Annotated in this window: 51 protein-coding genes, 1 tRNA gene and 3 pseudogenes; 18 read left to right on the forward strand and 37 right to left on the reverse strand. The window is 64.4% G+C overall.

Features of this window, described 5'->3' with window-relative positions; translation table 11 throughout:
- Positions 1 to 26: 26 nt before the first annotated feature.
- Positions 27 to 656, forward strand: a pseudogene (locus tag FXV83_RS32875) (NAD(P)H-dependent flavin oxidoreductase); the annotation flags it as partial.
- 896 nt (positions 657 to 1,552) lie between these two features.
- Here the strand turns inward: FXV83_RS32875 and FXV83_RS32885 are convergent.
- Positions 1,553 to 1,852 (reverse strand): hypothetical protein, encoded by a 300-nt coding sequence (locus tag FXV83_RS32885; RefSeq protein ID WP_148743720.1) that lies wholly within the window; start codon positions 1,850 to 1,852, stop codon positions 1,553 to 1,555.
- Between the two features lie 381 nt (positions 1,853 to 2,233).
- On the opposite strand from FXV83_RS32885, the gene FXV83_RS32890 reads away from it, so the two are divergent.
- Both FXV83_RS32890 and FXV83_RS32895 read left to right on the forward strand, forming a co-directional pair.
- On the forward strand, positions 2,234 to 3,373 hold the full coding sequence (locus FXV83_RS32890) for an FIST signal transduction protein (RefSeq protein WP_148743721.1): 1,140 nt from the start codon (positions 2,234 to 2,236) through the stop codon (positions 3,371 to 3,373).
- A gap of 373 nt (positions 3,374 to 3,746) precedes the next feature.
- Positions 3,747 to 4,619, forward strand: a pseudogene (locus FXV83_RS32895) (adenylate/guanylate cyclase domain-containing protein); the annotation flags it as partial.
- 299 nt (positions 4,620 to 4,918) lie between these two features.
- On the opposite strand, the gene FXV83_RS32900 reads toward FXV83_RS32895, so the two are convergent.
- The gene (locus FXV83_RS32900; protein ID WP_148743723.1) at positions 4,919 to 6,463 is read right to left on the reverse strand and encodes a GMC family oxidoreductase; all 1,545 of its coding nucleotides are present in this window, start codon (positions 6,461 to 6,463) and stop codon (positions 4,919 to 4,921) included.
- A 251-nt stretch (positions 6,464 to 6,714) separates the two neighbouring features.
- On the opposite strand from FXV83_RS32900, the gene FXV83_RS32905 reads away from it, so the two are divergent.
- Positions 6,715 to 7,521 carry a hypothetical protein gene (locus tag FXV83_RS32905; RefSeq protein ID WP_148743724.1) on the forward strand — a complete coding sequence of 269 codons (807 nt, stop codon included), beginning with the start codon at positions 6,715 to 6,717 and terminating at the stop codon, positions 7,519 to 7,521.
- Between the two features lie 31 nt (positions 7,522 to 7,552).
- Here the strand turns inward: FXV83_RS32905 and parC are convergent, their stop codons facing one another.
- From parC to rpoZ, 11 genes are all read right to left on the reverse strand, one after another.
- Positions 7,553 to 9,811, reverse strand: coding sequence for a DNA topoisomerase IV subunit A (gene parC / locus FXV83_RS32910; protein ID WP_148743725.1), 2,259 nt, complete (start codon positions 9,809 to 9,811; stop codon positions 7,553 to 7,555).
- A gap of 59 nt (positions 9,812 to 9,870) precedes the next feature.
- Positions 9,871 to 10,152 (reverse strand): hypothetical protein, encoded by a 282-nt coding sequence (locus tag FXV83_RS32915; protein WP_148743726.1) that lies wholly within the window; start codon positions 10,150 to 10,152, stop codon positions 9,871 to 9,873.
- A gap of 97 nt (positions 10,153 to 10,249) precedes the next feature.
- On the reverse strand, positions 10,250 to 11,002 hold the full coding sequence (gene recO, locus FXV83_RS32920; protein WP_148743766.1) for a DNA repair protein RecO: 753 nt from the start codon (positions 11,000 to 11,002) through the stop codon (positions 10,250 to 10,252).
- A gap of 145 nt (positions 11,003 to 11,147) precedes the next feature.
- Positions 11,148 to 11,528, reverse strand: coding sequence for a hypothetical protein (locus FXV83_RS32925; RefSeq protein WP_148743727.1), 381 nt, complete (start codon positions 11,526 to 11,528; stop codon positions 11,148 to 11,150).
- A 21-nt stretch (positions 11,529 to 11,549) separates the two neighbouring features.
- Positions 11,550 to 12,476 carry a GTPase Era gene (era, locus tag FXV83_RS32930; protein ID WP_148743728.1) on the reverse strand — a complete coding sequence of 309 codons (927 nt, stop codon included), beginning with the start codon at positions 12,474 to 12,476 and terminating at the stop codon, positions 11,550 to 11,552.
- Positions 12,466 to 13,302 carry a ribonuclease III gene (rnc, locus tag FXV83_RS32935; protein WP_148743729.1) on the reverse strand — a complete coding sequence of 279 codons (837 nt, stop codon included), beginning with the start codon at positions 13,300 to 13,302 and terminating at the stop codon, positions 12,466 to 12,468. The genes era and rnc overlap by 11 nt, the downstream gene beginning before the upstream one ends.
- Entirely contained in the window at positions 13,299 to 14,063 is a 765-nt protein-coding gene (gene lepB / locus FXV83_RS32940; protein WP_148743730.1) for a signal peptidase I, read from the reverse strand. Before lepB ends, rnc begins: the two co-directional genes overlap by 4 nt.
- A gap of 250 nt (positions 14,064 to 14,313) precedes the next feature.
- Positions 14,314 to 14,733, reverse strand: coding sequence for a holo-ACP synthase (gene acpS / locus FXV83_RS32945; protein ID WP_148743731.1), 420 nt, complete (start codon positions 14,731 to 14,733; stop codon positions 14,314 to 14,316).
- Positions 14,730 to 15,482: a pyridoxine 5'-phosphate synthase gene (locus tag FXV83_RS32950; protein ID WP_148743732.1), complete on the reverse strand. Its 753-nt coding sequence runs from the start codon at positions 15,480 to 15,482 to the stop codon at positions 14,730 to 14,732. The genes acpS and FXV83_RS32950 overlap by 4 nt, the downstream gene beginning before the upstream one ends.
- 45 nt (positions 15,483 to 15,527) lie before the next feature.
- A complete protein-coding gene (locus FXV83_RS32955) occupies positions 15,528 to 17,813 on the reverse strand; it encodes a RelA/SpoT family protein (RefSeq protein ID WP_148743733.1) in 2,286 nt (761 codons plus the stop codon).
- Between the two features lie 208 nt (positions 17,814 to 18,021).
- On the reverse strand, positions 18,022 to 18,414 hold the full coding sequence (gene rpoZ, locus FXV83_RS32960) for a DNA-directed RNA polymerase subunit omega (protein WP_007603391.1): 393 nt from the start codon (positions 18,412 to 18,414) through the stop codon (positions 18,022 to 18,024).
- Between the two features lie 327 nt (positions 18,415 to 18,741).
- Between rpoZ and FXV83_RS32965 the strand changes: the two genes are divergently transcribed.
- Positions 18,742 to 19,386: a LabA-like NYN domain-containing protein gene (locus tag FXV83_RS32965; RefSeq protein WP_045008001.1), complete on the forward strand. Its 645-nt coding sequence runs from the start codon at positions 18,742 to 18,744 to the stop codon at positions 19,384 to 19,386.
- Complete coding sequence (locus FXV83_RS32970; protein WP_148743734.1) at positions 19,367 to 20,041, forward strand: uracil-DNA glycosylase; 675 nt, start codon at positions 19,367 to 19,369, stop codon at positions 20,039 to 20,041. Before FXV83_RS32965 ends, FXV83_RS32970 begins: the two co-directional genes overlap by 20 nt.
- Here FXV83_RS32970 and FXV83_RS32975 read toward each other — a convergent pair.
- From FXV83_RS32975 to dapA, 4 genes are read right to left on the reverse strand one after another with little or no spacing between them, the layout of a single operon-like run.
- Entirely contained in the window at positions 20,038 to 20,619 is a 582-nt protein-coding gene (locus FXV83_RS32975) for a peroxiredoxin (RefSeq protein WP_148743735.1), read from the reverse strand. The two genes, FXV83_RS32970 and FXV83_RS32975, sit on opposite strands and share 4 nt — an antisense overlap.
- A gap of 4 nt (positions 20,620 to 20,623) precedes the next feature.
- Entirely contained in the window at positions 20,624 to 21,097 is a 474-nt protein-coding gene (gene smpB, locus FXV83_RS32980) for an SsrA-binding protein SmpB (RefSeq protein WP_148743736.1), read from the reverse strand.
- A gap of 59 nt (positions 21,098 to 21,156) precedes the next feature.
- Complete coding sequence (mscL, locus tag FXV83_RS32985) at positions 21,157 to 21,573, reverse strand: large conductance mechanosensitive channel protein MscL (RefSeq protein WP_187436327.1); 417 nt, start codon at positions 21,571 to 21,573, stop codon at positions 21,157 to 21,159.
- A 56-nt stretch (positions 21,574 to 21,629) separates the two neighbouring features.
- Positions 21,630 to 22,520, reverse strand: a complete 891-nt coding sequence (gene dapA, locus FXV83_RS32990; RefSeq protein WP_148743738.1) for a 4-hydroxy-tetrahydrodipicolinate synthase — start codon at positions 22,518 to 22,520, stop codon at positions 21,630 to 21,632.
- Positions 22,521 to 22,815: 295 nt separating this feature from the next.
- Here dapA and FXV83_RS32995 point away from each other — a divergent pair, with 295 nt between their 5' ends.
- A complete protein-coding gene (locus FXV83_RS32995; protein ID WP_187436328.1) occupies positions 22,816 to 25,161 on the forward strand; it encodes a lytic transglycosylase domain-containing protein in 2,346 nt (781 codons plus the stop codon).
- A gap of 139 nt (positions 25,162 to 25,300) precedes the next feature.
- Here FXV83_RS32995 and FXV83_RS33000 read toward each other — a convergent pair.
- From FXV83_RS33000 to FXV83_RS33060, 10 genes and pseudogenes are all read right to left on the reverse strand, one after another.
- Positions 25,301 to 25,394 (reverse strand) — tRNA-Ser (locus tag FXV83_RS33000).
- Between the two features lie 83 nt (positions 25,395 to 25,477).
- Positions 25,478 to 25,687, reverse strand: a complete 210-nt coding sequence (locus tag FXV83_RS33005; RefSeq protein WP_148743740.1) for a hypothetical protein — start codon at positions 25,685 to 25,687, stop codon at positions 25,478 to 25,480.
- 118 nt (positions 25,688 to 25,805) lie between these two features.
- A complete protein-coding gene (locus FXV83_RS33010; RefSeq protein ID WP_148743741.1) occupies positions 25,806 to 26,072 on the reverse strand; it encodes a hypothetical protein in 267 nt (88 codons plus the stop codon).
- Between the two features lie 1,729 nt (positions 26,073 to 27,801).
- Positions 27,802 to 29,280, reverse strand: a complete 1,479-nt coding sequence (gene gatB / locus FXV83_RS33030) for an Asp-tRNA(Asn)/Glu-tRNA(Gln) amidotransferase subunit GatB (protein ID WP_148743743.1) — start codon at positions 29,278 to 29,280, stop codon at positions 27,802 to 27,804.
- Complete coding sequence (locus FXV83_RS33035) at positions 29,277 to 29,579, reverse strand: hypothetical protein (protein WP_148743744.1); 303 nt, start codon at positions 29,577 to 29,579, stop codon at positions 29,277 to 29,279. The genes gatB and FXV83_RS33035 overlap by 4 nt, the downstream gene beginning before the upstream one ends.
- Positions 29,570 to 31,045, reverse strand: coding sequence for an Asp-tRNA(Asn)/Glu-tRNA(Gln) amidotransferase subunit GatA (gene gatA, locus FXV83_RS33040; protein WP_148743745.1), 1,476 nt, complete (start codon positions 31,043 to 31,045; stop codon positions 29,570 to 29,572). Before gatA ends, FXV83_RS33035 begins: the two co-directional genes overlap by 10 nt.
- Entirely contained in the window at positions 31,042 to 31,254 is a 213-nt protein-coding gene (locus FXV83_RS33045) for a hypothetical protein (protein WP_148743746.1), read from the reverse strand. Before FXV83_RS33045 ends, gatA begins: the two co-directional genes overlap by 4 nt.
- A gap of 24 nt (positions 31,255 to 31,278) precedes the next feature.
- A complete protein-coding gene (gene gatC, locus FXV83_RS33050; protein ID WP_148743747.1) occupies positions 31,279 to 31,566 on the reverse strand; it encodes an Asp-tRNA(Asn)/Glu-tRNA(Gln) amidotransferase subunit GatC in 288 nt (95 codons plus the stop codon).
- A gap of 172 nt (positions 31,567 to 31,738) precedes the next feature.
- Complete coding sequence (locus FXV83_RS33055; RefSeq protein ID WP_148743748.1) at positions 31,739 to 32,815, reverse strand: NAD(P)H-dependent flavin oxidoreductase; 1,077 nt, start codon at positions 32,813 to 32,815, stop codon at positions 31,739 to 31,741.
- Positions 32,816 to 32,991: 176 nt separating this feature from the next.
- A pseudogene (locus tag FXV83_RS33060) lies at positions 32,992 to 34,002 on the reverse strand (NAD(P)H-dependent flavin oxidoreductase); the annotation flags it as partial.
- Between the two features lie 53 nt (positions 34,003 to 34,055).
- On the opposite strand from FXV83_RS33060, the gene FXV83_RS33065 reads away from it, so the two are divergent.
- Both FXV83_RS33065 and FXV83_RS33070 read left to right on the forward strand, forming a co-directional pair.
- On the forward strand, positions 34,056 to 34,946 hold the full coding sequence (locus FXV83_RS33065) for a LysR family transcriptional regulator (protein ID WP_148743749.1): 891 nt from the start codon (positions 34,056 to 34,058) through the stop codon (positions 34,944 to 34,946).
- A gap of 188 nt (positions 34,947 to 35,134) precedes the next feature.
- Positions 35,135 to 36,070, forward strand: coding sequence for a cyclase family protein (locus tag FXV83_RS33070; RefSeq protein WP_148743750.1), 936 nt, complete (start codon positions 35,135 to 35,137; stop codon positions 36,068 to 36,070).
- A 70-nt stretch (positions 36,071 to 36,140) separates the two neighbouring features.
- On the opposite strand, the gene FXV83_RS33075 is transcribed toward FXV83_RS33070, so the two are convergent.
- Positions 36,141 to 36,356: a hypothetical protein gene (locus FXV83_RS33075; protein WP_148743751.1), complete on the reverse strand. Its 216-nt coding sequence runs from the start codon at positions 36,354 to 36,356 to the stop codon at positions 36,141 to 36,143.
- A gap of 46 nt (positions 36,357 to 36,402) precedes the next feature.
- On the opposite strand from FXV83_RS33075, the gene ruvX reads away from it, so the two are divergent.
- Entirely contained in the window at positions 36,403 to 36,894 is a 492-nt protein-coding gene (gene ruvX / locus FXV83_RS33080) for a Holliday junction resolvase RuvX (RefSeq protein ID WP_187436323.1), read from the forward strand.
- A 3-nt stretch (positions 36,895 to 36,897) separates the two neighbouring features.
- A complete protein-coding gene (locus FXV83_RS33085; protein WP_148743753.1) occupies positions 36,898 to 37,821 on the forward strand; it encodes an AEC family transporter in 924 nt (307 codons plus the stop codon).
- Between the two features lie 139 nt (positions 37,822 to 37,960).
- Here FXV83_RS33085 and FXV83_RS33090 read toward each other — a convergent pair whose 3' ends face one another.
- From FXV83_RS33090 to FXV83_RS33100, 3 genes are all read right to left on the reverse strand, one after another.
- Positions 37,961 to 38,731, reverse strand: a complete 771-nt coding sequence (locus FXV83_RS33090; RefSeq protein WP_148743754.1) for a CPBP family intramembrane glutamic endopeptidase — start codon at positions 38,729 to 38,731, stop codon at positions 37,961 to 37,963.
- A 184-nt stretch (positions 38,732 to 38,915) separates the two neighbouring features.
- On the reverse strand, positions 38,916 to 40,559 hold the full coding sequence (locus FXV83_RS33095; RefSeq protein WP_148743767.1) for an acyl-CoA dehydrogenase family protein: 1,644 nt from the start codon (positions 40,557 to 40,559) through the stop codon (positions 38,916 to 38,918).
- A gap of 38 nt (positions 40,560 to 40,597) precedes the next feature.
- A complete protein-coding gene (locus FXV83_RS33100) occupies positions 40,598 to 41,356 on the reverse strand; it encodes a M15 family metallopeptidase (protein WP_148743768.1) in 759 nt (252 codons plus the stop codon).
- A gap of 124 nt (positions 41,357 to 41,480) precedes the next feature.
- Between FXV83_RS33100 and FXV83_RS33105 the strand changes: the two genes are divergently transcribed.
- The 4 genes from FXV83_RS33105 (at position 41,481) to FXV83_RS33120 (ending at position 45,924) form a co-directional block, all read left to right on the forward strand.
- Positions 41,481 to 42,428, forward strand: a complete 948-nt coding sequence (locus FXV83_RS33105) for an aspartate carbamoyltransferase catalytic subunit (RefSeq protein WP_148743755.1) — start codon at positions 41,481 to 41,483, stop codon at positions 42,426 to 42,428.
- A complete protein-coding gene (locus FXV83_RS33110) occupies positions 42,428 to 43,735 on the forward strand; it encodes a dihydroorotase (protein ID WP_187436324.1) in 1,308 nt (435 codons plus the stop codon). Before FXV83_RS33105 ends, FXV83_RS33110 begins: the two co-directional genes overlap by 1 nt.
- Before the next feature lie 242 nt (positions 43,736 to 43,977).
- The gene (gene plsY, locus FXV83_RS33115; RefSeq protein ID WP_148743770.1) at positions 43,978 to 44,574 is read left to right on the forward strand and encodes a glycerol-3-phosphate 1-O-acyltransferase PlsY; all 597 of its coding nucleotides are present in this window, start codon (positions 43,978 to 43,980) and stop codon (positions 44,572 to 44,574) included.
- Positions 44,575 to 44,721: 147 nt separating this feature from the next.
- A complete protein-coding gene (locus FXV83_RS33120) occupies positions 44,722 to 45,924 on the forward strand; it encodes a patatin-like phospholipase family protein (protein ID WP_148743756.1) in 1,203 nt (400 codons plus the stop codon).
- Positions 45,925 to 45,933: 9 nt separating this feature from the next.
- Here the strand turns inward: FXV83_RS33120 and FXV83_RS33125 are convergent, their stop codons facing one another.
- The 3 genes from FXV83_RS33125 to FXV83_RS33135 form a co-directional block, all read right to left on the reverse strand.
- Complete coding sequence (locus FXV83_RS33125) at positions 45,934 to 46,536, reverse strand: cupin domain-containing protein (RefSeq protein ID WP_187436325.1); 603 nt, start codon at positions 46,534 to 46,536, stop codon at positions 45,934 to 45,936.
- A gap of 44 nt (positions 46,537 to 46,580) precedes the next feature.
- A complete protein-coding gene (locus FXV83_RS33130; RefSeq protein WP_148743758.1) occupies positions 46,581 to 47,438 on the reverse strand; it encodes an AraC family transcriptional regulator in 858 nt (285 codons plus the stop codon).
- An 87-nt stretch (positions 47,439 to 47,525) separates the two neighbouring features.
- A complete protein-coding gene (locus tag FXV83_RS33135; RefSeq protein WP_148743759.1) occupies positions 47,526 to 48,767 on the reverse strand; it encodes an amidase in 1,242 nt (413 codons plus the stop codon).
- Between the two features lie 117 nt (positions 48,768 to 48,884).
- On the opposite strand from FXV83_RS33135, the gene dprA reads away from it, so the two are divergent.
- Positions 48,885 to 50,003, forward strand: a complete 1,119-nt coding sequence (gene dprA / locus FXV83_RS33140; RefSeq protein WP_148743760.1) for a DNA-processing protein DprA — start codon at positions 48,885 to 48,887, stop codon at positions 50,001 to 50,003.
- Here dprA and FXV83_RS33145 read toward each other — a convergent pair.
- The gene (locus FXV83_RS33145) at positions 50,000 to 50,410 is read right to left on the reverse strand and encodes a winged helix-turn-helix transcriptional regulator (protein ID WP_148743761.1); all 411 of its coding nucleotides are present in this window, start codon (positions 50,408 to 50,410) and stop codon (positions 50,000 to 50,002) included. The genes dprA and FXV83_RS33145 overlap by 4 nt on opposite strands.
- An 83-nt stretch (positions 50,411 to 50,493) precedes the next feature.
- Here FXV83_RS33145 and FXV83_RS33150 point away from each other — a divergent pair, with 83 nt between their 5' ends.
- On the forward strand, positions 50,494 to 51,102 hold the full coding sequence (locus FXV83_RS33150) for an FMN-dependent NADH-azoreductase (protein WP_148743762.1): 609 nt from the start codon (positions 50,494 to 50,496) through the stop codon (positions 51,100 to 51,102).
- Between the two features lie 72 nt (positions 51,103 to 51,174).
- Here FXV83_RS33150 and FXV83_RS33155 read toward each other — a convergent pair whose 3' ends face one another.
- Both FXV83_RS33155 and FXV83_RS33160 read right to left on the reverse strand, forming a co-directional pair.
- A complete protein-coding gene (locus FXV83_RS33155; protein WP_148743763.1) occupies positions 51,175 to 51,357 on the reverse strand; it encodes a hypothetical protein in 183 nt (60 codons plus the stop codon).
- A gap of 166 nt (positions 51,358 to 51,523) precedes the next feature.
- Positions 51,524 to 52,297, reverse strand: coding sequence for an SDR family oxidoreductase (locus FXV83_RS33160; RefSeq protein WP_187436326.1), 774 nt, complete (start codon positions 52,295 to 52,297; stop codon positions 51,524 to 51,526).
- A 122-nt stretch (positions 52,298 to 52,419) separates the two neighbouring features.
- On the opposite strand from FXV83_RS33160, the gene FXV83_RS33165 reads away from it, so the two are divergent.
- Positions 52,420 to 52,887, forward strand: a complete 468-nt coding sequence (locus FXV83_RS33165; RefSeq protein ID WP_148743765.1) for a winged helix-turn-helix transcriptional regulator — start codon at positions 52,420 to 52,422, stop codon at positions 52,885 to 52,887.
- The last annotated feature ends 95 nt before the right edge of the window (positions 52,888 to 52,982 follow it).

A 52,982-nucleotide genomic window follows, 5' to 3' on the forward strand; every position in this document is an offset into this window, starting at 1 on the left:
TATTTTAGCGCCAATGGGCTCGTGCCGGGGTCGATGCCATCGTTGCTCAAGGTGTGGAAGCCGGCGGCCACCTCGCTGGCGAAATTACAACAATGGCGCTGGTACCGCGGGTCGTGGACGCGGTAGCTCCAGTTCCCGTGATTGCAGCCGGAGGTATCGCCGATGCGCGCGGCTTCGCCGCCGCTCTCGCCCTCGGAGCGCAGGGGGTGATGATCGGAACGAGGCTGATTGCCACGACAGAAGCCTACGCACATCCGGTCTATAAGCAGAAGGTTATCGACGCGGCTGAAGATCACACGGTGCGGACGACACTTTTCGGTCATGGCTGGCCCAATGCGCCACATCGCACCCTGCGCACGTCCTTTGTCGAGCGCTGGTTACCAGATGAGGCGCGTGGCAGTGAACAGCGCGCCGATGAGCCGCAGATTGGCGAAACCAAGATCGGCGGCCGGGCAACGCCACTCCTGCGCTTCATGGGCTTTCCACCGACGCCAGATGCCTCGGGCGATCTTGACTCGATGGATTTTCTTGCGGGACAGGGCGTCGGTTTAGTCAATGCGATTAAGCCCGCAGCGGATATCGTCCACGAATTGGTGGATGGTGCTCGGCAGCTGATTTCGCAGCTCGCTCTGTCAGCTCAAGCACCACACGGATGACGGCTAAGGGTCATTGGACTAAGCCGCTCGCGCGGTAGGGCACGACGGCCGGTGGCACGGCAAAGAGGATAGCGCAGCGAGGCGTCCTGCCTTATTCCACTTTACCGAAATTCGGATTTGTCGTACAAGCGAAACACCATGGCCCGAGACAAGGGGCGGATCGCGATCGTCACGAACCGCGGGCTGGGGTGCGATGGACGCGACGGCGGCGGGCGCGGATGGCATTGCACGGCGGCTTTGGCCGTGAGCAATTGCCTTCGCGCGAACGACACGACGCCGACAGCGTCTTCGCACGGCCGCGAGGGTGAGCACACGCCAACCTTCGAGGATGCACGCGAAGACGTGCGCGGACGGAGAAGTCGTGTGGTCCTGACGTCCGGGGTCTGTGCGTCAAGTCTTGCGGTGATGTGTGTTGCCCAACCGGGCGCGCGCGTCAGCCATCCGAAAGGCGACGGGGGCAATAGTGCATCGCTCCCCGAGGAGAGCACGAAGGACACCGTTAAAACCATTCGCGCAGGGAAGGCCGGGCGATCCGGCGAAACCTGTGGTCCACCCCGTGTGCATTTCTGTCGCGCACGGACCTGCGGGTGCCAGCCGGCGCCCGGCCTTCCCTGCGCCCTTGTCTTCATACGGGCTCTTCATACGGGCGGCGCGACGGAGCAAAACTCGGGCGAAACGCACCGCGAGAATGTGGACTCTCGCCCGCTGTTTGAAACGTGTATCGGCGCGACGCTAAGTCTAGCCCCACTCTCACTGTCATCGCCCGCCTTGTGCGCACTTGCGCACTGGGGCGGGCGATCCAGTACTCCGAGACGGTTGTGAGAGAGCACCCCGCGGCCGATGCGGCTCACAGGACCTCAATACTCGAAAGCGACACCGCAACTTGCAGCGGATCCTCAGAGATCGATGCCGACCGCGATGTTACGGCCCATCAATTCGGCGAAGGTAGTCGTGTGCGCGTACAGCTTTGCGAATGCCTCGTCCTTTGCCAATGCTTCCTGTACCTTTCCGTACACTTCCCAACTGGAATAGCGCGTAGCGACAAGAAACTCCCCGGCCCACGTACCAGTGTGAAACCGAGAAAGCCGAAGAAATTCTGCGCCATGTTTTTCGAAGATCGCCTTCGCCTGTTTGGCAGTCTTGATCATTTCCTCAGGCTTGTCGCTCTTGAAGCGTGTAAATTGTACAATGGCCATGACCTAATCCCTCCGTTGAGCCCCCACTGATTAGGTCTGGGAGTGGCCGCAGAGGTTCACAGGAATTCCCTAGGATGCAGGGTCCGAGTTGGGTTGAAAGCTCGATCTGCAGCTTCAGATGAGCGATCCACGTATGCTGCGGGTTGCGCCAGTCGATCGCCTGATAAGCCCCCAGCCGTCCTATTCGTGGTCGAGTAAACAGGAAAAACGAGTAGTCCTTTTAAATCAAACCACTTCAGTGTAGGCTAAATGACTTCCATGTGGCGAAGTCGTATTTCAGATGCGCTGCAAATGGTCATTGGTGAAGGTGGTCGTGCAGAGACCCTGACGCGTTAGACATTTTACCCGGCGTGATCACCTTTTTTGCAGGAGGAAAAGGTCATGCAACATGCGCAATACCAATGGATTCAAAGCCGCGGCTGGACTCCGGAATTGCCGGCTGCCGAGGCCGGCTCGCAGAGGCTCATATTTACATTCGGTGCAAAGCAGTTGCTGAAGGACAGAGCGCTGACGGGCGAGCTTCAGGATCATTTTCCCGGGGCGATGCTGATCGGGGGCTCGACCTCAGGCGAGATTGCCGGGGATGAAGTGACGGACGACTCGTTGGTGGCGACCGTTATAGGTTTCGATCAGACGAACTTCCGGGCAGCCCACGCGACGATTGGCGAGGGACAGACCAGTTTCGAGGTTGGAAAGGAGCTTGCCCGACAGCTGAACGACAACACGCTGCGCCACGTGTTCGTCATGTCGGACGGCTTGAAGGTCAACGGATCCGAACTGGCGAAGGGTATCGCCAGCGGCGTCGCCTCTACCGTGTCGGTGACCGGCGGGCTGTCCGGAGACGGCGCCAACTTCGCCGAAACCCTGGTTGTCGACGAAACCGGCGCCGGTCCGCAACGCGCGGCCGCCATCGGCTTCTACGGTGACCATCTCAAGATTGGGTATGGTTCGATGGGAGGCTGGGAGTCGTTCGGGCCGATCCGCGAGATCACGCGGGCCGAAGGAAACGTGCTCTACGAGCTCGACGGGCGGAGCGCGCTCGATCTCTACAAGACGTATCTCGGGGCGCATGCCGAGAAGCTGCCGGCATCCGCCCTTCTGTTTCCCATCGCAGTCACCGAGGCCAACTCCAAGGTGAGCGTGGTGCGCACCATCCTGTCGATCGACGAGCAAAACAAGTCCATGACCTTCGCCGGCGACATCCCCCAGGGCGGAACTGCTCAGCTTATGAAGACCAATGTTGACGATCTCGTTGAGGGCGCCAGGGCCGCGGCCGAGACGAGCATGAAGGGACTCGGAGGGCAGAAGCCGGATCTGGCGCTGCTGGTCAGCTGCGTCGGGCGAAAGCTCGTGATGGATCAGCGCACCGAGGAGGAGACCGAGGCCGTACGGGAGGTGCTCGGCGACGATGCCACCATCGCGGGGTTCTACTCCTACGGTGAACTCGCGCCGTTCAGCCAGGGCGAAGCCTGCCGGCTGCATAATCAGACGATGACGATAACCGTGTTTTCGGAGCACTAGAGCGCGTTTTCGAGCGAAAATGGGACGCCGGTTCGCGTGAAGAAAGCCCGTCAAAGCATAGAGCAGGGTTCAAGAAAGCGTAGCAAATTCGAGGAACGATCCTACTCAGGCACGAACTGTACAGCGGGATGACAGCTCCGCGGAGCCGGCGTCCCGCTTCTACGGGGAGTTTGGAATGCATAGCCTCCTCAGTCGCCAGCTTCGGAAGCATCTCAGCATCAAGGACCAAGTTCCGGAGGAGCTGAAGGCGTTCATCGCAGCCGTCGATGCCGGCTATACCAGTGCGGACAATCAACGCGCACTGCTCGAGCGCTCGCTCGAACTCAGCTCGCAGGAACTGTCGGAGGCCAACGAGCGGGTGCGGCTGGCATCCGAGGAGATCGCGCTCAAGAACAAGAGGCTGGAGGCGCTATCGAGCAAGCTCGCCAAATACTTATCGCCGCAGGTCTATGATTCGATCTTCTCCGGCAAGCAGGAAGTTAGAATTACGAGCGATCGCAAGCGGCTAACAGTCTTCTTCTCGGACATCGCCGGCTTCACCGAGACGTCGGAGAGGCTCGAATCCGAGGATCTGACGCAGCTTCTCAACCACTATCTGACAGAGATGTCCCGGATCGCGCTGTCCTTCGGTGCGACCGTCGACAAGTACGTTGGAGACGCCATTGTCGCATTCTTCGGTGACCCGGAGACGCAGGGCGTCAAGGAGGATGCCCTCGCCTGCGTCAAGATGGCTATCGCCATGCGTGAAAGGCTGCATGACCTAAAGCACGTCTGGCGGGATGCGGGCGTCGAAAAGCCGCTGGAGTGCCGGATCGGTATCAACACGGGCTACTGCACCGTCGGGAACTTCGGCAGCGAGGATCGCATGGAGTACACCATCATCGGCAGCGGCGTAAATCTCGCGGCGCGGTTGGAGACTGCTGCTGCGCCGGGCGAGATCCTCGTTGCCTACGAGACCTTCGCGCACGTCAAGGATCAGGTCTACTGCGAGGAGTGCGAGCCGATCAAGGTGAAGGGCTTCAGCCATCCCATCCATACCTACCGGGTGATCGACCTCCACGAGAATTTGAAAGAAAAGCACGAGGTTCGCGCGGAGATGGCCCACTTCAAGCTCGATGCCAATTTCAAGTTGATGTCCGACGACGAGCGACAGGAGGCTACCCTGCTGCTGCGCGAGATGCTGGCGCGACTCTCCATTGACAGTGTCGCCGTTCTATCGCCGGTCCGCCTCCAAGCGGAAGCCTGAGCCTTACGCCGTCGGCCTCGGCACGGCCAACCCTTGTTTCAGCGAGGGCGACACGAGCAAAACTCGGGCGCAATGCGCCGCGAGAAGGCGATGGTGTGCCTGCTGTTTGAAATGTGAACTGGAAAGCGATGACCTCGCCACTTGCGCCGTCATTGCGAGCGCAGCGAAGCAATCCAGGCTGTCTCCGCGGAAAGATTCTGGATTGCTTCGCTGCGCTCGCAATGACGAGGAGTAGCCACGCGCACAATACAATCACCCTCACTCGGGATGAAGAGATGAGCGAGTTTGCCGCAGTTGGACTATCGCATCATCATCCGCGCAATCGCCTCGCCGATCACCACCGTCGTGAAGTGGGTGTTGGCGCGGCAATCGGACGGCATGATCGAAGCGTCGGCGACGCGCAGCCCAGCGATGCCCTTCACCGTGCCGTCGGGATTGACCACGCCATCAGTGTCATTGACGCCGGCCATGCGGCAGCTGCCGGCGGCATGCTGGATGTCGCCGGTCTCACGGCGCAGCAGCGCATCGAGCTCGTGATCAGGGAGCGCCGCAGCCTGCGGCAGCGTCAGATCGGTGTCAGCCAGCCTTATCCAGTCGGCGATGCCGGCCAGCGCAGGTTGGACCGTGAGCGCGGCCAGTCGCTTCACCGCATCCATCATCCGCAGCATGTCGCGGGGATCGGCCAGCATGTTCTCCTCGACGACCGGATCGACCTCGGGGTCGATCGAGGCCAATCTAAGCACTCCACGAGAAAACGCGTTGAACAGCCCGGCGCCGATAGCGCCGGGCACGCCGATGCCGCGGTGGTTGAAGGCGATCAGGATCATGTCGCGCTTGCCGCCGCCGGCCAGGCCGGAGGAATAGGTCACGCAGCAATTGGTGTGGCGGGTATCTGGGTCGGTGGGCCGGAGATCCTCGCGGAGCTGGATCGTTGCGCGAAACAGCGGGTGGTCGAAGAAGTGCCGGCCGACGGGCAGGTCCTGCTCGACCGCGATTCCCATCGCCTTCAGCTCGTCGGCCGGTCCGATGCCCGAGCGCAGCAAGATCGCCGGACTGTGGATGGCGCCGGCACAGAGCACGATCTGGCGTGCGCTCAACTCGCTCGTGCCCTGACCATCGACATGGATCCGGACTCCGGTCGCCCGGCCGTCCTTGATGATCACGCGGTCGACCAGCGCCTTGCCGCGGATCTCCAGATTGGCACGGCCGCGCGCGGGCTCCAGATAGCCCTCGTTGGTGGTGATGCGCCGGCTGTCGCGGCTGTTGATCGGATAACAAGCCACGCCCTCGCCGTCCGGACCGTTGAGGTCGGCGCACCAGGGATAGCCGCTCGCCAGCGCCGCGTCGCGCAAGGCCCGATCGATCGGGCCCCATTTTTCCGGCGGCGCGCGGTAGACCGGCAGCGGTCCGCCGCGTCGATGGCCTTGGACGTCGCCGAACTCCAGATCATCCTCGATCACCGAGAACAGCGGCATCACGTCCCTGGCCGACCAGCCAGTGCAGCCGTTGGCGGCCCATTCGTCGAACGCATCGGCGACGCCGCGGATGGCGATCTGGCCGTTCATCATCGATGAGCCGCCCAGCCCCTTGCCGCGCCAGTAGAAGCGCGGCTCCTGCCCCGCCACCCGGCGCGTCAGCAGATCAGGCCACTGCCATTTTTCCTGAAATTCGCGCTTGTGGATGATCGGGATGGGATTCGGCGTCATCACTTCCCAGGGCGCCTCGTCGGCGCGCCAGTCGAGCCCCGCTTCGAGCAGCAGGACGCGCCTTGAGGGATCCTCGGAAAGCCGTGCCGCAACCGCGGCGCCGGCGGAACCGCCGCCGACAACAATGACATCGTACATCGCGTTACTTCTCAACGTTCCAGAAAACCAGGATGGCGAAAATGAGCGAGATTTCGCCAACTGCCCGATCGGCGGCCGACGGGGCGAACGGGCCCCCTCAGAATCGCCGGTGCTCGATCGTACATCACAGCCTGGGTCTCGGAAGCGTTGTTCTTGCGACCCTCTTCGGCGCCCGCCTCGCATCCCAACTTGCCTGGACTCCCCTGTAGCCCTGAAAGACGGTAAGAAGGTCAGCTCGAGGGGGCGGAGCCGTGGAATCGCTTTCGCATCAGAACGCCAGGCTGGGCCGAAGACCCGTCGTGGTGCTTTTGCTTCTGTCCCTGCTGCTGGGCGTTTGCTTTGGCGCCATGTACTACGTCGGCGATCTGTCGACTCTTCAGCGCGATAATTCCGCGCAAGAGGCGCGCACCGCCTTGCGCGATGTGGCCGACCCGGAGCAACTCGATCAGGCGGTCAAACTCCATCCTTCGAACAAGCTCCTCAGGCTCTTCGCTTTGGCAAGTAAGGACGCAAACGAAATCGATGCAGCCGCCCAGAGATTGCTGAACGAACTCGAACCAAAGCCCCTTCCGAAGCTCGGTGCTCTCGGCACATTGAGCCGCAGCGACCTTGAGGCGTTGCGCCGCGATCTGAAGAGTGCGGCAAGCGATGCCGCAAGCGTCGCACCGCGCTATGCCGCGCAGATCAAGGCCACACGGGACCAAGTGGAGAAGGACGCCCGATCACTCGGCGTCGGGGACGACTGGCTATCCGGTGTCATGGCGATGATCGACGAACAGCATGCGGCCTGGATTGCGCTCACCTCCAAAATGCTCGCCGCGCGCGCGGACTACTATAGCGCCTACGAAAAATGCGTCGCACTGCTGCTCCGCGAGTTCGGAATCTACAAGGTCACGAACGGTCAGCTCGTCTTTCCCTTTCAGTCCACGGCAGACAGCTACAACCGCGCCGCGACCGCCATGACGGCCGCGGCCGAACGCACGTCCGAGCTCGACGGCGAAAGGAAGACCCTGCGACAGTTCCAGCTGAGCCGAGCGAAAGCTTTCGTCGGCGATTAGCGCCTCCGCCGCGCCCGCGAACGCCGGGCCCCTACCCGATCTTCCGTCCGAACTTGTTCGATTTCGGAAATCCCTTCGGCGGCAGGCGGCCGGCGTCGGCGCGCGTGCCTTGCCACTCGGCGAGGTCCTTCATGGTCGCGCTGAATTCGCGGCCGGCGGAGTCTTTCCAGGTGAGACCCGCCTTGGCATCGAACACCGCGATGTCGGAGAGGCCGCCGTCCTTGTATTTCTGCAAGCGCACGCCGCGGCCGCGGGCCATCTCGGGTACCTGGTCGAGCGGGAAGACCAGCATCTTGCGGTTCTCGCCGATGACCGCGACGGTATCGCCGAGCACCTCGGTGATCGCGCGCGCCTCGTTCGGCATGTCGACGTTGAGGACCTGCTTGCCCTTCTTGGTGGTGCCGACGCAATCGTCCTCGTTGACGACGAAGCCCTGGCCTTCGTGGCTCGCGACCAGGAATTTGCGGCCGCCCTTGTTGACGAACAGCGCGACCGGCGCGGCCTCCTGCTCCATGTCGATGAACATGCGGATCGGCTCACCGTGACCACGCCCACCCGGCAGCTTGGCGACATCGAGCGAGTAGAATTTGCCGTTGGTGGCAAACAGCAGCAACTTCGAAGTGGTCTCGGCAAAGAAGGCGAAGCCGAGCTTGTCGTCGGTCTTGAAGGCGAGCCCCGACAGGTCCTCCATGTGCCCCTTCATGGTGCGGATCCAGCCCTTGTCGGAGACGACGACGGTGACCGGTTCGCGTTCGACGAAGGCTTCCTCGATCGCCGCGAGATCGTGCTCGGGCGCATCGGCGAAGGTGGTGCGGCGCTTGCCGAGCGGCGTCTTGGGCCCGAACAGGTCGCGGACCTTGCCGACCTGCTCGCCGACCTTCTTCCACTGCTCGCCTTCCGAGGCGAGGAGCGCGTTGACGCCCTTAAGCTCGTTGCGGAGGTTCTTGTCCTCGGTGCGGATCTCCATTTCCTCGAGCTTGCGCAGCGAGCGCAGCCGCATGTTGAGGATCGCCTCAGCCTGCACCTCCGTGAGCTTGAACGCCTTGATCAGCGCCGGCTTCGGCTCGTCCGCGGTGCGGATGATCCTGATCACCTCGTCGATATTGAGATAGGCGATCAGAAGGCCGCCGAGAACTTCCAGCCGGTTCTCGATCTGGACCTTGCGATAATTGGTCCGGCGGATCAGCACGTCGCGCAGATGGTCGAGCCATTCGCGCAGGGCTTCGGCAAGGCCAACCACCCTGGGGATGCGGCCTTTCATCAGCACGTTGAGGTTCAGCGGGATCTTGTTTTCCAGCTCGGTCAGCCGGAACAGCGATTCCATCATCAAGGCGGGATCGACGTTTTTCGACTTCGGCTCGATCACGAGACGAACGTCCTCGGCCGACTCGTCCCTGACATCGCCGACCAGCGGCAGCTTCTTCTGGTCCAAAAGCTCGGCGATCTTCTCGACCAGACGCGACTTCTGCACCAGGAACGGAATCTCGGTGACGACGACCACCCAGGTGCCGCGGGCGCCCTCCTCCTGCTCCCATCTGGCGCGCACCCGGAACGAGCCGCGGCCGGTGGTGTAGGCCTCCGCTATCGCCTGCTTGGAATCGACGATGATGCCCCCGGTCGGGAAATCCGGACCCTTGACCCATTTGAGCAAGGCCTTGGATTTCGCGTCGGGCTTCTCGATCAGATGCAGCGCCGCGTCGCAGAGCTCTGCCGCATTGTGCGGCGGAATCGACGTCGCCATGCCGACCGCGATGCCCTGCGCGCCGTTGGCGAGCAGGTTCGGGAAGCCGCCCGGCAGAACGATGGGCTCCTTCGACTGACCGTCGTAATTGGGGCGGAATTCGACCCCGTCTTCGTCGATGCCGTCGAGCAGCAGCCGCGCGACATCGGTCATGCGCGCTTCGGTGTAGCGGTAGGCGGCGGGGTTATCGCCGTCGATATTGCCGAAATTGCCCTGGCCGTCCACCAGTGGATAACGCGAGGAGAAATCCTGCGCCAGGCGCACCATGGCGTCGTAGATCGCCTGGTCGCCGTGCGGGTGGAACGAGCCCATCACGTCGCCGACGATCTTGGCGGATTTCTTGAAGGCCGTACCCGGGTCGAGCCTGAGCAGGCGCATGCCATAGAGGATGCGCCGGTGCACCGGCTTCAGCCCGTCGCGCGCATCCGGCAGGGCGCGGTGCATGATGGTGGAGAGCGCATAGGCGAGATAGCGCTCTTCCAGCGCGTCGCGCAGTTGCACCTCGTGAATTTCAGCCGGCTCCTCCGGCGGAATCAATCGTTTTCCCATGCCGCCCGGTTAAACCGTGGAAGCGAATCGGGCAAGGATCGATTGGTTCCTGTGGGCGGCTACTGGCCAGCCCAGCCCGCGGTCACGGCTTGAGTCTGCGGCTTTTGGGCCTGCGCGGTGCTCGGAGCATTGGTCAAGCAGCGCCGGGCTGTCTCGATCTCGGCTTCCGTCGCGCCCTTGGACCGCGCCCATGCTTCTGCCGCTGCGGCCGAATATTTGGCGACATAGAACCTGACGACGGTGCAGGAGGCGCGGCGAAACAGTCCTGGCTGTTCGCCGGCAATTGCGTCGGGCGCCAGCGCGACCAGCGCTGCCGATACGATAAATCCTTTGATCATCAGGTTATCCCCGGGATGGAACCCGAGGGCAAGTCCGCGAAACCCGGTTTGGTTCCAGGAAAAGTGCCATCTTATTAAGCAATGCAGCGGCGCAATGAAGTCATGGCGCCGGAATTGCCGCCCTCGCCTGTTGCCGCGTCAGCGCGTTGATAAAGCCGGCCCGCGCATCAGAATGCCCCTGCCCACGCGGCTCCAGCACGTAGCGCAGCAGGAACAGGCCGGTCAGTCGAAAGCCGTCCTGGAGATCCTGGTCCGTGAGCTCGCTCGTGGTTTCGCCGTGGCGCAGGAACGGTGGCAGTCGCAACAGCCGGTCGCGCCACGGCTCGCCGGCGGTACGCGATACTGCACCGCCGGATTTGGGCGAGACGTAGATCAGGTCCGTGGTCTCGCCCGTAACGGCGCATTTTTCCAGCCCCAGCCGGAAGCCGAGCTCAGAGAGCATCGCCAGTTCGAAATAGATCACGTGCACAGCCGCGCTGCCGATGTCGTCGAAATCGTCGAGCGAATGCTCGAGCATCGCATAGATCTCCTCGTGCGGGTCGCGTTCCGGCAACAGCCGCGCGATCGAGCTGAGATGGGTAACGCCGTAGACGCCGTGGGAGGATCCCAGCAGCGTCGCCGCGCGCAGCTTCAGCCCCTCAATCGCATAGGTGCCGAGATGCTCGTCAAGCCGCGCCCGCCAAACCGCAGTGACGCTGTTGCCTGGCTGCAAGAGCGGCCGCATCCGCGAACCGGCGCCGCCGCGGACGAGGCCGAGATGCCGGCCGTGCGCACGCGTCAGCAGCTCGACGATGGCGCTGCTCTCGCCATGCCGCCGCACCCCCAGCACGATGCCTTCGTCGGTCCATTCCATGGGTGGAGTGTAGCGCATTTCGACGGATCGTAGGGTGGGCAAAAGCGAAGCGTGCCCACCAGTTTTGATCAACCGCGCGCCGGCGGTTGCGGTGGGCACGGCGCGCAGGAGCGCGCCTTTGCCCACCCTACGGCGTCGCGCGGTCTCACGCGTTGAACCAGCCCCGGGCGTTTCCGGTGAAGGAGAAATACAATCCCATCGCCGTCAGCACGCAGGAGACGATCTCGATGGCGCTGTCGAGTTCCATGCCCTTTTCGCCGATGATCTGACTGAGCGAAATCACCGACAACACCAGCGCCGCCGCCAGCACCCAGCGCGGCCAGTTCTTGCGCCAGTGCGCCGCGAGCCGGACGAAATAGACCAGCAGCAAAATCATCCCGCCGGCGAGCAGCGTCGCCGTCATGATCATCTGGTCGGTCATTTCTGTCGTGGGCGTGCGGTCCTGGACCGCGACCGACAGGGCGTCCAGCATCAGCGATGCATAGAGCAGCGCTTCGAAGCGCTGGACGTTGCTGGGTACGCTCATCAGATACCGATCTTTTCTTGGCTAGCCCTTGGGGAATTCAAGGCCCATTTCGCGATAGCGATCGGGATCGTCGCCCCAGTTCTCGCGCACCTTGACGAACAGGAACAGATGCACCGGCACGCCGAGGATCTCGGCGATCTCCTTGCGCGAGTCCGCGCCGATCGACTTGATGGTGGCGCCGCCCTTGCCAAGCACGATCTTGCGCTGGCTTTCGCGCTCCACGAAGATCGTCTGTTCGATACGCACAGATTTGTCCTTGCGCTCCTCCCACTTGTCGGTCTCGACCGTGGACTGGTAGGGCAATTCCTGGTGCAGCTTGCGATAGATCTTTTCCCGGGTGATCTCGGCCGCAAGATGCCGCATTGGCGCATCCGACATCTGGTCTTCGGGATAGAGGAACGGGCCCGGCGGCACCATTTCGGCGAGCGTGGTGCGGATGTCGTCGACACCATCGCCCGAGATCGCCGAGACCATGAAGGTCTTCACAAACGGCATGCGCTCGTTGGCGGCCTGTGCCAGCGCGAGCAGCTTCTCGCGTTGAACCAGGTCGACCTTGTTCAGCACCAAGATCTTCTCGTGATTGACGCTCGCGGCCTTGGCGAAGATCGCCTCGGCCTCCTCGTCGATTCCGGTCTTGGCGTCGAGCAGCACGCAGACGAGGTCGGCATCATGCGCGCCGCTCCAGGCGGTCGAGACCATGGCGCGGTCGAGACGGCGCTTGGGCAGGAAGATACCCGGCGTGTCGACCAGGATGATCTGCGCGTTGTTCTCGATGACGATGCCGCGGATCAGCGCGCGCGTGGTCTGCACCTTGCGCGAGACGATCGTCACCTTCGCCCCGACCAGCGCATTGACCAGCGTGGACTTGCCGACATTGGGCGCGCCGATCAGCGCCACGAAGCCGCAGCGCGTTGCGGCAGGCGTCTCGCTGCTTGCTTCAATCGTCATTGCTGCCGCCAACACCTTCGCGTTCGATCATGACGGAGGCCGCCACCTTTTCCGCCGCCCGCTTGCTGCCGCCGATGCCTTCGGCCGGCGCAAGCCCCGGCAAGTCGACTGCGACGCGAAACTGCGGATCGTGATGCGGACCTGTGCGCTCGACCTCGCGGTAGACTGGCGTCGGCAATCCTTTCCCCTGCGCCCATTCCTGCAGCACGGTCTTGGGATCGCGCAGCGGCCGCCGCGGCTTGTGCATGCGCTCGGTCCAGTTGCGCTTGACGAACTCGGACGCCGCCGCGTAGCCGCCGTCGAGGAAGACGGCGCCGATCACGGCCTCGCAGACGTCGCCGAGTATGGACTTGCGCAGACGGCCGTCGGCGCTGGGGCCGACCGAGCCCAGCTTGATGTCGTCGAGCAGACCGAGCGACTTGGCAACGTCGGCGCAGCTCTCCTTGCGCACGAGTTCGGCAAGGCGCTTGGACAGCTCGCCCTCATCGGCGTTCGGAAAGGCGTGATAGAGCATGTCGGAGACGACCAGCCCGAGCACGTGGTCGCCGAGAAATTCCAGCCGCTGATAGCTGTCGCCGCGTTTGCGCCCGGACTTCAGCGCCGAGACGTGCGTGATGGCCTGCATCAGCAGGTTCGGATCGGCAAAACCGTGCCCGATACGCGCCTCGAGCGCCGCATTCGCGTCCGCCACCTTGGCCTTGCCGCCCCGCGCCCGCTTCTTCTTCGCAGGCGTCTTGGTCGTAAGCGTCTTGGTCGCAGCTTCGCCGTCAGGGCCCGCTTGCGCCTCGATCGGTTGGATCGTGATGTCCTTGGCTTCGTCTTTCATCGGACGATATTGAAGAAGCGGTTCCAGCGCACCGCCCACGGCCAGCGCCAGAACATCCAGGCATGCTCGCCTTCGGCGATCGAGAAGAAGATCATCTGGGCGCGGCCGATCAAATTCTCCTGCGGCACATAACCGACCTGGCCGAGGAAACGGCTGTCCGTCGAATTATCGCGGTTGTCGCCCATCATGAAGAAGTGGCCGGGCGGCACGTTATAGACGTTGGTGTTGTCCATGTAGCCGTTGTCGGCGCAGTCCAGCGTTTCATAGGACACGCCGTTGGGCAGTGTTTCCTTCCAGCGCTTCACCCGAGAGACGCCGCCGCCTTCGGAGCCGCAAGGATCTTCGCCGACATATTCGCTCATGCGCTGCCGCTCGACCGGGGTGTCGTTGATGTAGAGCAGCCCGTCCCTCATCTGGACGCGGTCGCCGGGAAGGCCGATCACGCGCTTGATGTAATCGGTCGAATCGTCCTTCGGCAGGCGAAACACGACAATGTCGCCGCGATTCGGATCCGAGCCCCAGATCCGCCCCGAGAACAGCGGCGGCGAGAACGGGATCGAGTAGTGGCTATAGCCGTAGGAATATTTCGAGACGAAGAGGTAGTCGCCGACCAATAGGGTCGCCTTCATCGAACCAGACGGGATGTTGAACGGCTGGAACAGGAAGGTGCGGATCACCAGCGCGATCAGGAGAGCATGGATCACGACGCGGATCGTTTCGCCGACGCCGCTCTCAGTTTTCGTTCCCGAAGTCACGCTCATTGCTCTCTCAATTTCCGGCCGGCGATCACAGAGCACCCTCCTGCCGCGAACGGGCCCATCGCTGCGCGGCGCAAGGAGATTGTCCTGATTCTGATAATGAGGGCCAATTCCGGCGTAAAGCCGAATTCGCCCAGGCTGATTTGCGTTCGCGGACTTTTAAACGGTTGTCGGAGGCCACGCAATCAAGGATCGCATCAAAAACAAATAAGGCGTTGATTTTTAATGAGAATTATAAATTATCGCCAATCCGTCAGGGCTTGGCCAAGGGGAGGGCGGAAATGATGACAAAGGCCTGCGCCAACGGCCAGTCATCGGTGATCGAAAGGTCGATCTGCGCCTCGCACCCCTCCGGCGTCAGGGCCTGGAGCCGGGCCAAAGCGCCCCCGGTCAGCCGCATGGTTGGTCTCCCACCCGGCAGGTTGACCACCCCCATGTCGCGCCACCAGACGCCGCGCCGGATACCGGTGCCGAGCGCCTTGGAGCAGGCCTCCTTGGCGGCGAAGCGCTTGGCATAGGTTGCGACCACCATCTTCTCGTTCTTGGAGCGGCGCTCCGCCTTGGCCCGCTCGGCTTCCGTGAAGATGCGGTCGAGAAAACGCTCGCCGTGACGCTCGATCACCTTGGCGACGCGGGTGATGTCGATCAGGTCGGAGCCGATGCCGATGATCATACCCGGCTCCGGCCCCGGTCCATCGCCGCGCGCATGCTGCGAACCGTCTCGGCAAGCCCGACGAACAGGGCTTCGCCGATCATATAGTAACCGATGTTAAGCTCCATGATCTCCGGCAGGCCTGCGATTTTCTCCGCCGTCACGTAGTCCAGCCCGTGCCCGGCGTGCACCTCCAGCCCCGCTGCCTTCGCGAGCTTGACCCCCGCCACGATCCGCTGCCATTCGGTTTCGGCCTTATCCCTGTGGCCGTCGACTACGGCGTCGCACCAGGCGCCGGTGTGGATCTCGATCACGGGGGCGCGCAGCCGCGCCGCCATCTCGATCTGCGCGGGATCGGCTGCGATGAACAGCGACACCCGAATGCCGGCATCGTTCAGCCGCGCAATATAGGGCGCCAGCGCGTTGTGCTGGCCGACCACGTCGAGGCCGCCTTCGGTCGTCACCTCCTGGCGGCGCTCAGGCACCAGGCACACCGCATGCGGCCTGGTGGCGAGCGAAATGCGCATCATGTCGTCGGTCGCCGCCATCTCGAAATTGAGCGGCTTGGAGATCTCGGCTTTCAACCGCGCCATGTCCTCGTCGCGGATGTGCCGGCGATCCTCGCGCAGATGCGCCGTGATGCCGTCGGCGCCGGCTTCGATCGCAAGCAGCGCGGCGCGCACCGGATCTGGATTGCGGCCGCCGCGGGCGTTGCGCAGGGTCGCGACATGATCGACATTGACGCCGAGGCGAAGCGGAAGTGCAGGCATTCTGGGCCTCACGAAATCATAGGGACAGACGAATACGAAACACGTCTATCCGTTAACACGTTCGACGCGGGCGACGACCGCCTTGGCACGCAGCTGAGCCAGGATCGCGCTCAGATGCTTCAGATCGTAGACTTCGAGATCGATCGTCGTCTCGGTGAAGTCGGGCGAACGGCGCTGCATGCTGATATTGTCGATGTTGCCGTCGTGCTCGGCGATCACGGTCGCGATCTGCGCCAGCGCGCCGGGCTCGTTGACGTTCTCGACCTTGATGCGGGCCGGGAAGCGCTGCGGCATCGAGTCCTCGATGTCCCAGCGCACGTCGAGCCAGCGCTCCGGCTCCTCCTCGAAATCCTTCAGCGCCGGCGACTGGATCGGATAGATGGTGATCCCCTCGCCCGGCGTGACGATGCCGACGATACGGTCGCCGGGCACCGCGCCGCCATTCGGCGCGAACTTGACCGGCAGGTCCGAATTGATGCCGCGGATCGGAATGGCGACCCGGCTGCGCGGCGCCGGCGCCACCCTCTCCTTGAGCTTGGCAGCGAGGCCCTTCTTGATGCCGTAGCGCGCGACGCGCTCCTCCTTGTAGTCGGGATACATTGCGCGCGCGACATCGGAGGCCTTGATCTCGCCGCGCCCGACCGCCGCCATGACATCCTCGATCGAGGCCCGCGCGAGCCGCGGCAGCGCGCCCTTGAGCTTGTCGTCGGCGTATTCCATCTTGGCGCGCTCGAACAGGCGCTCGACGATGCGCCGGCCGAGACCGGCATATTGATCGCGCACGGCGGTGCGCGTGGCGCGACGGATCGCGGCGCGCGCCTTGCCGGTGACCGCGAGCGATTCCCAGGCCGACGGCGGCGCCGATTGCGCTTCCGAGGTCAGGACCTCGACCTCGTCGCCGTTCTGCAGCTCCGAAGACAGCGGAGCGAACTTGCCGTTGATCTTGCAGCCTACCGCGCTGTTGCCGACATCGGTATGCACGGCATAGGCGAAATCGATCACGTTGGCATGGCGCGGCAGCGCGATCAGCTTGCCCTTTGGAGTGAAACAGAACACTTGGTCGTGGAACAGCTCGAGCTTGGTGTGCTCGAGGAATTCTTCGGGGTTGGCGCTCTCCGAGAGGATGCCGATGGTGTGGCGCAGCCAGGCGAAAGCATTCGACTCGCGCTTGAGGAACTCGGTCGGCGAGCCCGCCCCTTCCTTGTAGAAGACGTGCGCGGCGATGCCGCGCTCGGCGATCTGGTCCATCGCCTCGGTGCGGATCTGAAGCTCGACGCGCTGGTTGCCCGGGCCGATCACGGTGGTGTGGATCGAGCGGTAGTCGTTCTGCTTGGGCGTCGAGATGTAGTCCTTGAAGCGCCCGGGCACGACCGGCCAAGTGGTGTGGACGATGCCAAGCGCGCGATAGCAGGCTTCGATGTCGTTCACGACAACGCGGAACCCGAAGATGTCGGACAGTTGCTCGAAGCCGATCGACTTGCGCTCCATCTTGGTCCAGATCGAGAACGGCTTCTTGCGGCGGCCGTAGACACGCGCGCCGAGGCCGCGGTGGCGCAAATTGTTGGAGAGCTGAGACTCGATCTCGCCGATCAGGTTGCGGTTACGCTCGGCAAGCGCGTCGAGCCGCTGCATCACCACCGAATAGGCCTCGGGATCGAGGGTGCGGAAGGACAAGTCCTCCAGCTCCTCGCGCATTTCCTGCATGCCCATGCGGCCCGCGAGCGGCGCATAGATGTCGAGCGTCTCCTCGGCGATTCGCCGGCGCGATTCCGGCGGCACGAAATCCAGCGTCCGCATGTTGTGCAGGCGGTCGGCGAGCTTCACCAGGAGAACGCGGACGTCGTCGGCAATGGCCAGCAACAGTTTGCGCAAATTCTCGGCCTGCTTGGCCTCGCGCGACACCAGTTCCAGCCGCTTCAGCTTGGTCAGGCCCTCGACCAGGGCGCCGATTTCGGGCCCGAAGATCTGGTCGATCTCGGCCCGCGTCGCCTCGGTGTCCTCGATCGTGTCGTGAAGCAGCGCGGCCACGATGGTCGCATCATCCAGCTTCAGGTCGGTGAGAATCGCCGCCACCTCGAGGGGGTGCGAGAAATACGGGTCGCCCGAGGCGCGGGTCTGCGAACCGTGCGCCTTCATGGCGTAGACATAGGCGCGGTTCAGAAGATCTTCGTCGGTGTTGGGATTGTAGGACCTGACACGCTCGACGAGGTCATATTGACGCATCATGCGCGCGCGCGGCTTCGCCGGGCGCGTCACCGGCGCAGTCGGGGCCACGGCAACCGTTTCGGTTGCGCCCTGCATCTGCATTGGTCTGCGGCGCCGATACACCATTCCGTCCTGCCTTCAAACGGGCCACGAGACAGCCCGTTGTATACATCTTAGCCCCGATCGCGCGCGCGTCCGATCAATTCGGTGACAGGGCGCGGGGCCATCCGACGACGCTATGGTAACCACGAAAACGCCAACAAAAGCAAAGGCCCGAACGCGGGTTCGGGCCTTCGATAAGATCACAAGAAGTCGACGACTGCGACGGGACGATTTACTCGTCCTCCTCGGGCTGCTCTTCGGGCGGCGCGAGGCCTTCGAGGCCCTTCAGGAGCTCTTCTTCGGTCATACGTTCGACGGCAACTTCGGTATCGTCCGCATCGACGCTCGCGCCGGCGGAACCGATCAGCGGCACCGTATCGGGCTCGGGCTCGTCGACCTCGACGAACTTCTGGAGCGAGTGCACCAGCTCCTCGCGGAGGTCCTCCGGCGAAATGGTCGTCTCGGCAATTTCACGCAAAGACACAACAGGGTTCTTGTCGTTATCGCGGTCAACCGTTAGTTGTGAACCTGACGAAATCATGCGGGCCCGGTGGGCGGCCAGCAGGACCAGGTCAAACCGGTTGTCGACCTTGTCGATACAATCTTCTACGGTGACGCGAGCCATGGACTGTCGCTCCGTTGTGGGTGGGACGAATTATGTGGATGATCTGGGCTAGTTATAGGGGCCAGGGCGGTTTCGCAAGACCATTTTGTGATTTGGCCTCGCCAAACGGCTCTGATAACCCCACATTGGGGCTGGGATGGCCGGTATCCCGGGCTGCCATTGAGGGCGGCGCCGGGTGTCTGCAGGGTTGCCATAACTATACCTTGATTGCCCCGACTTCTCCGGATTTGCGGTTTCGACGGGTTTCGGCAGCACTCTGAAGGGCGCGCTTGCTGCCGCGGCGCCAACAATAAACGATCAATCACGAACACTACGCGAGCAAACTGAATGTCACCTTCCTCTACCGACAAGATCGCGCTCTTCATCGATGGAGCCAATCTCTATGCGACGGCCAAAACTCTCGGCTTCGACATCGATTACAAGCGCCTGCTGAAGGAATTTCAGAGCCGCGGAACGTTGTTGCGGGCGTTCTACTACACCGCGATCATCGAGGATCAGGAATACTCCTCGATCCGCCCGCTGATCGACTGGCTCGATTACAACGGCTACACCGTCGTCACCAAGGCGACCAAGGAATTCATCGACGCCTCCGGCCGCCGCAAGGTCAAGGGCAACATGGACATCGAGCTTGCCGTCGACGCCATGGAGCTCGCCGAGCACATCGACCAGATGGTGCTGTTCTCGGGTGACGGCGACTTCCGTTCCCTGGTCGAGGCCGTGCAGCGCCGCGGCGTGCGGGTCACCGTGATTTCCACGATCGCCAGCCAGCCGCCGATGATCGCCGACGAGCTGCGCCGCCAGGCCGACGTCTTCACCGATCTCGTCGAGCTGCAATCCAAGCTCGGCCGCGATCCATCCGAACGCCCGGCCCCGCGCGATCGCGGCGAGCGCGAGGCGCGCCACCACGCCCCGCAATTCCTCCAGCGCGCAACCACGATGGCGCCGAGGGGCGATGACGACTTCGAGGAGTGAGGCAGCCCGGTCAATCCGCCGGGCCCCCGTCCTCGTACCTGACTGTGACTGTCCGCTCTGTCCGCGCCTGGTCGCCTTTCGCGAGGCGAACCGCGCGCGCGAGCCGCTCTGGCACAATGCTCCGGTGGCCCCTTTTGGCGACATCGAGGCGCGCCTTTTGATCGTCGGCCTTGCGCCAGGGATGCAAGGCGCCAACCGTACCGGCCGTCCCTTCACCGGCGACTATGCCGGCGACTTACTCTACGCCACGCTGCTCGAATACGGCTTCGCCATGGGGACCTATCAGGCGCGGCCCGATGACGGCATGAAGCTGGTCGACTGCAGGATCGCCAATGCGGTGCACTGCGTGCCACCGCAGAACAAGCCGTTGCCGATAGAGATCAACACGTGCCGCCAGTTTCTCGAGGCGAATCTCGAGACCATGCCGAATCTGCGCGCCATCGTCGCGCTGGGGCGGATTGCGCACGATAGCGTGCTCAAGCCGCTGAAACTGAAGGCGTCGCAAGCCCCTTTCGGCCACGGCGCGGTGCATCAGGCCGGCGCCTTCAGGCTGTACGACAGCTATCACTGCTCGCGCTACAACACGAACACCGGGGTCCTGACGCCGGACATGTTCCGCAGCGTGTTTGCCAAGGTGAAGGCCGGCCTCGACTAGTCTTTGGCGGGATTGGCCTTCAGCCAGTCCAGCACGTCGCCGGCATTCCGGTCGGGCGGGAAGACCGGATAGAACACGTGCGTGATGCGTGCGTCGTCGACGATCAGCGCAAGGCGTTTGATCAGCGTGAGCCCGGCAACCTCCATGGTCGGCAGGTTGAGGGCGCGGGTGAGCGCCAGGTTCTCGTCTGAGAGCACCGGGAACGGCAGATGCAACCGCGACGCCATCTCGGTCTGGTATTCGTTGCTCTGGGTCGAGAGGCCGAACACGTGTGAGGCGCCGGCCGCCTTGAGCTCGGCGAAGAGATCGCGGAAGGCGCAGGTCTGCGGCGTGCAGCCTCGCGCGCCCGGTATCATGTCCCAATCATCCACCAGCGAAATCTTGCCAGGCTCGCCGGTGCGCGGATAGGCGAACACCACGGTGCGCCCCCGCAGCGCCGACAGCATCACTGACGTATCGTCGGTCGCGAGCAGGCTGATCGAAGGCAGCGCCATGCTCTTTAGATGCGCGGCGCCGCCGTCATCAACGGGTGCAGGAATCTGGCTCCAATCGACCTCGAGCAAGTTCCGTTGATTCATATGGCTATCCCCTCGCCCGCAGCAGGCGGCCCTTCTCCCGGCTCCAGTCGCGCTTCTTCTCGGTCTCGCGCTTATCGTGCAGCTTCTTGCCCTTTGCTACCGCGAGCTGCAGTTTGGCGCGGCCGCGCTCGTTGAAATAGAGCTTGAGCGGGATCAGCGTCATGCCCTCACGGTCGACCGCCCCCATCAGCTTGTTGATCTGCTTGCGGTGCAGAAGCAGCTTTCGCGGCCGCTTGGGCTCGTGATTGAAGCGATTGCCCTGGAGATATTCGGGAATCGTGGCGTTGATCAGCCAGATCTCGCCGTCCTTCGAATCGGCATAGGATTCGGCGATCGTGCTCTTGCCGTTGCGGATCGACTTGACCTCGGTGCCCGTCAGCGCAATGCCAGCCTCGACCGTGTCCTCGATCGCATAGTTGAAGCGGGCCTTGCGATTTTCCGCCATGACCTTGATCGGGCGTTCGTTCTTGTCGGCCATCGTGGAAAACCCTGATCATGATGCGCTTAGACGCTAACAGTTTGGATGAAGCGCGCGCGTCAAGACTTCTTGAGGAGATCGCGGATCTCGGTCAGCACCTCAACCTCGGCCGACGGCTTCGGCGGTGCGGCGGGGGCCGCCTCTTCCTTGCGCTTCAGCGTGTTGATGGCGCGGATCACCAGGAACAGCACGAACGCAATGATGATGAAGTTGAGCGTCAGCGTGAGGAAGTTGCCCCAAGCAAGTACGGCGCCTTGCTTTTTCGCATCCGCTAAGTTGGTGGCGGTGACCGCCTTCGACAAGGGGGTGAAGTAGTTCGAGAAGTCGAGTCCGCCGGTGACGGCGCCGATCATCGGCATGATCACGTCACCGACCAGCGAATTGACGATGGCGCCGAAAGCCGCGCCGATGATCACGCCGACCGCGAGATCGACGACGTTGCCCTTCATGGCGAACTCGCGGAACTCCTTGAGCATCCGCCTGCCCTTTTCGTCGACCGCGTTCATGACAAGTCTCCGGAGACGCTAACGCATCAGTTGATCAGGCCCGCGTGGACCATGGCGCTGCGCACGGCAACGCGCGTCGGTTCCGAGACCGGCACCATCGGCAGCCGCAGCGTCTCGTCCATTTTTCCGAGCAGCGACAGCGCGTACTTGATCGGCGCCGGATTGCTCTCGATGAAGAGATTGTTGTGCAGCGGCATCAGCTTGTCGTGCAGCTTCAACGCCGTGGCGTGGTCGCCCTTCTGCCAGGCGGCGTGGAACTCAGAGCACAGGCGCGGCGCGACGTTCGACGTCACCGAGATGCAGCCATGGCCGCCATGCGCCATGTAGCCGAGGATGGTCGCATCTTCGCCGGAGAGCTGGTTGAAATCCTCGCCCATCGCCGCACGCTGCTGCGACACGCGGACCATGCTGGCGGTGGCGTCCTTGACGCCGGCGATGTTCTTCAGCTCCCATAGCCGCGTCATGGTGTCGACCGACATGTCGATCACCGAGCGCGGCGGGATGTTGTAGATGATGATCGGAATTCCGATCGCATCGTTGATCGCCTTGAAGTGCTGGTACAGCCCTTCCTGGGTCGGCTTGTTGTAATAGGGCGTCACCACCAGTACGGCGTTCGCGCCGGCCTTTTCGGCGTGCTGGGCCAACTCGACCGCTTCCTTGGTCGAATTGGAGCCCGCTCCGGCGATCACCGGCACCCGCCCCTTGGCTTCACCGATGCACCACTCGACCACCTTCTTGTGCTCGTCGTGGCTGAGCGTCGGGCTCTCGCCGGTGGTGCCGACCGGCACCAGGCCGTTCGTGCCCTCGGAAATCTGCCAGTTGACCAGCGAGCGGAACGCGGCCTCGTCGAGCGAGCCGTTCTTGAAGGGCGTGACCAAGGCGGTGAACGATCCCCGGAATTTCGTCTTGGCTGCCATGGACTTCCTCCGTACGCGGCGAGCTTGAGAGCAAGGCCCCTTCTTATCGGGTCTATACCGCCCATAAAAGGGCCGCTACCGAGCGACGCACCGTTTAGGCCGCGATTTTGCCGCGGTGGTGGTGCAAAGCCGGCCGCGGTAAGCGGCTGTTGGTATTTTATCCGCATATTCAATCAAATACAGCCAAGTCTTGTACAACCAGGTCTTGGGCCACTTGACTGATTCGGGGCGACGTAACGCCGTGACCTCCTTTCCTCGTGCCGCATGGCGATCCACCGGTCTGGCCGTGTGCCTGATGGCAGGGCTGTCGGTCGGCTGCGCCGCCTTGGCCAAATCCAATGAGACGACCGCGGAAGCGGCCAAGGACGCCCCGAAGCCGACCTCCGCCAAGGACAGCGCAAAGAACAGCGCAAAGGACAACGCCAAGGGGGCGGCGAAGGGAACGAGCAAGGGAGCGACCACCGCCCCGGCCAAGAATGCGGCCAAGAACGCGGCCAAGGATGCGGTGAAGAAACTGGTCAAGGACGTCGCAAAGGAACCCGCGAAAAACAAGGACAAGCCCAAGCCTGCGGCAGCCGGCCCCGCCCCGAAGTCACAGCCTGCCGCCAACGGTTCGCCGCCCAAAGCCGCCCCGGCCGCTGCCAGACCGGTCGCCGCTCCCGTGCTTGCTCCGGCAACCCGCCAACATGCAGCGCCGCGCAAGCCGGTCACTCCCGCCGCGGTTGCCGCAACCTCGTCAACCTCGCAGGCCGACAAGGACACGCTGGAGAGCGTCATCGAGCTCGTGCGCAAGCGCAAAGCTGGCGACGCCACAAACGCCGCAGCCACGATCTCGGATCCCGTCGCGCGAAAACTTGCGGAATGGATCATCCTGCGCAGCGAGGACAATGGCGCAACTGTTGAGCGCTACCGCGCCTTCCTCTCCGCCAATCCGAGCTGGCCGTCGCAGACCTTCCTGCGCCGGCGGCTCGAGGCCGCGATGTGGGACGATCGGCGCGACGACCAGGTCGCGTGGTCGTGGTTCGAGAACGAATCCCCGGTCTCGGCCAAGGGCCGCTTCACGCTCGCCAAGGCGATGCTGGCGCGCGGCGACCGCGCCAATGCCGAGCGGCTGGTACGCGAGGCCTGGCGCAGCGATCCGATGTCGGAGGATACCGAGAACAACGCGCTCGATCAGTTCGGTGCGCTGCTGACGCCGGGCGACCAGAAGGCGCGGATGGACACGCTGCTCTATGGCAGCGAAAACGAGGCGGCGCTGCGCGCGGCCAAGCGCCTCGGCGCCGGCTATGTCGCGCTCGCCAAGGCTCGCATCGCCTCCCTCAAGAAAGCGCCGAACGCGCGTGCGCTGCTGGAGGCCGTGCCGCGCGAGCTGCACAATGATCCCGGCTTTATCTTCAGCAAGATCCAGCTGCTGCGCCGCGAGGAGAAGTTTGCCGAGGCAGCCCAGCTCATGCTGTCGGCGCCGAAGGATCCGAACCGGCTCTACAATCTGGACGAATGGTGGATCGAGCGGCGTCTCTTGGCACGCAAGATGATCGACACCGAGGAATTCCGCAGCGCCTATCTGATCGCGCGCGATGCGGCGCTCCCCTCGCGCGATATCTACAAGACCGAGCAGGAATTCACGGCGGGCTGGATCGCGCTGCGCTTTCTCAACGATCCCGCGCTGGCTACGCAGCATTTCGCCCGCATCGGGGTCGGCAGCGTCAATCCGACCACGCTGGCGCGCGCCGGCTATTGGCAGGGCCGCGCCGCGGAAGCGGCGGGCCGCCAGCAGGAGGCGCGCAACGCCTATGCGCGGGCCGCGGAGCAATCCACGAGCTATTACGGACAGCTCGCACGCGCAAAACTCGGCCTGCCGCAGATCGAGCTCAACAGCCAGCCCAGGGGCCGTGGCGCCGAACGTCTCGAGATCGTGCGCGCCGTGCATCTGCTCTACGAACTCGACGAACGCGAGATGGCCGTGCCTGTTCTCGCCGACATGGGCGAGAACGGCGATCCCGAAGCGCTTGCCGGCCTCGGCGAGCTCACCCAGCGCTACAACGACGCGCGCGGGATGCTGCTGCTCGGCAAGGCTGCGCTCAATCGCGGTCTGCCGTTCGACTTCTACGCCTATCCCGTCAACGGCATTCCGCAGTTCACGCCGATCGGCCCGCAGGTCGAGCGCAGCATCATCTATGCCATCGCGCGGCAGGAAAGCGCCTTCAACCCCTCGGTAGTTTCGCCGGCGCAGGCCTATGGCCTGATGCAGGTGACGCCCGACGCGGCGCGCTATGTCTGCAAGCGGCACGGTGGCACCTACGATCTGTCGCGGCTGAAGAACGATTCGGCTTATAACGCCACGCTCGGCTCGGCCGAGCTCGGCGGTCTGCTCGAAGACTATCGCGGCTCCTACATCATGACGTTTGCCGCCTACAATGCCGGACGCGGCAGCGTGAAGAAGTGGGTCGACCGCTACGGCGACCCGCGCGACCCGAAGGTCGATGCGGTCGACTGGGTCGAGCTGATTCCATTCTCCGAGACACGCAACTACGTCCAGCGGATCATGGAGAACCTGCAGGTGTACCGCGCCCGCTTCGGCGGCGGCACGCGATTGCAGATCGAGGCCGACCTGCGCCGCGGTACCGCCAGCGTGGAGTAGAGACCCCTTTCCCCGATCGCTCCCGGCAGCATCGGCGGCAAACGCAGGACATGCGCCATCGCCGGCTTGAGGCGGCCGAGGACGAGCTCAAGCCAAACCGGCACGAAGCCAGATAAATCAATCACTTATTTGGGATTTTTGGCGGAGACGGAGGGATTCGAACCCTCGATAGGCCTTTACAAGCCTATAACGGTTTAGCAAACCGCCGCCTTCAGCCACTCGGCCACGTCTCCAATATGCGGGGTATGCCCGACCCGGCGGCGAGCCGCAAGCGGCAGAATTGAGGTCGGCGCTTTCTTTCACCTGAAAGCCGCCATTAGCCGGCCGCGCAGGCCTGGCCAAAGCATCTGCGGGCCGCGAGCTCGGCCCGATTCGTGCTCTCTTTGCATGCGCGGGCCTCCGTCGAGAGGCAGAACCGCCAGATCCGCCACTGCAGGGCGAAATCAGCACCGCGTTGCCGGCCCAGATGTTGATCAGGATGATCGAGTTCCATATCGCATTCGTCGGGCGCGATCTGGATCGACAAACATTGGCCACTCCTGTCGGGCCCGCCCATGCCGTGTGAGGCCAGTCGGCGGAACGAACTTGATTCTGCGCAACCAAGCCCATCCACGAGAGCACGGGGGCTCGATGCGCTTCTCCGCTCAGTGCGCGCAGACCCACGCCCTCGCCTCGCGCTGTGCGGCCGAGATTTCGATGTCCGACATCTGCCCGGCGATCTCCTGGCGCAGCGCCACGGCGTCCTTGCGGCCCTTGAGCGCGGCGAGATTGAACCATTTGTGCGCGGCGACGAGATCGACGAGACCGGAGCGGCCGCTCGCCCAATAGATCCCGCGCTCGAACAGCACGTCCGACAACGCGCTTGCGTCGATCGGCGTCGCCGTCTCCAGATCGAAAGTACCCTGAAACATCACGCATCCCCTTTTTCTTGTGCCGCCTCGTTCCCCCGAGCGCGGCTCCCGTCCAACTCTGATTGGTGCATGATCCGTCCCGAAAAACCGCAAAACCAGTTTTCCGGGATCATGCGCTGTTCAACTCATCCCCGAGTCTTTTTGCCCACGCCGTTTGCCGGCTTGTTGGAGGCGATGATGGGGGGCAAATTTGAATGGCAGTTTAAGCATCGCGATGAAGGCAACGTAAACGCGCGAGTTCCACGCGCGAAAGCGGAATGCAAGAAGTCCGCAATTGACGGGCACTTCTGCGATTCGTCAGATTCGGTTTACCGTAGGATTTTGGGACAACGATAACCATCGCGCATGGTAACGCCCCCGCGCGCTCGCTCGGCCTTCATGGTTCGAGACGCCCGCTTAGGGCGGGCTCCTCACCATGAGGGTCTAAGGTTTCATCGCACAACAAGACCTCATCCTGAGGGCCCGCCAGAGGCGGGCGTCTCGAAGGATCGCGACAACGAACACGGCCCACCGGTCTCTTTACGTATGCGATAGCCCTGCCGCATGGGGCGCACGGCGTCGCGTACGACAAAGCCACGGCTCTCGCCTGCCCCAGGGCCAGCGCTGCCACGTCACGGTCAGATCAGCAATGTCGGGAAAGGAAATGCCGGCAATGCCCCGGCCTCAAGGAACGAGGGCGTCGGCGAACACGTCAGGATCAGATTCCACGTTGGCCCGTAGGCCGCCGGTGAAATTGCGGAGCCCCGTGAAGGACGCCCGCACCGAACGAAGAAAACTCGTTTCTTCTGCCGGACCGGACTTCGGCGAGCGAACCCGCGGAAGAGGACGATCCGACCGTTGACCTGATGTCTCGCCGACACCCTCTATCGTCGACCAGAACCTTCTAGGAGGCGCTGATGACGTGCCGGCTCTCTAGGAGCCGGCAACTTCAGAAGTCGAAGTTACTTCTTCTTCTTCGCGACCTTGCGGGTCTTCTTCGCAGTCTTCTTCACTGCGCTCTTCGCCTTCTTCGCCTTCTTCGCTTTCTTGGCCATGTTGCCCTCCGATGTGTGAGATGGCTTTAATCGCTGCGTGCACTCGGGGATCGAGATGCACTACATCCCGAATACACCAACACAACGAAAAAAACAGCGTCTCGCTTAAGGAAGTGTTGACGACGCAAAGGGCTTGCGCCTCGCGCGCTCGATGGAAGTGCGCGAGGTGGCGCATGCCTGTGATCGCAAACAGCGCCGTCGCGTCAACGTTGGCGAAGGCAGCGATTGCGAGAAAACTCTATGCTGCAAGTATTATTCTGCGCATATGCATTGCGCATGATCGACGAGATGGTGCACGTCGCCGTTCGTTTGACCGTGCCGCAAGGGCGTTCCGCGGACTCTGAGTCGCGAATTTTGGCAACGAAAATATTTTCGTGCACAACGGCGCGAACGCCGTCCGGAGCGCGTCCAAGTCACCTTTTTGCGCGAATCGCGTCGCGGCGATTCGCAGGTGCAATAGACGCGGTGACGACGAGCAACGCGACGTGCGCAGGCGATTGAGAATGGATGTCGACTCTTCGCGACACCGGCGGTGCGCTCCCTCTCCCCGCTTGCGGGGAGAAGGTTGGGGTGAGGGGAAGTCTCCGCAAAGACGGTGACAGAGGAGTTTGCGGTGAGTCCCCCTCACCCGGATTCAAGCTGCGCTTGAATTCCGGCCTCTCCCCGCACGCGGGGGAGAGGCAAAGAAGAACGCGTCAGATGCCGAGCTTGGACTTGAGCAGGTCGTTGACGCTCTGCGGGTTGGCCTTGCCGCCCGACGACTTCATGACCTGGCCGACGAACCAGCCGAGCGACTGCGGCTTGTCCTTGACCTGCGCGGCCTTGTCGGGATTGGCCGCGATGATGTCGTCGACGACCTTTTCGATCGCCGAGAGGTCGGTGACCTGCTTCATGCCGCGGCTTTCGACGAGCGCGCGGGGATCGCCGCCCTCCTGCCACACGATCTCGAACAGATCCTTGGCGATCTTGCCGGAGATTGTGCCCTCGCCGATCAGATCGACGATCGCAGCTAACTGCTCGGCGCTGACCGGAGAGCCCGTAATATCCCGGCCTTCCTTGTTGAGGCGGCCGAACAGCTCGTTGATCACCCAGTTCGCCGCCATCTTGCCGTCGCGGGCGCGATTGGCGAGCCTGTCCAGCACGGTCTCATAAAACACAGCGCTCTCGCGCTCGGCGACCAGCACACTCGCGTCATAGGCCGACAGGCCGAAGTCGGCGACAAAGCGCATCTTCCTCTGGTCCGGTAGCTCCGGCAGCTTCGCCTTCAACTCGTCGACAAATTCCTGCGAAAACTCCAGCGGCAGCAGATCGGGATCGGGGAAGTAGCGGTAGTCATGTGCCTCTTCCTTGGACCGCATCGAGCGCGTCTCGCCCTTGTTGGGGTCGTAAAGCCGGGTCTCCTGGTCAATCTGGCCGCCATCCTCGAGGATCTCGATCTGGCGCCGCGCCTCGTACTCGATCGCCTGCCCGATGAAATTGATCGAGTTCATGTTCTTGATCTCGCAGCGGGTGCCGAGCGGCGCGCCGGGCTTGCGCACGGAGACGTTGACGTCGGCGCGCAAGGATCCCTTCTCCATGTCGCCATCGCAGGTGCCGAGATAGCGCAGGATCGAGCGCAGCTTGGTCACATAGGCCTTGGCCTGCTCGGCGTCGCGGATGTCGGGCTTGGAGACAATCTCCATCAGCGCCACGCCGCAGCGGTTGAGGTCGACATAGGACATGTTCGGCGACTGATCGTGCAGCAACTTGCCGGCATCCTGCTCCAGATGCAGCCGCTCGATCCCGATGGTCGCGGTCCTGCCGCCGTCCAGTTCGACCTCGACCTCGCCCTCCCCGACGACCGGCGACTTGTACTGACTGATCTGGTAGCCCTGCGGCGAGTCCGGATAGAAATAGTTCTTGCGATCGAACACCGAGCACAGGTTGATCTGTGCGTTCAGCCCGAGCCCGGTCCGGACAGCCTGTCTGACGCATTCCTCGTTGATGACCGGCAGCATGCCGGGCATCGCCGCGTCGACCAGCGACACGTGGCTGTTCGGCTCGCCGCCGAACGCGGTGGAGGCACCGGAGAACAGCTTTGAGTTCGAGGTCACCTGGGCATGGATCTCCATGCCGATGACCATCTCCCAGTCACCGGTGGCGCCCTTGAGAAGCTTGTGCGTGGCCGTGCTCATGTCTTGCTCCCGAGCAGCGTGGCAGCGATCCGCTCCCACTCCGCCTGCAATGAATCCGTTGCCGCCGGCTGGCCGGCCTGGCGATACCAGTAGCCGGCATTGCCGAGGTCGCCTTCGACGCGGTGCAAGTACGCGTGCACCCAGGCGGCCTCACGGCTGCTCTCGTCCTGGACGATCTTGTGCGCCTGGTCCCAGTCGCCCTTGGCGGCCCACCAGAGGCCGGCAAGCGGCGCGCCGAGATCCGGCGCCGGCGAAGCGCCGTCGAGGCTGGCGATGTAGGCCGCCAGCGTCACCACCACCTCGCGGGTGTGAAGCGGCCTGCGGCCTGCTCGATCACCTCGCCGAGCGAGAACAGCGTCTCCTCGTCGAACGGGCGGCCGATCAGCTGCAGACCGAGCGGCAGGCCTTGCGCGTCCTTGCCGGCGGGCACGGCAATGCCCGGCAGGCCCGCCATGTTCACCGTCACCGTGAAGATATCGTTGAGGTACATCTCGACAGGGTCGGCGCCGCCCTTCTCGCCGATACCGAAGGCGGCCGACGGCGTCGCCGGGGTAAGGATCGCGTCGACGCCCTTGGCGAAGCAATCCTCAAAATCCTTCTTGATCAGCGTGCGCACCTTTTGCGCGCGCAGGTAATAGGCGTCGTAATAGCCGGCCGACAGCACGTAGGTGCCGATCATGACGCGCCGCTTGACCTCGGCGCCAAAACCCTCGGCGCGGGTGTTCTCGTACAGCTCGGTGATGTTCCTGCCCTGCTCGCGCAAGCCGTAGCGCACGCCGTCATAGCGTGCGAGGTTGGAAGAGGCTTCCGCCGGCGCCACGATGTAATAGGCCGGCAGCGCGTATTTGGTGTGCGGCAGCGACACCTCGACGAGTTCGGCGCCGGCGCTCTTGAGCCAGGCCGCGCCCGCTTCCCAAAGCTTTTCGATCTCGGCGGGCATGCCGTCGAGGCGATACTCCCTGGGGATGCCGATCTTCATACCCTTCACGGACTTGCCGATCGCGGCCTCGTAATCCGGCACGGCAATGTCCACAGACGTCGTGTCCTTCGGATCGTGACCGGCCATCGAGCGCAGCAGCATCGCGGCATCGCGCACGCTGCGCGCGATCGGACCGGCCTGGTCGAGCGAGGAGGCAAAGGCGACGATGCCCCAGCGCGAGCAGCGGCCATAGGTCGGCTTGATGCCGACGGTCGCGGTGAACGCGGCCGGCTGGCGGATCGAGCCGCCGGTGTCGGTCGCGGTCGCGCCCATGCACAGCAGCGCGGCCACGGCCGAGGCCGAGCCGCCGGACGAGCCGCCCGGCACCAGCGTCGTGTTGGAGCCGTCGCGCCGCCAGGGATTGCCGACTGGGCCGAAGCAGGAGGTCTCGTTCGACGAGCCCATCGCGAACTCGTCGTTGTTCAGCTTGCCCAGCATCACGGCGCCGTCGCGCCAGAGCTGCGAGGTGACGGTGGACTCATAGGTCGGCACGAAATTGCCGAGGATCTTCGAGCACGCCGTGGTGCGCACGCCCCTGGTCGCGAACAGATCCTTGATGCCGAGCGGGATGCCGGCGAGCGGACCGCCGTCACCTTTCTCGATCTTTGCGTCCGCCTCGCGCGCCATGGCACGCGCCTGGTCCGGCGTCTCCAGGATGAAGGCGTTGAGCACGCGCGCGGCTTCGATTGCGGAAAGATGCGCATCGGTCAGCTCGAGTGACGTAAAAGCCTTGGCCGCGAGGCCCTTGCGGGCCTCGGCGAGCGTCAGTGATGTCAAATCGGTCATTTATTGATCGGGCTACAGAAAAATGGAGACAGGGTCTTGTCGTTGGCCGGGTCGTCTTTCCTGGACGAAGCTCTCGCAGCCGCCTCGATCTCGTCGAGGATGGCATTGACGGCCACATTGGGGTCGGCAGCCTTGCCCTGCCGCTCCATCTTGTCGAGATAGTTCATATAGGCCTGATAGGCCTTCTCATCGTCGCATAGCAGGCACATCGGACACGGTCCTGATTGAGGTAGTTACTCGACGACTTTCGGCACTAGGAAGAAATGGCCTTCGGTCGCGGGCGCGTTGGCAACGATATCGTCGGTGATCTCGCCGTCATTGACCACATCGGCCCGCTTCTTCATCTGCATCGGGGTGACCGACGTCATCGGCTCGACGCCCGCGACGTCGACCTCCGAGAGCTGCTCGACAAAGGCGAGCATCGCGTTGAGCTCGCCCTGCAGGTGCGGAACATCGTCCTCGGAGACCGCAATGCGCGCCAGATGCGCGATGCGGCGGACGGTAGCAGCGTCGACGGACATTATGTAAGGCCTCTCACGGCAAAACCTATCCGCCGTATAGCAGAGGCCGGTTTTGCGCCGCAACCGGCGCTCTAGAGCATGATCCGGAAAAGTGCGCCGCGGTTTTCCGAAAAGATCATGCTTAAACAATAACCTAAGGCGCGATGATCACTCTTCTCAATCTCATCGCGCCCTAGCCTGCCATCTGGCGCAGGCGCGCCAGGGCCGATTTCGCGAGATCCCGGGTCAATTCTGCCGCCGGCAACTCGCGGCCCATGGCAATGGCCTGTCCGGCCCAAAGATTGGTGAAATCGACCCTGCCCTGCTTCTCCGCGGCAGCCTTCAGCGGCCCCAGCGCGGTCGCGGCATGGGGAAATGGCGGCGCATCCGGCGAGATCGGGCCGGCTTCGCGCATCAGGCGGTTCTGGACACCGCGCGCCGGCCGCCCGGTCATGACGTTGGTGATGACGGTGGAATCATCGCGCCCCTCGGCAAGCGCGGCGCGCCCCGTCGCGCTCACCTTGGATTCCGGACAGCGAAGGTAGGCGCTGCCGATCTGCACGCCCGCGGCGCCGAGTGCGAAGGCGGCTGCGATGCCGCGCCCGTCCGCGATGCCGCCGGCTGCAATCACGGGCACCTTCACCGCATCCACCACCTGCGGCACCAGCGCGAACGTACCGGGCTGCTCGCTGATGTTCTCGGTTAGGAACATGGCGCGATGGCCGCCCGCCTCCGCGCCTTGCGCGATCACGGCATCGGCGCCGTGCTGCTCGAGCCAGACCGCTTCCTTCACCGTCGTCGCCGAGGAAATCACGAGACAGCCCGCCGCCTTGACGCGCTTGAGCAGCGCCTGATCCGGCAGTCCGAAATGGAAGCTCACGACCTCCGGCTTCAGCTCCTCGACAACCGCGCAGAAGCCGGCGTCGAACGGCGCGCGGTTGGCCGCATTGATCGGCGCCGCCGGGTCGAGTCCGTACTCCTTGTAGTAGCCCGCAAGACGCGCCTTCCAGCGCGCTTCCGCCGCCGCATCAAGCTCGACCGGCGTGTGGCAGAAGAAGTTCATGTTGACGGGAGCCCGGACGCGCTGGCGGATGATGTTGACCTGCTCGCGCGCCTTCTCGGGCGACAGCATCGCGCTCGGCAGCGAGCCGAGCCCGCCGCCTTCCGCGACCGCGATCACCAGCTCCGCGTCCATCACGCCAGCCATCGGCGCCAGCACGATCGGGAATTCGGTCTTGAAGAGATCGATCAATCGATGGTCAGGCCACATGGTCTTGCCTCATGTTCGCTCTTCCCTCTCCCCTTGTGGGAGAGGGTGGCTCGCCGCGATAGCGGCGAGACGGGTGAGGGGTTTGCATCCGCGGGAGACAGACCTCTCAGATTTGACATTATTCTCCGCGGATAGAACCCCTCATCCGGCGCNNCAAGGGGAGAAGGGAAGACACCGACCACCGAACTACGTTTTCCTTCCAGCAGCTGCTCGGCTTCGGTCGCAATCCGCTCCACAATCTCTGCCGCCGGTGGAATATCATGGATCAGGCCAACCGCTTCGCCAGCGATCACCGCCGCGACGGCGAAATTGCCCGCCGCTTTTGCCGCAGCATACTCCGCTGCGACTGCGGCAACATTCTGCATCAGTTCGACCTCGCGGCCGATCCAGCGCCTGGCATGGTCGTTGACCAGGCATCTTCCCGTAAACGGCGCCGGCCACACATTGTTGCGGGAGAGATCGAAGATGATGCCGCGCACGGTCGAGCCGCTGCTCGCCGCGCAGATGCGCCGCTTGGCTTCCTCCGCGCCGTCGGCCTCCTGGCTCGCATAGAAGCGCGTGCCGAGCAGCACGCCGCTTGCCCCCAGCATCATCATCGCGGCAAGCCCGCGCCCGTCGGCAATGCCGCCCGCCGCGACCACCGGCACATGGCCAGCCGCGAGATCGACGATCGCGGGCACGAGATCGACGGTTGTGCGGGAGGCGCCGTGACCGCCCGCCTCCGTCCCCTGCGCGATCAGGATGTCGGCGCCGGCATCGAGCGCCTGCCGCGCCATCGCCTCGTCCTGCACCTGGCAGATCAGGCGCGCACCTGCAGACTTGATCCTTGATGCGAACGGTGCGGGATCGCCGAACGACAACATGATCGCCGATGGTTTTGCGGCGAGCGCGATGTCGAGAAGCTCAGGCCGCTTGGCGAGACTCCAGGTGATGAAGCCGATCCCGAACGGCGCTGACAAGCTGGCGAGCTTCGCCGTCTCTCGCTCCAGCCATTCCCTCTCGCCATAACCACCGCCCAGAATGCCAAAGCCGCCGGCGCGGCTGACGGCCGTCACGAGCCGGCTGCCGGCAACGACGTCCATCGGCGCTAGCAGGATCGGATGCTTGATCCCCAGGAGCTGGGTCAAAGGCGTCGTGATCGACATGGCTCCTCCACTCTCGACAGCAAGGTTAGGCCGGATTAGCATTCGCGGAAATTGAATTCTAGCGAACGTTGCCATCTCTAAAGCGAAACGATGCCATGGAACTCAGCGACATCCAGACCTTCGCCGCGGTGGCCCGCACCGGCGGGATCACCCGTGCCGCCGAAGAGCTCAACACGGTGCAATCGAACGTCACCCAGCGCGTGAAGGCGCTGGAGGCGGAGATCGGCACGCCGCTGTTCGAGCGTCACAGCCGCGGCATGACCCTGACCGGCGCCGGCAAAAGGCTGTTGCCTTACGCGCAACGGATGACAGCGTTGTCGCGCGAAGCCGTGCTCGCCGCCCGTGACGATGGCGAGCCCAAAGGACCATTGGCGATCGGCTCGATGGAGACCACGGCAGCGGTGCGGTTGCCGCCGCTGCTCGCCGATTTCCACCGCCGCTTTCCCGCCGTGCGGCTGAGCCTGCGGACGGCAACCACCGCCGACCTCGTCGCGGGCGTTCTCGAAGGCGCATTCGACGGCGCCTTCGTCGCGGGCCCGATCACGCATGCCGACCTCACCGCGACAAGTGCATTCCGCGAGGAGCTGGTTCTGGTCAGCGCGCGGCGCTGGAGCTCGCTTGCCGAGCTGCGCGCCGGCACGCCGGAGTCCGGCCCAACCGCGCTGGTGTTCCGCACCGGCTGCACCTACCGCCAGCGGCTCGAACAGACCTTCGTCGAGTTCGGCTGGCCCTCGGCCGCGCGCTTCGAACTTGGTACGCTCGACGGCATGATCGGCTGCGTCGCTGCCGACATGGGCGTGACGCTGCTGCCGCGCGCCGTTGTCGAGCGCAACGCGATGAACGGCAGCGTGTCGATCCACACGCTGAGCCCATCGCACGCGCGCGTCGAGACCCTCTTCATCCAGCGCCGTGCCGGACATCAATACAGCGCGCTCGGTGGTTTCATCTCCTGCCTGAAGAAAGATGACGACGTCATCGCGGCCTGAACACATTCCAGCGCGCGAAATTCATCGACACAAATTCGTCACGTTTGAACCCATCGGCGGTGACGCAGCGCAGCGCAGCACCGAAAAGCTTTTGAAGCGCGCGATGGTTCTACGTTAGGATGCGCCACTGATCGGCGCGAAACCATAACGAAGCCAAACATCGGCAAAAGACATTGGGAGGACTATCGATGCGCAATACGCTCGTGTTGTGCTGTGTCGCTGCGTTGTCGGCGACGATCGAAACAGCAAGCGCACAGGACTGGACCAAATCGAAATGGGGACCGAACGACGAGATCGGTGCCGCCAACTACATGACGCCCGAGCTCGTGCTGAAGGCCGCGTCTCTGGTGAAGACCGGAAAGACCTATGCGCTGGGCATTCCCGTCACGCCGCAGACGCCGGCCTATCCGCCGCGCGCATTCAAGCTCACCATCGTGCAGCCCGGACAGGCCGGCAGCCCCGGCCTCGGCCCCAACAAGGCGACCTATAATGACGATATCCTGGACACATGGGTCGGCATCGGCAGCCAAATTGACGGGCTCGGCCATCTCGGTGTCGAGCACGTCTATTACAACGGCAACAAGCTCGCCGACTTCGCCGATCCCAACGGGTTGAAGAAGCTCGGCATCGAGAAGGTGCCGCCGATTGTCACCCGCGGCGTGCTGCTCGACATGGCGGCTTACTACAACACCGACGTGGTGAAGGAAGGCACCGCCTTCAACGTCAAGGAGATCGAGGAGGCCGCCAAGAAGCAGGGCGTCGAGATCCGCCAGGGCGATGTCGTCATCTTCCACACCGGCTGGCTCAGCCTGATCGGCAAGGACGACAAGCGCTATTCGGCCGGCGAGCCCGGCCTCGGCGTCGAAGGTGCAAAGTACCTCACAAGCAAGGGCGTCGTCGCGATCGGCGCCGACACCTGGGCGCTGGAAGTGCTGCCGTTCGAGTCCAAGAACGTGTTCGAGGTACACCAGATCCTGCTCGCGATGAACGGGACCTATATCCTCGAGAATATGGATACGGCCGCGCTTGCCCGCGACAAGGGATATGAATTCCTGTTCGTGCTCGGACAGCCGCGCTGGACCGGAGGCGTGCAGGCGATGATCAACCCGATTGCGATCCGCTGATCGGCAAGCCTACCCGCGGGCGAGGAACGGCCTGCCGCCCGGCAGGCGCCCTCGCCCGCGTTGCGCTTCATCATCGCGGCGTGAGATGCCAGCGCCGCAGCGCTACGACCGCCCAGATCGCCTCCACCACGCCGAACGGCCAGGCGCCCTGCAGAAAGCCGTAGGCCGAGCCGAGGGCGCAGGACCCGGCGAACAGCAGCACGAACCAGTGGCTGCAGTCCTCCAAAGCATAGCAGACCAGCATCGCGGTGACGGCGAACAGGCCGAATAGTGTCAGTGCATCCATTGTTCTGGTTCACTCCGCGGCGCGGCGCGTGCTAAGCGCTGATGCCATGCCGGCTCTTATCCTGCCCCTGATCGATGCTGCAGCCCACTGGCCCGAACGCGGCGGGCTGGTCGGCCTCGACCTCGGCACCAAGACCATTGGTGTCGCCGTGTCCAATCCGGACCGACGGCTGGCGACCGGCGTCGAGACCATCCAGCGCAAGGCCTTCAAGCAGGATGCCGCCCGCCTGCTCGCGATTGCGGCCGAGCGCAAGGCCGTCGGCTTCGTGCTCGGCCTGCCCATCAACATGGACGGCAGCGAAGGCCCGCGCGCGCAATCGACCCGCGCCTTCGCCCGCAATCTTGCCGGCCTCACCACACTGCCGATCGGGCTCTGGGACGAACGCCTGTCGACCGCCGCAGTGGAGCGCGAATTGATCGGCATGGACGTCAGCCGCGCCAAGCGCGCCGAGGTCATCGACGAGCACGCAGCGATCTTCATCCTGCAAGGTGCGCTCGACCGGCTCGCCAATCTTCGCGCAACTTCGGGGCCTGGCTGACCCATGCCCGTGGTGATCGCGGCGCTGCTGCCGGTCTTCATCCTCATCGTGCTCGGCGTCGTGCTGAGGCGCAGCTTGATGCGGCTGGATACGCAATGGCACGGGCTGGAGCGGCTGACTTATTTCGTGCTGTTTCCAATGCTGCTGATTCAGACGCTGGTGAAGGCGGACCTGTCCAGGGTGCCGGTGGCCGGCGTCGGCGGCGCGCTGCTGCTGTCGGTGCTCGCGATCTCGCTCTTGTGCCTCGCGCTCCGCCCTGCCCTCGCGCGGCTCGACATCGACGGCCCCGCCTTCACCTCGATCTTCCAGGGTGCGACGCGCTGGCAGACCTATGTCGCGCTTTCGGTGTCCGCCAACATGTTCGGCGATGTCGGCCTGGCGCTGGCCTCGGTGGCGATGGTCGCGATCATTCCGCTGGTCAACGTGTTCAGCGTCGCAGTGCTGGCGCACTATGCATCGCCCAAGAAGCAATCTCCGCTCGCGATTGTCATGACGGTGATCCGCAATCCCTTGATCTGGGCCTGCGCGATCGGCCTCTTCGTCAACATCGTCCATCTGCCGTTGCCAAGGATCTGGCACGAGGTCGCCGACGCACTCGGCCGCTCGTCGCTGGCCATCGGCCTGCTCGTCACCGGCGCCGGCCTGCAGCTCAAAGGCCTGCTGCGCCCGAGCGTGAGTGCGTCGATCGGCGTGGCGTTCAAGCTGGTGCTGATGCCGGTGCTGGCGCTGGCGCTGGCCGCATGGTTCGGCCTGTCCGGCGACAGCCTTGCGATCGTTGCGATCTGCGCGGCGGTGCCGACCTCGCCCAGCGCCTACGTGCTGGCCCGCCAGATGGGCGGCGACGCGCCGCTCTTGGCGCAGATCATCACGCTGCAAACGATTTTGGCGGCGATCACGATGCCGATCGCGATCGCGCTGGTGGCGTGAGATCGTCATTGCGAGCGCAGCTCCCTCACTTCGTCATTGCGAGGAGCCCTTGCGACGAAGCAATCCAGAGTGTTTCCGCGGAGGTAGTCTGGATTGCTTCGCTGCGCTCGCAATGACGGAACGTGACGCAACCGCCGGGCTAGCTCCCCAACCACATCGTCAGCACCACCGCGGTCATGTTGTTCAGCGCGTGCAGCACGATGGTGAGCCACAGCGAATTGGCCCGATAACGCATGTAGCCGAACCAGACGCCAATGGTGAAGACTTCGGCGAGAAAATACATGTCGTATTGCAGATGCACGACCGTCCACACCAGCGACGACAAGATGATCGCGCCGGGCACGCGCAGGAAGCTTGCCGACCAGCCGCGATAGAGAAAGCCCCGCGCCAGCACCTCTTCCGACATCGGCGCCGCCACGCTGAAAGCGAACAGCAGCAATAGCGCGGCGCCCTTGTCGCGGCCGGACTTCAGGAGATCGGTCATGAAGCCCGGTGTCGCCTCGCGGCCGAGGCCGCGCGACATCGTCTCCCAGGCCACGACAAGCAGGACGAGACCGATCGCGCCGAACAGGAGATGCTTCCACGACGGCCAATGCAGCGCGAGGTAGTCGACGAACGACGCCTTCTTGATGCGAATGGCAAGCCACACCGCCACAAGCGTCGCGGGCAATCCCATGGTCACCGAAAGCGCGAGCGCCTGCGGCTCGCTGCCGACAATTTGAATCGAGGCCATGTTGATCGGAATGCCGCGAAGTACCACCAGCAGCAGGATGGCGCCGACCTGGCCGACGAACATCGCGACGAAGATCAGCAGACCCCACAGCGCCGTGCCCCAGAATTTCCAGACGCCCGGCGTGTGGTCCGCAGGCGTCATGATGAGCGGCGGATGGTCGGGATTGAGGGTGTCCATCAGATGGCTTTCGTTAGGCGCGCAAGCTGTCGAGAGGCCGTCATGCCCGGGCTTGTCCCGCCTGCGCGGCCGAAGCCGCTTCGGCGAGGCGAAGGCCCGGGCATCCACGTTCTTCGTGCCGCGCGGCAAGACGTGGATGGCCGGGTCAAGCCCGGCCACGACGAGTGGTGAGAGTACACCCCGATCAAGGCAGCGCCCGCTCCAGCAGTGCACGCATCTCACCGCTCTCCAGCTCCACCGCGCCATACATGGCGGCGTGGTTGGCGCCAAGCCGCGTGGCGGCGAACAGCTCGGCATGGCCGGGCGACACGCCGTTGAGCGCGGCGGCTGCCGCAAGCAGGGCCAGCTTCTCGACCGCTAGCCGCGCGACGCGCTCGCCGTCGACGCGACGGAAGCTCTGGCCGATGAACGCGGCGGCATCGCCCGCGCCGGGCAAGCCGTTCGTCTCGGTCGCAAGCGATTGCAGCACCGCCATCGCCGCATCCGGCTCGCGCGCCAGCGCACGGAGCACGTCGAGGCACATGACGTTGCCGGAGCCTTCCCAGATCGCGTTGACCGGAGACTCCCGGAAGTGGCGCGCCAAGATGCCGTCCTCGACATAGCCGTTGCCGCCGAGGCATTCCATTGCCTCGTAAAGGAATGCCGGCGCGCTTTTGCAGGTCCAGTATTTGATCGCAGGCGTCAGCAGCCGCATGTAGGCGGCCTCCGTCGCATCGTGCGGCGTTTGGTCGAAGGCGCGGCAGAGCCGCATCACCAGCGCGACGCTCGCCTCGACGTGCAGCGCCATGTCCGACAGCACCGCTTGCATCAAGGGCTGGTCGGCAAGGTGTTTCTGGAACACGCTGCGGTGACGGGCGTGATGCAGCGCGTGCGCAAGCCCCGAGCGCATCAGGCCGCTGGAGGCAATCGCGCAATCCTGCCGCGTCAGCTGCACCATCTGGATGATGGTGCGGATGCCCTTGCCTTCCTCGCCGACACGTTCGGCATAAGCGCCGACGAACTCGACCTCCGATGAGGCATTGGAGCGATTGCCGAGCTTGTCCTTCAGCCGCTGGAACTGGATCGCGTTGACCGAACCATCCGGCGCGAAGCGCGGCATGAAGAAGCAGGTCAGCCCCTGCTCGGCCTGCGCCAGCACCAGGAACGCATCGCACATCGGCGCCGACATGAACCATTTGTGTCCGGTGATGCGATAGGCATTCCCATCGCGCACCGCCCGCGTCATGTTGGCGCGCACGTCAGTGCCGCCCTGCTTCTCGGTCATGCCCATGCCGAGCGTCATGCCGCGCTTGTCCCACCAGGGCGCAAAGTTGGGGTCGTAGCTCCTGGTCGACAGCACCGGCATCACGCGCGCGAGCAGGTCTGGCTGCATCGCCAGCGCCGCGACAGCGGCGCGCGTCATGGTGATGGGACAAAGATGACCGGTCTCGACCTGCGCGGCGATGTAGAATTTGGCCGCGCGAATGACCTCGGCGGCATCGCCCGCCGGCTTGCCGTCGGCGCTCCAGGTCGAATTGTGCACGCCGGCATGGGCGCTGTGCGCCATCAGTTCGTGATAGGCCGGATGAAACTCGACCTGATCGCGGCGGTTACCCTTGGAGTCGAAGGTCCGCAGCTTCGGCGTGTTCTCGTTCGCCAGACGACCGCGCTCGGCCATCGCGGCCGAGCCCCAATGCTTCCCGAAGTCGGACAGCTCCGGTTCCGCCGCCGCGCCGCCATTGGCCTTCACCGCCTCGACCAGCGGCCGATCCAGAGCGAACAGGTCAACGTCCTCGAACGGCGGCGACTGGTTGAAAACCTCGTGGGTTGCGAAGCTGGGCTGGATCATGAAGCTGGGCTGGATCATGTTGTTTCCTCGGCGCGGAATCAGTTCCGGCGCGGCGGGATCGGGAAATCATAGGCCGCTCCGCCCGCCCCCGGCAGGGAAAAATGCCACCACTCCTTCGAATAGTTCACAAAGCCTTGCTTGGCCATTGCAGCGACCAGCCGCCTGCGCCAGGCGCGTTGGTCCGGCGTGATCGACGGTGCCGAGGTATGCCCTTTCGCATCGGTACAGTCATAGCCCGTGCCCATGTCGACGCTGCCTTCCGGCGCCCGCGCCTCGACCGGCGCCGTACAGTCCCCATAGGCTTTCGCTGGATCGTATCTGGCGGAATTGTCGGCCTTGAGATCGACCAGGGTCAGGTCGAGCGCGGCACCGGTGGAATGCTGCGAGCGGCTCGCGATGTAGCCGAGGCGAAACAGCTCGGTCTTACGAATTTTTGGATTGTAGCGCCGCTCGGCGGCGGTCTCGCGGCCGTTCTGCGACCACGCGATCATGTCGCGCGACGCCCGCGCCGGCCGGTAGCAGTCGAACATTTTCAGCGACAGGTTCCGCGCCGCCAGTTCCTGCTGCACCGCCTTGAGCTGCATCCCCACCTCCCGCGTCACCACGCATTCGCCGGCGCCGTAGCCGCTCAGCGGACGGCCGACGAAATTGTTCGATGTGGCATAGCGGATATCCTGGATGATGCTGGGGTCGACGTCGCGCAAATAGACGAAGCCGCCGGGGAGCGATTGGGCGTGGGCGGCGGAAGCGGTTGTCAGCAATACAATCGCAATTCGAATTGATTTCACGAGACCCATCCAGATCGTCACGCCCGGACAAGCCCGGCCATGGCGGAGAAAGCAAGACAGATCAGGGGATAACTCACCGCCCCGGCTTTGGCCCTTGCCCCCCCGGCCATCCCCGCCTATAGCTCTCGCTTTAATGACATCGAAATCGACCTTCGTCCTCGGCCACCGGCATTTGCTGGGCATCGAGGGCCTTTCCGCTGCCGACATCACCGGCCTGCTCGACCTGTCCGAAGAATATGTCGAGCTCAACCGCCAGGTGGACAAGAAGCGCACCGTCCTGCGTGGACGGACGCAAGTGAACCTGTTCTTCGAGGCCTCCACCCGCACCCAATCCTCGTTCGAGCTTGCGGGCAAGCGCCTTGGCGCCGACGTCATGAACATGTCGGTGTCCTCCTCGTCCATGAAAAAGGGCGAGACGCTGATCGACACCGCGGTCACGCTGAACGCCATGCACCCGGATATCCTGGTGGTCCGGCATCACGCCTCCGGCGCCGTGGAACTCCTGGCCCGCAAGGTTGACGGTTCCGTGATCAATGCCGGCGACGGCGCGCACGAGCATCCGACGCAGGCGCTGCTGGATGCACTCACCATCCGCCGTAACAAGGGCCGCATCGAGGGCCTCGTCGTCGCAATCTGCGGCGACGTGCTGCATTCGCGCGTCGCTCGCTCCAACATCATCCTGCTTAACACCATGGGCGCCCGCGTCCGTGTCGTCGGCCCCTCTACGCTGCTGCCTCCCGGGCTCGAGCGGATGGGTGTCGAGGTCGCCCGCGACATGCGCGCAGGGCTGGAGGGCGCCGACATCGTCATGATGCTGCGGCTCCAGCGCGAGCGCATGAACGGCTCCTTCGTGCCGTCGTCATCCGAATATTTCCATTATTTCGGGCTGGACCAGAAGAAGCTCGCCTACGCCAAGCCTGACGCGCTGGTGATGCATCCCGGCCCCATGAACCGCGGCGTCGAGATCGATACGGCGGTCGCCGACGGCGCGCAGTCCCTGATCCGCGAACAGGTGGAGATGGGGGTCGCCGTGCGCATGGCGGTGCTCGAAGCGCTCGCCCGCAACCTGCCGAACGCGTGATGGCCATGCTGATTGACCGACGTCCCATCCTGCTTGCCAATGCCCGCGTCGTCGATCCCTCCAAGGATTTTGACGGCATCGCCGACGTCCTGATCGCCGACGGCACCATCCGCGAGACCCGCCGCGGCATCAGCGCGGCCGGCGTCCCGGAAGGCACCGACATCGTCAACTGCTCCGGCAAGATCGTGGCCCCCGGCTTGGTCGACATGCGCGCCTTTGTCGGCGAGCCCGGCTTCAGCCATCGCGAGACATTTGCCTCGGCGAGCCAGGCGGCGGCCACCGGCGGCGTCACCACCATCATCTGCCAGCCCGAGACCGAGCCTGTCATCGACAATTCGGCAACGGTCGACTTCGTGATGCGCCGCGCCCGCGACACTGCCATCGTCAACATCCTGCCGATGGCGGCGCTCACCAAGGGCATGCACGGCGAGGAGATGACCGAGTTCGGTCTGTTAAAGGCCGCAGGTGCGGTCGCCTTCAGCGACGGCGACAGGAGCGTCACCAACGCGCAGGTGATGCGCTGGGCGCTGACCTACGCGCGCGATTTCGACGCGCTGATCGTGCATCACACCGAGGACCCCAAGCTGGTCGGCGAAGGCGTCATGAACGAGGGCGAGTTCGCCACCAGGCTTGGCCTGATGGGCATCCCGAACGCGGCGGAGGCTGTGATGCTGGAGCGCGACATGCGCCTGGTTGCGCTCACCGGCGGCCGCTATCACGCCGCCTCGCTGTCCTGCACCGACTCGCTCGACATCCTCAAACGCGCCCGCGATGCCGGGCTCCCCGTCACCGCCTCGGTCTCGATCAACCACCTCGCGCTGAACGAGAACGACATCGGCCCCTACCGGACCTTCCTGAAGCTGTCGCCCCCGCTGCGATCGGAGGACGACCGCCGCGCCTTGGTCGCAGCCGTCGCCTCCGGCCTCGTCGACGTCATCATGTCCGACCACAATCCGCAGGACGTAGAGGGCAAGCGCCTGCCGTTCGCGGAAGCCGCCCCCGGCGCGGTCGGGCTCGAGACCATGCTGCCGGCGGGCTTGCGGCTGGTACACAATGGCGAGTTGGAGCTGAAGACGCTGATCTCTGCGATGTCGACCCGGCCGGCCGAGATTCTGGGCCTGCCCGGGGGAACCCTGCGCGTCGGCAGCCCGGCGGATGTTATCGTGATCGATCCCGATACGCCCTGGATCCTCGATCCCGCGGATCTCAAATCGCCCTGCAAGAACACGCCGTTCGATGAAGCCCGCTTTACAGGCCGCGTGGTGCGGACCATCGTCAGCGGGCGGACGGTGTTTGAGCATGTCTAAGGCGGAATGGCTTCGTATTGAGGCGATCGGGCGGCAGGTAACCTCTCCCGCTTGCGGCGGAATCGCCTACAGAAAGAAACCGGCGCGGCGTTTTCGCTGTGGCCCATCCTTCGAGACGCGCGCGAAGAAGCGCGCTCCTCAGGATGAGGTTCTGCTTCTCGGCGACATCTTAGACCCTCATGGTGAGGAGCCCGCCAAAGCGGGCGTCTCGAACCATGAAGGCCGAGCATGGAGGTGCGGCGATGGGGCTTGAAATGTTCCTGCCGGTGGCGTTCGTCATCGGCTATCTGCTCGGCTCGATCCCGTTTGGGCTGATCCTGACAAAACTGGCGGGCACGCAGGATCTGCGCTCGATCGGCTCCGGGAGTATCGGCGCCACCAACGTGCTGCGCACGGGACGCAAGGGCCTTGCCGCGGCAACCCTGCTATTCGATGCCCTCAAGGGCACTGCGGCAGTGGTGATCGCCGGCTACATCGCCGGCCCCAATGCCGCGATATTGGCCGGGCTGGGCGCCTTCCTCGGTCATCTCTTCCCGGTCTGGCTCAAGTTTCGCGGCGGCAAGGGTGTCGCCGTCTATATCGGCATCCTGCTCGGCCTGTTCTGGCCCGGCGCGCTGGTGTTCTGCCTGCTCTGGTTAGCGACCGCCTTCACCACCCGCTACTCCTCGCTCTCTGCGCTGGTCGCGGCCTTCATCACGCCGCTGTTCCTGTGGTGGTTCGGTCACCTCGCACTGGCCGCGCTGGCCGCCGTGCTGACGCTGCTGCTGTTCTACGCGCACCGCGAGAACATCAAGCGGCTGCAATCGGGCAATGAAAGCCGGATCGGCGAGAGGGCATAAGCCGGAAAAAAGTACGGATATCGCCGCGCCCTTTCCGCATTATGTGCCAAATCCCGTTCGCAACTTGCAGCCGAATCACGGCTGTATTGGCGAATGGATTCCAGGCCTGTCATCCCCGAATGGGATGGCCTTACGCGGTTGCTCAGAATGAGCGAGAAGATTGTCGGCGCGCATCATGACAGTGGTTTGCAAGGTGCTGCGCGCACCGCGGCGAGCCGGCTGCTCTTCGCAACGGACATCTGGTCGGGCGCTCCTTCGCCGCCTCCCGCCGCAGAGCCGCCCCCTGTCTCGCCGCCAACGCGGACGCCAGATCCCGTCGCGCAAGGCCCTGCCCCGGCCCTAGTCGTAACAACTCCCGCGCCTGTCGCACACGGCCAAGTCCGTTCCGAGCAATGGCCGGTGCGAAAGTTGTCGCTCGCGCTCCAGGGCGGCGGCACCTTTGCCGCCTTCACCTGGGGTGTGCTGGAGCGGCTGCTGGAAGAACCTACCATCGAGATCGACACCATCAGCGGCGCCAGCGCCGGCGCTATCAATGCGCTTCTGCTCGCGTCCGGCTTCGCCGAAGGCGGCCGCGAAGGTGCCCGCGCCCGGCTGAGCCGGTTCTGGATCCGCCTCATGCACGAGGCCTCGTTCCGCTCGCTGATGCTGATCGGCGGATTTTCGCCGGCGGGAAGCTCGGTCGCATTCGGGCCGACGCTGCGCTCCGGCCAGTTCGATCCGTTCGACCTCGATCCGCTGCGGCAGGCACTCTCGCGCGACATCAATTTTGCGGCGCTCTGCGATGCGAAGTGCCCAAAGCTGCTGATCGCGGCGACGCGAATCCGCGACGGGCAACAGCAGATCTTTCGCAACGAGGCCATCTCCGCGGATGTCGCGCTGGCTTCGACCTGCCCGCCTTTGGTTCACTGCGCCGTCGAGATCGACGGCGAGGGCTATTGGGACGGCGGCTTCGGCGGCAATCCGCCGCTGCTGCGGCTGGCGCAGGAAACAACGACGTCCGATTTGTTGCTGATCCAGGTCACGCCGGCGCGCGACAATTACGTGCCGATCACGCTCGCCGCCATCGACCGCCGTCTCGACCAGATCGCGGCGAACGCCGCGCTCAATACCGAGATCGCAGCGATCGAATGGGCGCAATCCAACGCGGCACCGGCGCTCCGGCTGTCCAGGATCGCGGCGGAGGATTCGGTCGACGGCCTGGCGCAGCGCTCTTCGGCCGATCTTGGCCGCGGCTTCATCCGCCTGCTACACCGGAGCGGCCGCGAGGCCGCCGGACGCTGGCTCGGGCAAGGCACGGTCGGCACTGAGGCCCAATGCGCGCTGACCGCCGCCGAACCGGCGCTGCTCTGAGTTTTCAACTCAGGCGGCGAGACCGGCCCCCGCCTGCGCAAGCGCCTCGCCCAGCGGCTGGATCGCCATCCGGTAGCCGCGCAGACGCGCCACCGGCGCAAGCACCGCGAACAGCAGCTTCTGAAGCCAGATCGGCACGCCCGCGAGATAGAGGTGGTCGCGGTAGGTGTGCAGCACGAGCGCGATCAGGAGGAAGTTCGGATCGCCCGCGCTCGAGAACCATGCGGGCTGCCTCACGGCGAGCGTGGCGAAATTGGCGAAGAAGCGCAGATGCTGTTGCGCCGGGGTGAACGAGATCTCGAGCACAGCATTTCCGTCGCCGGCATTGGCAAAAAAATGCGGCCGGCCGCGAGGCACGACGGCGGTGCCACCCGCCTCGACGAGCTGCTCGCGCCCGTCGACGACGACCTTGATGCGACCGCACTTGACCGCAAAGTGCTCATCCGCACCGGGATGAACGTGCACCAGCGCATTGCCGCCGCCCGAACCGCCCTTTTCGAGGATCACGCCGAAACGCGCGACGTCGGCGTGGTCGAGCGGTCCGGAGAAAACAAAAGTCTCCTTGTTGAAGGCATTCCGCAGCCGCGTGCCGCGGGCGATCTCGGTCGGCATGTTTTGCATCTCCTTGCAATCCAGGGAGACGCGCTGGTAGCGGCCTAGGCGACGAACGTATTGTAAAAATCCGACACCCCAAGCCCGGCGTTCCAGGCTTGCACGCTGTCGGTCGCGGCACGCCGGCAGAATGCGTCCGGCGAAGCGCCCGCGAGCGTGCGGAAATCGCGGATGAGATGCGCCTGATCGGTGAAGCCGTTCGCGTGCGCGACATCGGCCCAGTCGGCACCGGCGCGGCGCGCGGAAATCGCCTGCTGCATCCGTTCGATCCGCGCGAACTGCTTTGCGCTCGCGCCGGTCTCGGCCTTGAACCGCCGCTGCAAGCTGCGCTCGCCGATATCGAGGCGATCGGCGAGCCTGCGCATGGAGATTGCCGGATTCTGCTTGATCGCTCGCATCGCTTGCACAACCAGCGAATCGAGGCGAGCCGGCTCCATCCTCTGCTGGAGGAAGTTTCGCATGCAAGTCACGCGCACAGCCGCGCCGGCAGCTTCGGCAAGCTGTTCCTCAAGTAACGCCGAGGCTCTGTCGCCAAACACGTCCGAGATCTCGACGCTCGCGTCCAGAAGCTCCGCCGGCCTGACGCCGAGCACGCGGTCCGCCGCGTCTGCCTTCAGCCGCACCAGCACGGCGCCGAGCGGACCACTCGGCTTCAGCGCCGCGGCGCGCGTGTGCATGCCGTTGACGGTACGCTTGTAGACCCCGCGCTGCGAGGCCATCGGCGCGCGGTAATGCACGATCAGGACCGGCGACGTCGTCGGCAGCACTTTGATCGTCCGTGCGCTGGCCGCCGCGGCGTCGTCGAGCTCGACATCCCAGAAGGACTCGACGATATCGCCCAGCGCTTCGCCCGCACTGAAGAATTGAGAACTGCGCTTGATGTGTTTGTCCGGGAGAGCCATGAGTTCAGTTGGTAGTTCAGTTGGTCGGCCCAGCCGCGGCGCGGTTGCACGCGCCGCGCTCACATAAAGTTGAGCTACGTGGACAGCTCAGGCCCGCGCCAGTGCATCCTCCAGGAACCATGCCGCCGCAAGTGCACCCGGATCGTTACCGAAGCGCGCGATCACCTGCACGCCGATCGGCAGGCCATCGACCTTCAGCACCGGCACGTTGACGCAAGGGTTGCCCATCAGCGTCCACAGCCGGTTGTAGCGGGGGTCGCCGGTGGAGGCGAGCTCCTTGGCCGGTGCGGTGCCCGGCGCCGAATAAGTCAGCAGCACATCGACGCCCTCGAACAGCTCGCCGAGTTCGCGGCGGCCGCGGCGGCTGATCCGGCGCGCCTCGTCATATTCTTTCGGCGTCAGGCCGACCGTCGCATCGAGGCTGGCCCGCAGCATCGGTGCGATCTCGTCGTGATGCTCGGAAAATTCCCAGGCCAGCGCGCGATGCGCCTCGAAGTCCTGGACGATCGGGTGGATGCGCCAGGCCTCCTGCACCGCCTCGGGCAGATCGATGATCTGCACGCTGGCGCCGGCGCGCTCGGCCGCCTTGATTGCGGCTTGCAGCCCCTGCTCAGCCGCAGGCTCGACGGCGCCGGCGAACTCCTGCCGGACCACACCGATGCGCGGCGATCTTGCTGCGACGATGCCGGAGAACTCGGTGCGACCGGTCATCGCCAGCAATCCGCGCGCGAGATCCTCCGCGCGGGCTCCGAACAGCCCGACCGTGTCGAGCGCCCACGAATAGCATTTGACGCCCACAGTCGGCAGCATCCGGAACGACGGCTTGATCGCGGCAGCCCCGCAATAGGCGGCGGGCCGGATCACCGAGCCGCCGGTCTGGGTGCCCAGCGCCAGCGGGATCATGCCGGCGCCGACGGCAGCCGCCGAACCGGAGGACGAGCCGCCCGGCGTATGGCCAAGATTATGCGGATTGAGCGTCGGCGTCGGATCGCGCGAGGCAAACGCCGTGGTCGTGGTCTTGCCGATGATGGTGGCCCCTGCCCGCTTCAGCATCATCACCACAGGCGCGTCCGAGCGCGGCTGCCAGCCGCGGTAGATCTGCGAGCCCATCTCGGTCGGGAAATCAGCGGTGTCGATGATGTCCTTGATGCCGACCGCGATGCCGCGCAGCGGACGGGAGCCTTGTGCCTTCGCGGATTTGTCGTGGCGGACGAAAGCGTGGACGTCCTTCTCTTTGGCCTCGATCGCCGCGAGCGATTGCGAAATCGCAGCATCGGGCGAAAGCTCGCCGCTCTCGATGCGGCGCTGGAGGTCGGCGAGTGAGATCATGGCAATACCCTTCTTATTGGCATCGCTTTTAGCATCGCGCCGAGGTCGCGCAAGCGCACGGAGCTGTTGCGCAACGCCCTCAGGTTGTTCCATGCTGTGCCTGCAAGGAGACGCCGTGTGGACGCCATCAATCCCAATATCGAGCTGACCGAGGCCGACCGGGTCGACCGCCTGCGGCTGATCCGCTCCGACAATGTCGGCCCGCGCACCTTCCGCTCGCTGGTCGATCATTTCGGCACGGCGCGCGCTGCGCTGGAGCGGCTGCCGGATCTCGCACGCCGCGGCGGCGCGGCGCGATCGGCGCGGATCTGGAGTGCTGACGAGGCGACGGCCGAACTCGCCGCGAGCCGAAAGCTCGGCATCGCCTGGCTCGCGCCCGGCGAGGACGGCTATCCGGCGCGGCTGGCAATGATCGACGACGCGCCACCGCTGCTCGCGGTGCGCGGCGATACAAAAACCTTGATGCGGTCGATGATCGCCATCGTCGGCTCGCGCAACGCCTCCGGCGCCGGGCTGAAGTTCGCAGGCCTGCTCGCGCGCGAGCTTGGCAAGGCCGGTTTCGTGATCATTTCGGGCCTCGCCCGCGGCGTCGACCAGGCCGCGCACCGCACCAGTGTCGCGAGCGGCACGATCGCCGTGCTCGCCGGCGGCCATGACTGCATCTATCCGCCCGAACATGGCGATTTGCTCGCAGCGATCCTCGACCAGAACGGCGCCGCGATCTCCGAGATGCCGCTCGGTCACGAGCCGCGTGCCCGCGATTTCCCTCGCCGCAACCGCCTGATCTCCGGCGCCTCGCTCGGTGTGGTCGTGGTGGAGGCGGCGCACCGCTCGGGCTCGCTGATCACAGCGCGCATGGCCGCCGAACAGGGCCGCGAGGTGTTCGCGGTGCCGGGCTCGCCGCTCGATCCGCGCGCCGCCGGCACCAATGATCTGATCAAGCAGGGCGCGACACTCGTCACCGAGGCCGCCGACATCATCAACGCCGTCCAGCCGATCATGGAGCGGCCGGCGATGCGCACCGCAGGCGAGCCCGACAGCGAGCCGTTCGAGAGCGACCCGCAAGGACATGACCGGGATCAGATCACCGGCCTGCTCGGCCCGGTGCCGATCGGCATCGACGATCTCGTGCGGATGTCCGGCGCCTCGCCCGCGATCGTGCGCACGGTGCTGCTGGAGCTCGAGCTTGCAGGCCGGCTCGAACGCCACGGCGGCGGCTTGGTCTCGATGATTTAACCGCCGTTGCGCTCGTCAAACCGTGCTCGCGCGGCGGCGATCTGCTGCTGGTGCTCCACCGCCCATTGCCCGAGCGCCACCACCGGCTGCTGGAGCCCGCGGCCGAGATCGGTCAGCTCATAGTCCACGCGCGGCGGAATGGTCGGGAAGATGGTGCGCGTGACGAGGCCGTCGCGCTCGAGTCCGCGCAGCGTCAGGGTCAGCATCCGCTGCGAGATGCCGTTGATCATGCGCTTGAGCTCGTTGAAGCGCTTGGGCCCATCGCTCAGCATCATGATGACGAACACGGTCCATTTATCGCCGACGCGCGACAGGATCGAGGCGACGCCGCGGCAGTCGGCGTGGTTGGGATCCGGCATCTGCGTGGCAGGCAAATCGATGTGCGCAGGTTTCAGAGATGTGCCCATGGCTCAAAAAAGTGCGTTCTTGCGGGGTTTTTGATAGTCACTCATGTAGTCCTGGTTACAAACATATACCATGGGTGACCACAATGAAACTCCTCCATATCGACTCCAGCGTGCTCGGCCCCCACTCCGTCAGCCGGCAGGTATCCGCCGCCATCGTCGACCGGCTGCGGCAGGCGACGCCGACGCTCGACATCGTCTATCGCGATCTGACCCAGACCCCGCTCGCCCATCTCTCCGGATCCCACCTCGCCGCGGCGCAAGGTGCGCCGGCGCCGGCCGAACTCGGTCCCGACCTTGCCGCGAGCGCGGCCGTGCTGGACGAGTTCCTCGCCGCCGACATCGTGGTGCTCGGCGCACCCATGTACAATTTCACCATTCCGAGCCAGCTCAAGGCCTGGATAGACCGCGTCCTGGTGGCGGGAAAGACCTTCAAATATGACGCGAACGGGCCGCAGGGCCTCGCCGGCGCCAAGCGCGTGATCATGGCGATCTCGCGCGGCGGCTATTACGGCGCGGGCACGCCGGCCGCGTCGCTCGAGCACCTTGAAAGCTATCTGCGCGGCGTATTCGGCTTCATGGGCATCCAGAATCCCGAATTCATCATCGCCGACGGCATTCAGGTCGGTCCAGACCATCGCGAGAAATCGCTCGCCGGCGCGCTGCAGGCGGCAACCAGCCTCCAGGCAGCCTGAGGCCACGCGCACATCATCAGCCGCCGCTGGATTGCCCACGGCGGCTGATGGACGCGCCCGTGTTCGGCTTTGCTAAAACCAGACGCCCTGGATGCCCAGGATCACGGCAATGAGCGAGACGAACAGGCCGATGCCGGAGAACAACGCCACTGCCACGAGCTCGGATGTGCCGGAGCGCTTCGCCGGAATGGCGGATCGTTCGGTGTAAATACGCGGTGCTGAAATCGATGAAAAAATGCGAGCTGCCTTTGGCATAACGGGCTCCCCTTATGACCCCCGTGCCCGTAAAAGGGTCTTGGCAGCGCGCGCGAAGGTTCAACGCACCCTGCAAGGTTTCGAAAATACAGCCCGCAAGACCTGGGAACCGGCTGGCGCAACCGCTCTGCGCGCGCCAACCGATTCAACTTTTCATCTCATTTGATCAGCCGCGATAGATCGGCGCGCCGGCTGGCGATGCAACCGCGCCGCCGTCGACGAAGATCTCCTGGCCCTGCACGTGCGCGGAATCGTCCGAAGCGAGGAACAGCACGGTTTTCGCAACGTGATCCGTCTCACCGATGCGGCCGAGCGGCGTCGACAGCGCGATCCTTTTTTCGAATGCCTTCTCGGCTTCGGGCGTCGCGGTCGCAGGCCCCCAGATCGGCGTGCGGGTCGCGCCGGGCGCGACGACATTGACGCGGATTCCGCGCGGCGACAGTTCCGAGGCCATGATCCGCGCCATCGCCCGTACGCCGGCCTTGGCGGCGCCATAGGCCGAATAGCCGGGAATGCCGAGCACGGAGATCACGGAGCCGTTGAGAATGATCGAGGAATTGTCATTCAGATAGGGCAGCGCCGACTGAACGGTGAAGAACACGCCGGTCAGGTTGGTGCTGATGACCTTCTCGAAGGTCTCCAGCGTGGCTGAGCCGAGCGGCGTGCCGCCGGCGATTCCGGCATTGGCAAACACGACGTCGAACTTGCCGAACTTCTCGGCACCCTGCTTGATCGCAGCTTCCGTCGCGGCGATATCGGTGGCGTCCGCCGCCACCGCGAGTGCGTTGGGCCCGAGAGCCTTCGCGGCGGCCTCGAGCGTCTCCTTGTTGCGCCCGGTGATCACCACCTTGGCGCCCTCGGCCACGAACAGCTTTGCTGTCGCGAGGCCAATGCCGCTATTGCCGCCAGTGATCAGTGCCGTCTTGTTCGTCAGTCTCACGCTCGCCTCCAGTAGTTGCATCATTAAACTAGGTTGCCATCTAGGGCAATTGGTTTTATTATGCAACCACACAGGCGCGTGATCGCTGCCGGGCCCGGCAGCCGCACGAGGGGATCGACACGATGGTGAAACGAACGAGCTTCGAGGGCGATGCCTGTCCGATCGCGCGCTCGCTGGAGGCGATCGGCGACTGGTGGTCGCTCCTGATCATCCGCGAGGCGCTGTTCGGCCTGCGCCGGTTCGGCGAGTTTCAGACCAAACTAGGCATGGCGAAGAACATTCTAACAGTGCGGCTGCGCGCCCTGGTCGACCACGGCATTCTTGCGACGGCTCCCGCCTCCGACGGCAGCGCCTATCAGGAATATGTGCTGACCCCGAAGGGCCGCGGCACCTTCCCGATCCTGGTCGCGCTCCGGCAATGGAGCGAGGAATTTGACGATCGCCCCGCGGAGATCGCGACCATCCTGGTCGATCGCAAAAACGGCCGTCCGGTGCGCAAGCTGGAACTGCGCGCCGAGAACGGACGGTTGCTCAGTCAGGCCGACACGACGGTGAAACCGCGGCCGGCGCCACGCCGCCGGTCGGCCTGACTGCGCACGGCTGCCACCACACCCGTCATTGCGAGCGTAGCGAAGCAATCCAGAATCCCTCCGCGGCAAGACTCCGGATTGCTTCGCTTCGCTAG

The organism is Bradyrhizobium hipponense, assembly GCF_008123965.1.
Lineage (GTDB): Bacteria > Pseudomonadota > Alphaproteobacteria > Rhizobiales > Xanthobacteraceae > Bradyrhizobium > Bradyrhizobium hipponense.

Excerpts from the sequence above, each read along its gene's own strand:
- FXV83_RS32885 (WP_148743720.1), bottom strand. The coding sequence starts at position 1,852 with ATGGCCATTGTACAATTTACACGCTTCAAGAGCGACAAGCCTGAGGAA.
- FXV83_RS32890 (WP_148743721.1), top strand. The coding sequence starts at position 2,234 with ATGCAACATGCGCAATACCAATGGATTCAAAGCCGCGGCTGGACTCCG.
- FXV83_RS32900 (WP_148743723.1), bottom strand. The coding sequence starts at position 6,463 with ATGTACGATGTCATTGTTGTCGGCGGCGGTTCCGCCGGCGCCGCGGTT.
- parC (WP_148743725.1), bottom strand. The coding sequence starts at position 9,811 with ATGGGAAAACGATTGATTCCGCCGGAGGAGCCGGCTGAAATTCACGAG.
- recO (WP_148743766.1), bottom strand. The coding sequence starts at position 11,002 with ATGGAATGGACCGACGAAGGCATCGTGCTGGGGGTGCGGCGGCATGGC.
- FXV83_RS32925 (WP_148743727.1), bottom strand. The coding sequence starts at position 11,528 with ATGAGCGTACCCAGCAACGTCCAGCGCTTCGAAGCGCTGCTCTATGCA.
- era (WP_148743728.1), bottom strand. The coding sequence starts at position 12,476 with ATGACGATTGAAGCAAGCAGCGAGACGCCTGCCGCAACGCGCTGCGGC.
- rnc (WP_148743729.1), bottom strand. The coding sequence starts at position 13,302 with ATGAAAGACGAAGCCAAGGACATCACGATCCAACCGATCGAGGCGCAA.
- lepB (WP_148743730.1), bottom strand. The coding sequence starts at position 14,063 with ATGAGCGTGACTTCGGGAACGAAAACTGAGAGCGGCGTCGGCGAAACG.
- acpS (WP_148743731.1), bottom strand. The coding sequence starts at position 14,733 with ATGATCATCGGCATCGGCTCCGACCTGATCGACATCACCCGCGTCGCC.
- FXV83_RS32950 (WP_148743732.1), bottom strand. The coding sequence starts at position 15,482 with ATGCCTGCACTTCCGCTTCGCCTCGGCGTCAATGTCGATCATGTCGCG.
- FXV83_RS32955 (WP_148743733.1), bottom strand. The coding sequence starts at position 17,813 with ATGGTGTATCGGCGCCGCAGACCAATGCAGATGCAGGGCGCAACCGAA.
- rpoZ (WP_007603391.1), bottom strand. The coding sequence starts at position 18,414 with ATGGCTCGCGTCACCGTAGAAGATTGTATCGACAAGGTCGACAACCGG.
- FXV83_RS32965 (WP_045008001.1), top strand. The coding sequence starts at position 18,742 with ATGTCACCTTCCTCTACCGACAAGATCGCGCTCTTCATCGATGGAGCC.
- FXV83_RS32970 (WP_148743734.1), top strand. The coding sequence starts at position 19,367 with ATGACGACTTCGAGGAGTGAGGCAGCCCGGTCAATCCGCCGGGCCCCC.
- FXV83_RS32975 (WP_148743735.1), bottom strand. The coding sequence starts at position 20,619 with ATGAATCAACGGAACTTGCTCGAGGTCGATTGGAGCCAGATTCCTGCA.
- smpB (WP_148743736.1), bottom strand. The coding sequence starts at position 21,097 with ATGGCCGACAAGAACGAACGCCCGATCAAGGTCATGGCGGAAAATCGC.
- mscL (WP_187436327.1), bottom strand. The coding sequence starts at position 21,573 with ATGCTCAAGGAGTTCCGCGAGTTCGCCATGAAGGGCAACGTCGTCGAT.
- dapA (WP_148743738.1), bottom strand. The coding sequence starts at position 22,520 with ATGGCAGCCAAGACGAAATTCCGGGGATCGTTCACCGCCTTGGTCACG.
- FXV83_RS32995 (WP_187436328.1), top strand. The coding sequence starts at position 22,816 with ATGGCAGGGCTGTCGGTCGGCTGCGCCGCCTTGGCCAAATCCAATGAG.
- FXV83_RS33010 (WP_148743741.1), bottom strand. The coding sequence starts at position 26,072 with ATGTTTCAGGGTACTTTCGATCTGGAGACGGCGACGCCGATCGACGCA.
- gatB (WP_148743743.1), bottom strand. The coding sequence starts at position 29,280 with ATGAGCACGGCCACGCACAAGCTTCTCAAGGGCGCCACCGGTGACTGG.
- gatA (WP_148743745.1), bottom strand. The coding sequence starts at position 31,045 with ATGACCGATTTGACATCACTGACGCTCGCCGAGGCCCGCAAGGGCCTC.
- FXV83_RS33045 (WP_148743746.1), bottom strand. The coding sequence starts at position 31,254 with ATGTGCCTGCTATGCGACGATGAGAAGGCCTATCAGGCCTATATGAAC.
- gatC (WP_148743747.1), bottom strand. The coding sequence starts at position 31,566 with ATGTCCGTCGACGCTGCTACCGTCCGCCGCATCGCGCATCTGGCGCGC.
- FXV83_RS33055 (WP_148743748.1), bottom strand. The coding sequence starts at position 32,815 with ATGTGGCCTGACCATCGATTGATCGATCTCTTCAAGACCGAATTCCCG.
- FXV83_RS33065 (WP_148743749.1), top strand. The coding sequence starts at position 34,056 with ATGGAACTCAGCGACATCCAGACCTTCGCCGCGGTGGCCCGCACCGGC.
- FXV83_RS33070 (WP_148743750.1), top strand. The coding sequence starts at position 35,135 with ATGCGCAATACGCTCGTGTTGTGCTGTGTCGCTGCGTTGTCGGCGACG.
- FXV83_RS33075 (WP_148743751.1), bottom strand. The coding sequence starts at position 36,356 with ATGGATGCACTGACACTATTCGGCCTGTTCGCCGTCACCGCGATGCTG.
- ruvX (WP_187436323.1), top strand. The coding sequence starts at position 36,403 with ATGCCGGCTCTTATCCTGCCCCTGATCGATGCTGCAGCCCACTGGCCC.
- FXV83_RS33085 (WP_148743753.1), top strand. The coding sequence starts at position 36,898 with ATGCCCGTGGTGATCGCGGCGCTGCTGCCGGTCTTCATCCTCATCGTG.
- FXV83_RS33090 (WP_148743754.1), bottom strand. The coding sequence starts at position 38,731 with ATGGACACCCTCAATCCCGACCATCCGCCGCTCATCATGACGCCTGCG.
- FXV83_RS33095 (WP_148743767.1), bottom strand. The coding sequence starts at position 40,559 with ATGATCCAGCCCAGCTTCGCAACCCACGAGGTTTTCAACCAGTCGCCG.
- FXV83_RS33100 (WP_148743768.1), bottom strand. The coding sequence starts at position 41,356 with ATGGGTCTCGTGAAATCAATTCGAATTGCGATTGTATTGCTGACAACC.
- FXV83_RS33105 (WP_148743755.1), top strand. The coding sequence starts at position 41,481 with ATGACATCGAAATCGACCTTCGTCCTCGGCCACCGGCATTTGCTGGGC.
- FXV83_RS33110 (WP_187436324.1), top strand. The coding sequence starts at position 42,428 with ATGGCCATGCTGATTGACCGACGTCCCATCCTGCTTGCCAATGCCCGC.
- plsY (WP_148743770.1), top strand. The coding sequence starts at position 43,978 with ATGGGGCTTGAAATGTTCCTGCCGGTGGCGTTCGTCATCGGCTATCTG.
- FXV83_RS33120 (WP_148743756.1), top strand. The coding sequence starts at position 44,722 with ATGAGCGAGAAGATTGTCGGCGCGCATCATGACAGTGGTTTGCAAGGT.
- FXV83_RS33125 (WP_187436325.1), bottom strand. The coding sequence starts at position 46,536 with ATGCCGACCGAGATCGCCCGCGGCACGCGGCTGCGGAATGCCTTCAAC.
- FXV83_RS33130 (WP_148743758.1), bottom strand. The coding sequence starts at position 47,438 with ATGGCTCTCCCGGACAAACACATCAAGCGCAGTTCTCAATTCTTCAGT.
- FXV83_RS33135 (WP_148743759.1), bottom strand. The coding sequence starts at position 48,767 with ATGATCTCACTCGCCGACCTCCAGCGCCGCATCGAGAGCGGCGAGCTT.
- FXV83_RS33145 (WP_148743761.1), bottom strand. The coding sequence starts at position 50,410 with ATGGGCACATCTCTGAAACCTGCGCACATCGATTTGCCTGCCACGCAG.
- FXV83_RS33150 (WP_148743762.1), top strand. The coding sequence starts at position 50,494 with ATGAAACTCCTCCATATCGACTCCAGCGTGCTCGGCCCCCACTCCGTC.
- FXV83_RS33155 (WP_148743763.1), bottom strand. The coding sequence starts at position 51,357 with ATGCCAAAGGCAGCTCGCATTTTTTCATCGATTTCAGCACCGCGTATT.
- FXV83_RS33165 (WP_148743765.1), top strand. The coding sequence starts at position 52,420 with ATGGTGAAACGAACGAGCTTCGAGGGCGATGCCTGTCCGATCGCGCGC.